This window comes from Microvirga sp. 2MCAF35 (assembly GCF_052115545.1).
GTDB lineage: Bacteria > Pseudomonadota > Alphaproteobacteria > Rhizobiales > Beijerinckiaceae > Microvirga.
In genome coordinates, this window is the sequence record NZ_JBFRGW010000032.1 from 1 (window position 1) to 50,725 (window position 50,725).

Sequence of the window (50,725 nt, forward strand, 5' to 3'; positions counted from 1 at the left end):
AACCAGGCCAAGATGCGCCGCGCCGAGGTGCTCGACCAGCTCACCAAGCGCTTCGAGCTCAACGTCTCGGCCCTGACGCAGGGACTGTCCTCGGCCGCCACCGAGATGGAGGCCACCGCCCAGTCCATGACGGCCATCGCCGGACAGACCAATAACCAGTCCGTCGCCGTGGCGTCGGTTGCGCAGCAGACCTCGGCCAATGTGCAGACGGTAGCGGCCGCCACCGAGGAACTGTCGATCTCGATCCGCGAGATCGCCGCCCAGGTGGCTCAGTCCTCGCAGATCGCCGAGCGTGCGGTTCAAGGGGCTCAGCGCACCAACGGCACCGTCCAGGAACTGGCCTCCATGGCGGACAAGATCGGCGACGTGGTGCAGCTGATCAATACCATCGCGGGCCAGACCAACCTGCTGGCGCTCAATGCCACCATCGAGGCGGCTCGCGCCGGCGAGGCCGGCAAAGGCTTTGCCGTCGTGGCATCCGAGGTGAAGGATCTGGCGAACCAGACCGCTCGGGCGACGGAGGACATCTCGGGCCAGATCGCCTCGGTGCAGCAGGCGACGCAGCAGACGGTAGCAGCCATTCAGGAGATTGCCCGCACGATCACCGAGATGTCTCAAATTTCCGTCTCCATCGCGGCCGCCATGGAGGAGCAGGGTGCGGCCACGGCCGAGATCGCCCGCAACGTCCAGGAAGCGGCGCGCGGTACGGAGACGGTCACGGGTAACATCGTCGATGTGCAGCACGGCGCCGGAGAGACGGGTTCGGCCGCCTCTCAGGTGCTCGGCGCCGCCCAGGAGCTGTCGCGCCATTCTCACGATCTCGGCCAGGAGGTCGCGACCTTCCTCCAGGACGTCAAGGCGGCGTAGGAGACACTCTCCGCTCCTTTCGAGCCTTAACCTCCCAAGCCCGGCATCGTGAGCCGGGCTTTTTTCTTTTCCGCCACGCTGAAACAAGATGGGTGCTAGATCTTTTTACACAAAGACGGGACGTGATCTCGCTCCTTGAGAAGGGCCCGTCGCAGAGAGTGGAACGGCATGCTTGTTCGAGCGGGTTCCCGACCGAAGCCTGTTCCGCAACATCGATGAACCGGGCACCCGCCCCGGCTTGAACGGATGGAGGCTCGCATCGCGATATCGCCTGGGCTGAACACCCCCTCCGCGTCGAGACTTTGAGCGTTGGAGGCAACCTTCAGCTCGACAATCTGTCTTCCTTGACCGGCTTAAGCCGGATGAACGTCAATGACGTGTGACCTCGAGTCACCGCGGGCCCGCTCCACCGATGGAACGGGCCCGTTTGACTGTCTGGCCCGAAAACACGAAAGGCGCCCCGAAGGCGCCTGGTGAAGTTTCGCGATGGAAGGAATTGGAGCGGGCGAAGGGATTCGAACCCTCGACCCCAACCTTGGCAAGGTTGTGCTCTACCCCTGAGCTACACCCGCACGCTCCGTTACCTCGCCAGATTTGGTGGAGCCAGGCGGGATCGAACCGCCGACCTCTTGCATGCCATGCAAGCGCTCTCCCAGCTGAGCTATGGCCCCTAACCTGACAGGGCAGCACTTTTTCTCGTGCTTCCCCGGTATTCCCGAACACATAATTGCAACATGCCCCAAGGGCAACCCACTTCTAAATCCTTGCCGGTCAAGGAAGAAGATGGTGCCGCAAGAGGGATTCGAACCCCCGACCCCCTCATTACGAATGAGGTGCTCTACCAGCTGAGCTATTGCGGCATCGCAACTCTGCGATCCGAGAGGCCGCCCTCTTACCCCCTCCCCCGCCGCTTGGCAAGGGAGGGAAGGGCCGGAATGATCTACCAGACCGAAAAAACGCTGCGACGTGCGGACGCCTGCTCCTTGGGCTTAGGCACATCGGGGGGCGTGGCCGGGAAAACCACGGGCTCGGGTTGAGGAACAGGAACTTCCTCCTTCACCTCTTCCCTGACCGGTCCGGCCACGACGGCATCGGACTTGGTCCCAGCCGGCAGGGGCTCGGGAGCGGGCTCGCTCACAGGGGCCGTGGCAAGCTCTTCCGCAGGCCCGATGGGCAGTACCCTGACCTCGTCGTCGAGATCCGCCGTCACGTCGTCGTGGAGGGTGAGTTCGGGCGCGATCAGCACATCCGGAGGCGCCTGCCAGACGAAGGCGTCGAGACGGCCCGTAACGGGTGAGATCGGCGCCCAGTGATCCGACACGACCCCGTCGGCGATCCAGGCTGGGTCGCGCGGCGCACGGGTCGCGCGGGCGAGCCATTCGCGTCCCTTGCCGGTGGAGCCGTGCTCCGCCTGTTCGAGATCCGACATCAGCAGGCACACCCGCATGCTCGGCCGGTCCTGCAGCAGGGGCTCCAGAGCATCGCGAGCCCGGTCGAATTCGCGGGCTTCGAGGGCGGAACGCGCCACGGCGAGCCGGCCTTCCGGCGCCCCGCCCGAGAGACGGGAGAGGGTCTCGGCGCGCTTGAGGCGGTCGAGGCCCGAATCGCCCGGACGCAGGTTCAGGTAGACATCCGCCAGATCCGGATGCGGCAGGCTGCGCCAGGCCGTCTCCACCGCCTTGGCAGCCTTGCGCAGATCCCCCTTGCGCGAGAGCAGTCGGCCGGCCAGCGCCGCGGCGGGCACGAGATCGGGCGCGAGCCTCACCGCGTCCTGGGCGCTTCTCGACGCGCCGTCGGGATCGCGATCCAACCGCTCCAGGGCGTCCGCCGTAAGGAGCACGGCCCGGTGGCGTCTGGAGGTCTTCTTGTCGAGAAGGCCAAGCGAAGTTCGCCGCTCCACGGTCTCTAAGGCCCCGCGCCAATCGCCATCGGCGCAGCGCGCTTCGAGGACCGCATCGCTCGCCCAGGCGGCGGCCGGTGCCAGACGCACGGCCTCGGAGGCATATTGATGGGCCGAGGCCGCATCGCCCCGGCGGCGGGCTTCGACGAAGAGGCCGCGCAGGCCCAGAACGCGGGTTTCGTCCTCGTCCATCATCTGCAGGAAGGCGGCTTCGGCCACCTCCCGGTTGCCGGAGACCTGGGCCGCCTGCGCCTTGAGCAGGAGCGTCAGAGGCTCCTTGCCCAGAAGGCGCTCCGCCTCGTTGGCATAGCGGCGGGCCGCGATGGTGTCGCCGGCGCCGACCGCCACCATGCCCCTGGAGACGGCCTGGTAGCCGCGCGAGCGGCGGCGCGCCCGCGAGGCGAAGGTCAGGCGGGAGGGAAGCTGAATGAGGCCGGTCACCAAGGACCATAGAAGGGCCAGGGCCAAGGCGAGGCCGGCCAGCGCGATGGCCGCCACCGCCACCGACATCTGGACCTCGTAACCGCCGAAGGTGATCAGGACCGTTCCCGGCCGGTCGGCCAGCCAGACCGCGCCGAAGGCCGCGACGCAGAGAAGACCGATGAAAACAAGAGCGCGCCACATGCGGGGCAGATCCTTTTATTGCGTCGTACGGTTGAGGGTGGCGAGGGCGTCCGTGCTGATCGCCTGCGCGGCGCTATGCGCCTCGGCGACCGCCTTGACCTGCCGGCCCCAGTCCTCGGAGAGCCGCCTGGACGGCTCCGGCAGGGCATCCCAGGCGGCGGCGGCTTCCACCACGTCGCCGCGCTCCAGGGCCTGACGGATGCGGACGACGAGAGCCGAAACGCCCGTGCCGCCCTGTTCGTTCACCGGCTTGACCGTCACCACCCGGTCCGCCATGCGCAGGAGCCGGTCGGACCAGCTGTTCGTCGGGCCGCGGCTCTCGCGCAGGATCGCCGTCTCCACCGGATCGAAGCTGCGGGCGAGCGCCGCCGCCGTCGGGGCGCCCTTTTCGGCGAAGGGCTCCAGGGGAGCGATGCGGCTCGCATCGGCTCCGGCCTTCTTCACGCCGTCGAGCACGTCCGCATAGGGCGTGCCGCTGTTCAGGGCATCGTTCAGGCGCCCCGCGAGAACGACCTTGGTCCCGGTCTGGCTCGCCGCCTCGGCGTTCCGCGTGTTCTCCGCCGCCTGCTGCGAGAGGGTCGCAAGGCGTTGCTCCTGCTCGGAAAACCGCCGGTCGGCATCCGTGAATCGGCGCTCCGTTTCGGAGAAGCGCCGCTCCGCCTCGCCGAACCGGCGATCCTGGTCGGCGAGACGCCGGTCGAGATCCGCGATGCGGCCGTCGAGCTGCTGGGCCGCATTGGCGGCATTCGTCGCGCTCTGGGCGTTGGTCTGGACCTGCTCCTCCAGGGCCGACAGACGGCCGGACACGCCATTGGACAGGTCGTTCAGCCGGTTGGACAGGTCAGTGAGCGCCGCCTCGTTCTGGGGCGGCTGCGACGCCTCGGGCATGGGACGGTTCAGGGCTTCCTGGGCCTGGCTCGCCGCCTGCCGGGCTGTGTCCTGGATCGCCTGGAGCCGCTGGTCGAGGTCGCCTCGAGCCGATTCGAGGGCCTGGAGGCGTTCGGTCAGAGTCTGGACGTTCCCCTGCGGCTGACCGGAGGGCGCCGGCTGCTGCCGCAAGGCGTTCACGCGCTGCTCCAGCTGCGCGATGCGCGGATCCTCCTGAGCCGGGGAGCCCTGCCAAGTCTGCAATCCATAGAGCAGTCCCGCGCCGATGAGGCCGCCGAGCAGGCCGGAGCCGATCAGGGCGCCGGCGGAGCCGCGCTGCTCGGGAACCGGACGCGGAGGCACGGCCTCGTCGCGCGCCTGCGCCGTGGAAGTCTCCTGGGAGGAGCTGCCTGACAGAATGGTATCCTGCCTTCCAGGTTCGTCGACTGAGGCTCCAGGCGGGAGCGTATCGGTGCCCAGCCCCGAATCGAGCGTGGCTTCCGGCGAGGCTACCACGTCCTCGGCCGGTGGTTCGCTGCCGGCCGGGATGGTCTCGTCGGGCTTCGTCTCCGGGGCCTCGCCTGCGGAGATCGTCTCCGGCGCCGGAGCCCCGGCAGCGAGAGTGTCCGGACCTAACGTCTCCTGGGCCTCGGCGCCCGGGCTTGTGACCGGGGCGGCACCTTCGTCGATCACGGTCGCTTTCAGGTCGATGGTCGCCGGCTCACGCGAGGGTTTCTTGCGGGACGATTTCGGGCGTCGGGGATCAGATGAATCGGTCACGGGTCACTCTTGCACGGGGCGCTTCGGGCGCGAGATCTTCAAAAGGTCAGTGTGAAATGCAATTGAGGCAAGCTTGGGCGCAGCGTTTCGTTCCCTCCCTGCGGTACGATCCAAAACGAACGGCCCATCGGACCACGATTGTCCCCGGATGGCAAAGCTTCCTCGGGGCCGGCCCCTGCCGGAATCGGGAGCGCCCCGGCACCGGCTTCATCGGAGCGAATCGAGGAGCCCGAGAAGCGCATCCTCCGAAGGATCATCCGCCACTCGGACCCCGACGCCGACCGCCGTCAGGGGCACAGCCACATCGGCCGACAGGCAGAGATGCGGAAAGGCCTGGAGGCTGGAAGCCAGTCCCGCCTCCCTGACCAGCCGGACGACGAGATCCGCGCTCCGCCGTGAATAATGGAGCGCGGCGCCGATTTGGCCAGTGCGCAGGGCCTCGGCGGCGGCCTCGGGCAAGGCCTCGACGGCTTGCGCCTCATAGGCCTCCCATTGCAGCACGGTGAACCCGGCCGCACGCAGGGATGCCGCCGGCTCCTCCTTGTGATGCCGGGCCGTCACGTGAAGAAGGGCAAAGCCCGGCGGAAGGTTCGCGCGAATCAGCCGCGAGAGGGACACCGCGTCGCCGTCCGCCACCGTGATCTGGGCAAATCCTTCGGCGCGCACCACCTCGGCCGTGCGCTCGCCGACGGCGAAGACGGGCTTTTGCCGATCCAGGACCGTGAGGGCCTCCGCCGCATGGGCGCTGGTCACGATGAGGGCGTCGTAAGGTGTCTCCGGCGCGGGATCGCCTGTCGGGACGATGCGGGTGACGGGCGCCAGGCAGGAATCATGACCCAGCGCCGCCAGCTTCTCGGCGGTGCGTTCCGCATCCGGGGCCGAGCGGGTGACGAGGATCCGCGTCATGGCTTCAGGAAGTCGGCAGGCATGCGGGAGCGCAGCTCCGATCCGGCTTCGCGGCCGAGCGCCGCCGCGTCGTCCGGTGCGCCGCGACGGATGGCCTCCAGGCACTCGGAACCGTCCGGACGCATCACCAGGCCGCGGATTTCGAGATCGTGGCCGATCAGCCGCGCATGGCCCGCGATGGGCGTGCGGCAGGAGCCGTCCAGGATGGTGAGAAAGGCCCGCTCGGCCGCGAGCGCGTGGCCGGTCGGCGCATCGAGGATGGGCGCGAGCGCCTCGCGCACCCGCTCGTCCTCGGCGCGGATCGTGACCGCGATGGCGCCCTGCCCCACGGCCGGGAGGAAATCGTCCGTTTCGAGAATGGTCGTCACATGGTCGGTGAGCCCGAGACGGCGCAACCCCGCCATGGCGAGCAGCGTCGCATCGACCTCGCCGCGTTCGAGCTTGGCGAGCCGCGTCTGCACGTTGCCGCGCAGGAGCGTCACCTGGAGATCCGGCCGCAGGCGGCGAACCTGAGCCTGGCGCCTCAAGGATGCGGAGCCGACGACGGCGCCTTGCGGCAGGTCGCTCAGGCTCTTGTAGCGGTGGCTGATGAAGGCGTCGCGCACGTCCTCGCGGGGCAGGAAGCCCGCGATGACGATCCCCTCCGGCAGGGCCGTCGGCAGGTCCTTGGCGGAATGGACCGCGAGATCGATGGAGCCGTCGAGGAGGGCGATGTCGAGCTCCTTGGTGAAGAGCCCCTTGCCGCCAGCCTCCGACAGGGGCCGGTCCTGAATGGCGTCGCCCGTGGTCTTGATGATCGACAGGGGCAGGTGCTCCACAGTCCAGCCATCCCCGGTCGAACCATGGGCGGCGACCAGCCTGTCTTGCGTCTCGTGGGCCTGAGCGAGGGCGAGCGGGCTTCCTCGCGTACCGATGACCAGGGTGGGTGATGAGGCCATTCTGCCTGAGGTCTCCTGTTCAGTATGTCCGACGAAGCTCACCTTGAGTCTCATCCGGAGGGGCTGACTCATCAAGGACCGACACCCTCGCACGTCATCACCGGCCTTGTGCCGGTGATCCCGATCCGAAAAGCTCAGCGCGCTTCTAGTCGGGATGGCCGGGACAAGCCCGGCCATGACGGCGAGGGACGCTCATGAAAAGCCCGCCTCTCAGGATGAGGCTTGTGTTCCGTCAGATAATCCAAAAACAACATCCGCGTCCGATCGCGTTTGATCTTGTGCGGCGCGGCGGACTATAGGGGGAGGAGCGCCGGGCCGGAAGCCCGGACAACACCTTAATCGAGCGGCCCACGATCATGCGCATTCTAGGCATCGAGACCACCTGCGACGAGACCGCGGCCGCCGTGGTCGGCGTCGGCTTCGACGGACGCGGCGAGATCCTCTCCAACGAGGTGCTGAGCCAGATTGCCGAGCACGCCCGCTATGGCGGCGTCGTGCCGGAGATCGCCGCGCGCGCCCATGTGGAGGTGATCGACCGGCTCGTGGCCCGTGCGCTGAAAAGCGCCAACTGCTCGATCAAGGACATCGACGGCATCGCCGTGGCGGCGGGCCCCGGCCTGATCGGCGGCGTGCTGGTGGGGCTGACCACTGCCAAGGCCATCGCGCTCGTGACCCGCAAGCCCCTGATGGCGGTGAACCACCTCGAAGCCCATGCGCTCACCGCGCGGCTCACCGATGGCATCGGCTTCCCCTACCTGCTGCTGCTCGCCTCCGGCGGTCATACCCAGCTCGTGGCGGTGCGCGGCGTCGGCGATTACGTGCGGCTCGGCACCACCATCGACGACGCCATCGGCGAGGCCTTCGACAAGGTCGCCAAGATGCTGGGCCTGCCCTATCCCGGCGGGCCGCATGTGGAGCAGGAAGCCATGAAGGGAAATCCGGAACGCTTCGCCCTCCCGCGCCCCATGCAGGGCCGCGCGGAACCGAATTTCTCCCTGTCCGGTCTCAAGACCGCCGTGCGGATCGAGGCGGAGAAGATCGCGCCGCTCACGGCGAGCGACATCGCCGATCTCTGCGCCAGCTTCCAGGCCGCCATCGTGGACGTGGTGGTGGACCGCACCCGGGTCGGGCTTCGCGCCTTCCGCGACATCGCCGGCCGGCCGGCCGCCCTGGTGGTGGCGGGCGGCGTCGCGGCCAACCAGGGCCTGCGCCAGGGGCTGCAGCGCCTCGCCGTCGAAGCCGGCCTCAAGCTCGTGGCCCCGCCCCTGCATCTCTGCGGCGACAACGGCGCCATGATCGCCTGGGCGGGCCTCGAGCGCATGCGCCTCGGCCTCATCGACGACATCACGGCCCCGGCCCGCGCCCGCTGGCCGCTCGACACGAGCCGCGACGAGGCCGGGGCGAAGGCGTGACGTGGGTGCCCTGAAAAGCATGCTCATAAACCTCTTACCTCATCCTGAGGAGCAGCTGTCAGGCTGCGTCTCGAAGGAGGATCCAGCGCTCTCTGGAACCTCCTTCGAGACGGATTGCTGCGCAATCCTCCTCAGGATGAGTTCGGTGAGTATGGGCATCGGTCGAAAGTCCCTGACATGACCTCACCCGCCCAAACCATCGGCATCGCCGGAGCGGGCGCATGGGGAACGGCGCTGGCCAACGCGACCGCCATCGCGGGCAACGACGTGGTGCTCTGGATGCGCTCGCCCGAGCACGCGGCGGCGCTTACGGCGACGCGCGCCAACGAGCGTTTCCTGCCCGGCGTGAAGCTCCATGACCGGATCCGGCCGACCGCCGCCTTGGCCGATCTGGCGGGCGCGCGCGCCGTGCTGCTCGTCACGCCCGCGCAGACGACCCGTGACATGACGGCGGCCCTTGTGTCCGTTCTGCCCGCGGCAGCGCCGCTGGTGCTCTGCGCCAAGGGGATCGAGCGGGAGAGCCGGGCCTTTCTTTGCGACGTGGTGGAAGCCGTGCGCCCCGGCTCGCCCGTCGGAGTGCTCTCGGGGCCGAGCTTCGCCGACGACGTGGCCCGGGGCCTGCCCACCGCCGTGACGCTCGCCTGCCGGGATGCCGCGCTCGCCGAGGAGCTTGCAACAGCTCTCTCTGGGCCGACCCTTCGCGTTTATCACCGCCAGGACGTGCGCGGCGTCGAGATCGGCGGCGCGGCCAAGAACGTGCTGGCCATCGCCTGCGGGGCCGTGGCCGGGAAAGGCCTCGGCGAGAGCGCCAAGGCGGCTCTCATCGCCCGCGGCTTCGCGGAGCTTCTGCGCTTTGCCCGCGCCTATGGCGGTGAGGCGGAGACCCTGATGGGGCTCTCGGGTTTAGGCGATCTGGTGCTCACCTGCTCGTCGGCCCATTCCCGCAACTTCGCCTTCGGCCAGCGCCTCGGCCAAGGCATGAGCGTCGCGGAAGCCGCCGGGGGCAAGCTGGTGGAAGGCGCTGCAACCGCAAGCGCCCTCGTGGCGCTGGCGCGGGCGAAGACCATCGACATGCCGATCGCGGAAGCGGTCGAGCAGGTTCTGTCCGGCGCATGGAGTCTCGATCAGGCGGTCGATGCGCTGATGAACCGTCCCGTCAAATCCGAGAACTGAAGCGAAACACGAGAAGATTTCGCGACGCGCATGAAGGGGTAAGCAAGTCATGGCCCACTGGCTCTACAAATCCGAACCCTCCGTCTGGTCCTGGGACCAGCAGGTCGCGGAAGGTGCGAAAGGCACGCATTGGAACGGCGTGCGCAACCATGTGGCCAAGCAGAACCTGATGGCCATGAAAAAAGGCGAGCAGGGTTTCTTCTACCATTCCAACGAAGGCAAGGCGGTCGTCGGCATCGTCGAGGTGATCCGGGAATATTACCCCGACCACACGGACGAGACGGGCAAGTTCGGCATGGTGGACATCAAGGCCGTGAAACCGTTCAAGCGCCCGGTGACGCTCGACGAGATCAAAGCCGAGCCGAAGCTCAAGGACATGATCCTCGTCAACAATTCGCGTCTCTCGGTGCAGCCGGTGACGGACGAGGAATGGGCCATCGTGTGCCGGATGGGCGGGCTGTAACGCTCGCCGGCGCATCGGCACGAGGCACCCCCGAAATAGCGAAGCGTGGCGCCGAGGCCATGAAGTGACCGCACTCTTCTGTCTGGATCGTCACGGTTGCTTCGGTCGGCTCCGTCCGACGAACGGGGAGCGGAATGAGACAGCGCTCGCTTTTGGCCAGATTGTCGGGACGCATCCGGGCGATGACCGGTATCCCTAAGAAGCAGCCCGCCCCCGCGGCCGACGCGCCGCCGGATATCCGACGCGTGCTCCGCAGGACCGAGATCGGGATCATCTTCGATGTCGGGGCGAATATCGGGCAATCGGCCCGCAGATGCGCCAAGTCCTTCCCGGACGCCCGGATCTACGCCTTCGAGCCTGATCGGGACAACTTCGCACGGCTCTCCCGGCTGGCGCGCAGGATCCGCAAGCTTACCTGCTACCGCGTCGCGCTGAGCGCGGAGCCGGGCACCTTGCAGATCGTTCGCGACGCGAGCGATCCGACGCGGCATCGGGTCGGGACGGAATCGGCAGGCGAGATCGAGCGCATTCCGGCCATCACGGTCGATTCCTTCTGCGCCGAGCACGGGATCGGCAGGATCGACTACCTGAAGATCGATACGGAAGGGCACGACCTCGAAGTGCTCAAGGGAACCCGCGAGATGCTCGCCTCCCACCGGGTCGCGATCGTCGAGGTCGAATGCGGCATGAACCCGGACAACACCTATCATGTCCCGTTCGAGGCGCTGAAATCCTGCCTGGAAGGCCATGGCTATCGCCTGTTTCGCCTCTACGACCAGGTGCGCGAATGGCCCACCGGGCAGCCCCACCTCCGGCGCGCCAACGCGGTCTACCTGTCGCCCCGGACGATCGCGGAGAATTCCGATTAGAGCAGCGGATCGATCGGGACGGCTCCTCCCCCAAAGGAGCAGCGACCAAAGTGCGATCCCGGTCCCGCTTGCCCGTCCCCTCTCTCTTTCCGTAAACCTAGCTCTAAATTCATCATGGGAGCATCTGGGAGAAGCGCCATGGACGAGAAGATCTACGACGTGCCGGCGGAATGGCGGCATCGGGCCTATCTGGACGATGCGGGCTACCGCGCGAAATACGAGGCCTCGGTCCGGGACCCGGAGGCCTTCTGGGCGGAGGAAGCCCGGCGCATCGACTGGTTCAAGCAGCCGACCCGGATCAAGAACACCAATTTCGGCCCCGACACCGTGGCGATCCGCTGGTTCGAGGACGGGATTACCAACGTGGCCTATAACTGCATCGACCGGCATCTTCACACCCGGGGCGATCAGGTCGCCATCATCTGGGAGGGCGACGACCCGTCCGAATCGAAAAAGATCACCTACCGCGAGCTGCACGACGAAGTCTGCCGCATGGCCAACATCATGCGCAACCGCGGCGTCGCCAAGGGCGACCGGGTGACGATCTACATGCCGATGATCCCGGAAGCGGCCTATGCCATGCTGGCCTGCGCCCGGTTGGGGGCCATCCACTCGGTGGTGTTCGGCGGCTTCTCGCCGGACTCGCTCGCCAGCCGCATCCAGGACGCCAAATCCGCCTTCATCGTCACGGCCGACGAGGGCCTGCGCGGCGGCCGCAAGGTGCCGCTGAAGGTGAACGTGGACGCGGCCCTCGAGACGGTCGGGCCGGGCGTGGTCGACCACGTGCTCGTCGTGCGCCGCACGGGTTCGGCCGTCAACATGGTGCCGGGCCGGGACGTGTATTACCACGAGGCCGCCGAGCTCGTCTCCGACGAGTGTCCTTACGAGGAGATGAACGCGGAGGATCCGCTCTTCATCCTCTACACCTCGGGGAGCACCGGCACCCCGAAGGGCGTGCTGCACACCACGGGCGGCTATCTGGTCTATACGGCCATGACGCACCAATACGTGTTCGACTACCACGACGGCGACGTCTACTGGTGCACCGCCGATGTGGGCTGGGTCACGGGCCATTCCTACATCGTGTATGGGCCGCTGGCGAACGGCGCCACGACCCTGATGTTCGAGGGCGTGCCCACCTATCCGACGATCTCCCGTTTCTGGGACGTGATCGACAAGCACCAGGTCAACATCTTCTACACCGCCCCGACGGCCATCCGCTCGCTCATGCAGGCGGGCGAGGAGCCGGTGAAGAAGACCTCGCGCAAGTCCCTGCGCCTGCTGGGCTCGGTCGGCGAACCGATCAACCCCGAAGCCTGGGAATGGTACCACCGCGTGGTCGGCGACAGCCGCTGCCCGATCGTCGACACCTGGTGGCAGACCGAGACCGGCGGCATCCTGATCACGCCGCTGCCGGGCGCCACGAAGCTGAAGCCGGGTTCGGCCACGCGGCCGTTCTTCGGCGTCAAGCCACAGATCGTGGATGCTGACGGCAACGTGCAGGAGGGCGCCACCGAGGGCAACCTGGTGATCGCCGATTCCTGGCCGGGCCAGATGCGCACGGTCTATGGCGACCACGAGCGCTTCGTGCAGACCTATTTCTCGACCTATCCCGGAAAATACTTCACGGGCGACGGCTGCCGGCGCGACGCCGACGGCTATTACTGGATCACCGGCCGGGTGGACGACGTGATCAACGTGTCCGGCCACCGCATGGGCACGGCGGAGGTGGAATCCGCGCTTGTGGCGCATCCCAAGGTGTCGGAGGCCGCCGTGGTGGGCTACCCGCACGACATCAAGGGCCAGGGCATCTACGCCTATGTGACCCTGATGGCCGGCGAGGAGCCCTCCGAGGAGCTGCGCAAGGAGCTGGTGACCTGGGTGCGCAAGGAGATCGGCCCGATCGCCTCGCCGGACCTGATCCAGTTCGCCCCCGGCCTGCCCAAGACCCGCTCGGGCAAGATCATGCGCCGCATCCTACGCAAGATCGCCGAGGACGAGTTCGGCTCGCTGGGCGACACCTCGACCCTCGCCGACCCCGGCGTCGTCGACGACCTGATCACCAACCGCCAGAACAAGCGCACGCAGGCGGCGTGAGCAGAACAAGGCCCAAAATTCGATAAGATGGCCGGGAAGCGCCCCGGCCATCTTTCTTTGCGCGCAGCCAGCACGAGGCATGGCCGCGACGTGATGGGCCGCACGCCTTGGCCGCAGAAACGTCGTTGAGCACTTTGTGCGCAGGGATTAGGGTTGAACTTGTCCTTTCAGGAGCGCAGTCCATGTCCTTGAAGCGTCTGTTCACCGATCATCCGGACTCTGTGGGTGAGAGCTATCTGGAGCACATGAGCGTCGCCTTGAGCTTCGCCGGCCCCCTGCTCGTTGCCGGACTGGCAGCCTTGATCCATGCATTCCTGCCTTTCCTGTTCCTCACGACCGCCAGTCGCAAGGTGAAGCAGCTGCATGCGCGGATGGTGAACCGCCATCCGCATCCGGGTGACACTTCTGACCGGATGCCCGCCTGGGACCCAGTGATATGAGCATGCTCCGGCAGAACCAGCTGGAACCGTAGCCTTATCTCTCGCGTCTCACCCTCATGCATCACTCGCAGGAGGGTTCGGGACATGAGTGCGCGCGCCGCATTCGCCATCGTGGCCATCGTCGGCATCGCTTTCACCGCCACAGCCGCATCAGCCCGCGAGGTCGTGCCGTTCGAGGGGCGCGTGTCGCCGGGGACCATCGTGATCAAGACAGGTGAGCGTCGGCTCTATTACGTGCGCGGCGACGGAACCGCCTTGCGCTACCGGGTTGCGGTCGGAAAGCCCGGCAAGCAATGGTTCGGCGAGGCGCGGATCGACGGCAAATACGTCCGTCCCGCCTGGGCCCCGCCCGCGGAGGTCAAGCGCGACAACCCGCGCTTGCCCGACGTGATCCCCGGCGGCGCCCCGAACAACCCCATGGGCGCCCGAGCGCTGACCCTCAATCTCGACGAATACGCCATCCACGGCACCAATCGCCCGAGCTCCATCGGAACGTATGCCTCCTACGGCTGCATCCGCATGCTTAACGAGGACATCGTCGATCTCTACGAGCAGGTGAGCGTGGGGACCCGGGTGGTGGTGGAGCGGTAGAGCATCGGACCCAAAAGTGGACTTGCATTTTTAGGCCCAATCCGATGCTCCAGGGTCGGCTGCGGGCTGCGGGCCGCAAAGGCCTGGTTTGTCGAGAAAGCCGGTTCGATCTTCGCTCGCTCCGTGGTACGAAACACCTCGACGCCACGGCCATCAGCAACGAGAGAGCGGCATGAACCGACTGTTCGCCAACCTGCCCACCACCGTTTTCGAAGTCATGTCGAGCCTTGCCCGGGAGACCGGGGCGATCAATCTCGGCCAGGGCTTCCCGGACGATCCCGGCCCCGAGGACGTGCGGCGGGCGGCGGCCGATGCGGTGCTGAACGGCTACAACCAGTACCCATCGATGATGGGCATCCCGGAACTGCGCTCGGCCATCGCGGCCCATTACAAGCACTGGCAGAACGTCGATCTCGACGCGAACACCGAAGTCATGGTGACGTCGGGTGCGACGGAAGCGCTCGCCGGCGCGATCCTCGGCATCGTGGAGCCGGGCGACGAGGTGGTGCTGTTCGAGCCCATGTACGACGCCTATCTGCCGCTCGTGCGGCTCGCCGGCGGCGTGCCGAAATTCGTCACCCTGCAGCCGCCGCATTTCCGCCTGACCGAAGAGGCGCTGGCGCAGGCCTTCTCGCCCAAGACCAAGGCCGTGGTGTTCAACAATCCGCTCAACCCGACCGCGACCGTGTTCTCGAACGACGATTTGAACCTTCTCGCCGGTTTCTGCCGCCGTTTCGACGCCATCGCGATCTCCGACGAGGTTTGGGAGCACGTGGTCTTCGACGGCCGCAGGCACCAGCCGGTCCTGGGCCTGGAGGGCATGCGCGACCGCTCGGTGAAGATCGGCTCGGCGGGCAAGATCTTCAGCCTCACGGGCTGGAAGGTCGGCTTCGTATGCGCCGCGCCGCACATCATGAAGGTGCTGGCGAAATCGCACCAGTTCCTCGCCTTCACGACGGCGCCGAACCTGCAGGCTGCGGTCGCCTATGGGCTTGGCAAGGACGATGCGTATTTCGAGGGCATGCGGCAGAACTTCGCCCGCAGCCGCGACCGCTTCACCGATGGATTGCGGACCCTCGGCTTCGACGTGATCCCGAGCCAGGGCACCTATTTCGTCAATATCGACATCTCAGGCTTAGGCGAAACCGACGATGTCGCTTTCTGCCGCCGCCTCGTCATGGAGCATGGCGTTGCGGCAATCCCAGTCTCGGCCTTCTATGCGGAAGGCGCGGTGAAGACCGTCGTGCGATTCTGCTTCGCCAAGAAGGATTCGACCCTCGATGCCGGGTTGGAGCGGCTCGCGAAGGCGATCAAAAAGGCCGCCTAAAATCCAAGTGGCCTGCCGACAACTTGGACATTGTTTCTTTCCCGAGAATTTCCTAGCCTGCCACCGTTCTCACTGATCTTGAGGAGTGCCGCCCTAAATGTTCCGTCTTCTCGCTTCGGTTGCTCTGACCCTCGGTCTTGTCACCGCCGCCGCCGCCCAGGAGCGCGCGGTCAACGTCTATAACTGGTCCGATTACGTGGATCCGAAGGCGCTGGACGAGTTTACGAAACAGACCGGCATCAAGGTGGTCTACGACACCTACGACAACAACGAGATCGTCGAGACCAAGCTTCTGGCCGGCAAGTCCGGCTACGACATCGTCGTGCCCTCGGGCCCGTTCCTGCAGCGCCTCATCGGCGCCAAGGTGTTCCAGAAGCTCGACAAGGCGAAGCTGCCGAACCTCTCCAACCAATGGCCGGAGGTGACGCAGCGTCTCGGCGTGTTCGACCCGGGCAACCAATATGCCGTCAACTACATGTGGGGCACCACCGGCATCGGCATCAACGTGAAGAAGGTGAAGGAGATTCTTGGGCCCGACATGCCGCTCAACACCTGGGACTTGGTGATGAAGCCGGAGATCTCCTCCAAACTGAAGGCCTGCGGCATCTATATGCTCGACAGCCCCGAGGATCTCTTCCCCGGCGTGCTGGCCTATCTCGGCCTCAACCCGGATTCCAAGCGCGTCGAGGACCTGAACAAGGCGGGCGACGCCCTGTTCCGCATCCGCGGCAACATCCAGAAGTTCCACTCCTCCGAATACATCAACGCGCTCGCCAACGGCGACATCTGCGTGGCGGTCGGCTATTCGGGCGACATGATCCAGGCCAAGAACCGGGCCGAAGAAGCCAAGAACGGCGTCGAGGTCGGCTACGTCATCCCGCGCGAGGGCGCGCTGATGTGGTTCGACAGCTTCGCGATTCCGGCGGATTCCAAGAACGTGGCCGAGGCGCACGAGTTCATCAACTTCATGATGAAGCCCGAAATCGCCGCCATGAACGCGAACTTCGTGTCCTATGCGTCCGGCAACCTCGCGGCCAAGCAGCATATCGACAAGGCGATCCTCGACAATCCCGGCATCTATCCGGACGAGGCCACCATGAAGCGCCTCTTCACCAACACGGCCTATGACGAGCGCTCGCAGCGCACCGTCACCCGCCTCTGGACCAAGGTGAAGACCGGCCGTTAATCCGCCGCTCAGGTTCATTTGCGCATCTTCGCGATGCCCCGAAAGCTCCGCCTCCCGGGCGGGGCTTTTCTTTTTGAAGAAGGACGTTTCCTCATGCGCCTTGCCGCCGTCGCCGTTCTTGCGGCCTTGAGCCTCGCCGCCCCGGCGCTCGCCCAGACCTCCACGCCGCGCCAACCGACGATCAGCGTCATGGGCACGGGCGAGGCGGAGCTGAAGCCGGACTTCGCCCGCATCCATGTGACCGTGGCGACGCAGGCCGACACCGTGGCGCAGGCGACCGCCGCCAACAACACCGCCACCGAGCGGGTTCTCGCCCGCATCCAGGGGCTCGGCATCAAGCGGGAGGACATCCGGACCGCGAACTTCCAGGTCTTCCAGACGCCGCTCCAGGTCGGCCCGGACGGCAAGGAAATCAAGACGCCGAAATTCTCGGCCAACCATCAGCTGAGGATCACCACCCGCGATCTCGACGGCGTCGGGCGTCTTGCCGGCGAGATCCTGGCCAGCGGCGACATGACCTTCCAGTCGGTCACCTTCGGCCTCGACAGGCAGGAAGAGGGTGGCGACAAGGCCCGCGAAGCCGCCGTGCGCGATGCCCGCCGCCAAGCGGACGTCTATGCCGCCGCGGCCGGCGTTGCCCTGGGCCGCCTGCTGGAGATCCGGGACGGTTCCGCCCAGCCGTTCGAGCCGCAGCCCGACATGCGGATGTCCATGGCGATGGCCAAGGGTGCGGAATCGGTTCCGATCGTGCCGCCGGCGACGATCCGCTACACGGCCAACGTTCAGCTCGTCTGGGAGATGGCCACGAAGCCCTGAGAGGACGGCTCGTAAAGCTCTGACCTCATCCTGAGGAGCAGCGCAGCTGCGTCTCGAAGGATCGTCCAATGCTCTCTGGAACCGCCCTCGCCCTTCGAGACGGTCGCTTAAGCGACCTCCTCAGGATGAGGGCTCCGGTCAGTGCCGTTTCATGAGCCGGACTATGAGGATCCGGCCATCCATGGTGGGCTTCAAGCCGCCCTGACGCTCTGAAGGAACTGGCCGATCTCGGCGCCGAGGCGCTGGGCCTGGCTTTCCAGGAGGACCGAGAGATCCGCCACGCCCCTGGCGGCTTCGAGCGACTGGGAAGCGACGCCCTGCGTCGTCTCGATGGCCGAGGTGCCGGCCTGGGCTTCCGTGGACACCTGGGCCACGGACCGGGCGATCTCGGACACGGCCGCCGTCTGCTGGCTCACCGTTCCGGCCACCGTCGACACGACGCCGGCCAGATCCTCGACGGAGGCCTGCACGGTGCCGAGCGCCACCAGGGTTTCGCGCGAGGCCGCCTGCACGGCCTCGATCTGCCGGGCGATCTCCTCCGTGGCCCGGGCCGTCTGACCGGCGAGATCCTTCACTTCCGACGCCACCACGGCGAACCCCTTGCCGGCTTCTCCGGCACGCGCCGCCTCGATGGTGGCGTTGAGCGCGAGCAGGTTGGTCTGGGCCGCGATGGAGCGGATGAGGTTCGCCACTTCGCCGATCTGCGAGGTGGCCGCAGAGAGGGTCGACATGCTGTTGGACGCACCGCGCGCTTCCGCCACCGCACGCTCGGACGCCTGCGCGGAGGCGTTGGTCTGGGCCGCCACCTCGGCCAGCGACGCATCGAGCTCGTCCGCGGCGCTCGCCACCGCCGACATGTTATGCGCCGTGCGGGTGGATGCGGCGCCCGCGATCTCAGCCTGCTGGGTCACGTGATTGGCCGATCCCTCCAGCTGCCCGGACGCCTTGGCGAGATCGCCCGTGACCTGCCGGACCTCCGCGAGGATCTGCTCGACCGAGGTGTCGAAGGCCATGATCGCGTCGGAGATCCTGTGAGCCCGGTCGGCATCGATGGCCGCCAGGCCCTCGCGCTCCTGCGTCAGCCGCTCGCGCTCGCGGGCATTGTCGCGGAAGACCAGGACCGTGCGGGCCATGGCGCCGATTTCGTCGGTCGCATCGGTCGAGGGAATCTCGCTCGCCGCATCGCCGTCCGCCAGCCGCCGCATGGCCTGCTGGAGACGGGTCAGGGGCAGGGAGATCGAGCGGCCCACGAGGACGTTGAGAACCAGGCCGAACAGCAGCGTGGCGCCCATGGCCCAGAGAATCAGGGTGAAGGTACGGTTCTGCGAGGCGGTGAGCTGCTCATCCGTCTTGTGCGCCTCGGTCCGGACCTTGGTCAGGAGCTGGTCGAGAACCGGGACGAGCAGATCGAACTGGCCCATCAGCTTCTCGCCCTGGCCGGAGACCTGCTGCTCCAGCTCGCTCCAGGCGTGGAAGGCCTCCTGGAACGTCACGCTTGCGGATTCGATCGCCGCCTTGTCCTTCGGATCGCCGGAGAACTGGGCCAACGCGCGGGTGAACCGCCCCTGCTCGACCTCGAAGGCGCCCAGGATGCTTTCTTCCAGCAGGATGCGGGCGCGGGCCTCCTGGTTGAACATGCCGAGCATGGCGGCCCAGAGGCGCCACGTGATCGTCTCGCCGCTGCCCGTCAGAGGGCGCACCAGCTTTTCCAGATTCGCTTCGGCCCGGAGAAGGCGCCCCTGGGCTCCCTCGTCCGGCTTCGTGCCGACCGCCACATAGAGCTTGTCGAGGGCGGCGCCCTGGGCGATCAGGGTCGCCGAATGCTGCTTCAGAGCCTCGATCTCGGGCTCGATCATGCCTGCACCGGGAGCGGCGCTCATCTCGTCGAGCTGACCGGCGAGAGCCTTGTGCTGATCCATGAAGGCCTGACCATGATGGCCGAGGCGGCTTGCCGTCCATTCTCCGGCCGTGACCTTCAAGGCATCGGCCCTGCCCCGGAACTGGTTGGCCTTCTCGGCCAGGGCGGAATAGGTCTGTTGCGCCGACAGCGCCTGTTCGACCTCATGGCGGCCTGCTTGAAACACCGCACCGATGACCGCGAAGCCGAGCACCATGACGCCACTCAACGTGGCGACACGCACCCGTACCGACGGCCGCCTCAAACGAGCAAGAGACGACATTCCCCCGAATCCCTCTTTAGCGCATCGTGCGGAAAAGTGGCCCCGGTTTTCCGCTTGAACGATGCGCTGCTCAAGGGATGGAGCATCGGATCGACCCCAAAAGTGCAGATCCACTTTTGGGTCCGATGCTCGGGGACTTTGCGGCAGGATTGCGGCGGACGCGTTAAAGAGAGATTTACGTTAGGTCAGAAATCCGCTCGCGAGCCGTTTCAGGCCGCCTTCGGCAGTTCCGTCATGATGGCATAAAGCGCCGTGGCGTCCCGCGTAGCCCTGACCCGTTCGATCAATCCGGGCTCGCGCAGGACCCGGGCCACCCGCGCCAGGGCCTTCAGGTGGTCGGCTCCGGCCCCTTCGGGAGCGAGGAGCAGGAAGAGCACGTCGACCGGCTGGGCGTCGAGGGCTTCGAAATCGACAGGCTTTTCAAGCCTCGCCACGAGGCCGAAGATACGGGTCAGGCCCGGCAGCTTGCCGTGCGGGATGGCAATGCCCTCGCCGATCCCGGTCGAGCCCAGGCGTTCGCGCTGCAGGAGGGCCTCATAGATGGCGTCGTCGGCGAGGCCCGTGAGAAGGGCCGCCTGGGAGGCCAGCTCTTGAAGAGCCTGCTTTTTGCCGCTGACGCGCAAGGCGGGCAGAACGGCCCGAGGGTCTAGAAAATCCAGCAAAGGCATCGATCACGCTGCATTATGATGTGAAGCCTGGAAGGCCTCGCACCGTTCCACGCAAGAACCGGGCCAAGAAGAGGTAGCTCTCCTCAAGGCTGTGGGAGCGGCGGATCGACCCAGCCGATCGCTCCGTCGCCGCGGCGGTATACGACGTTCGTGCGGCCGGTGCTAGCGTGGATGAACACAAGGGCGGCCGCTCCGGTGAGATCGAGCTGCATCACGGCGTCGCTGACGGAGAGCCTGTGAAGGGGCTTGGTGGTCTCGGCGATCACCATCGGGTGATAGGTTTCCTCCTCGACCCACTCGTCGCCGGGGGCTTCCAGCACGGAATAGGCCATCTCGAGACCGTTTCCCGTTCGGGCGGTCGCAGGACCGGAGCGGCCCTTCAGCCGCTGCTTGTAGCGGCGCAGGCGATTCTCGATCCGGCCCGCCGTCTGATCGAAGCTGGCATAGGCGTCCTGAGCGGCCCCGGAGGCCTCCAGGGTCATGCCCGAGGTCAGGTGGAGCACGCAGTCGGTCCGATAGCCTGTGCCATCGCGGGTGACGGTTACATGGCCGGAATAGCCGCCGTCGAAATATTTCGACAGCGCACTGGCCACCCGGTCCTGGACCTGAGATCTAAGGGACTCGCCGATATCGAGATTCTTCCCCGACACCCTCAACGTCATCGCGTTCTCCTCCTCTTGCGCCGTCGCTTCGCTGCGATCCTTCTGGGTGGCGCTTGGAGCCGATGATGATCCGAATGGGGACCAATGCAAGCCTTGATATGGCGGGAACCCGACAGTTCAGCCTTTGATCCTGTGCTTTCGGCGCCGATCCGCCGAAGAGGGGATGCGAAGGGCCTCCCGGTATTTCGCAACCGTGCGCCGGGCGACCTGGATCCCCTCCGCTTTCAATTTCTGGGCAATTGCCTCATCGGAGAGCACGTCGCCGGAGCGCTCCGCCGCGATCAGCTGCCTGATTCGATGCCGGACCGCCTTGGCCGAATGCTCGCCTTCCCCGGTGGCGGCGCTGAAGAAGAACTTCATCGGATGGGTGCCGCGCTCGGTGCCGATCGCCTTGTTGGCCGCCACACGCGAGATGGTGGATTCGTGCATGCCGATCCCCTCCGCCACGCTCCTGAGCGTCATGGGGCGCAGGGCCGACACGCCCTCGCGGAAGAAGTCCTCCTGCTGGCGGACGATCTCGGCCGCGACCTTCAGGATCGTCCTGGCGCGCTGGTCCAGGCTGCGGGTCAGCCAGCTCGCGGTCTGCAGGCAGTCGGACAGGAAGCTTTTATCCTCGTCCTTGCGCACCACCTTGGCGACTTGCGCGTAATAGGAGCGGTTGAGCAGGATGCGGGGCAATGTGTCCGGGTTCAGTTCGACGTGGAGACCGCCGTCCGGGGCAGTGCGCACCAGGACGTCGGGCACGAGCACGTCGATGGCGGCCGGCGTGAAGGCCAGACCCGGCTTGGGCTCCAGGTGGCGGATTTCGGCCAGCATGTCGGTGAGATCCTCCTGATCGACGCCGCAGACCTTTCTCAACGCCGCGAAATCCTGGCGGGCGACAAGGTGGAGATGGGACAGGAGGGTCTGCATGGCCGGATCGAGCCGGTCGCGCTCGCGCAGCTGAAGGGCAAGGCATTCGGCGAGATCGCGGGCGCCGATTCCGGCCGGCTCGAAGCCTTGGATCAGCCTCAAGGCGCCCCCGGCCTCCTCGGGCGTGACCCGGAGCCGGGCGGCGAGTTCTGCCAGATCTTCGGTCAGGTATCCGGCTTCGTCGAGATTGTGGATCAGGTGCTCGCCGATCAGGCGCAGCTTCGGATCGGCGGTGGCGAGATCGAGCTGCGCCTCCAGATGCTCGCTCAGGCTCGCAGCCCGTGCGAGCCTCTCGCCCATCTCAGAGTTGAGCTCGCTGTGACCCGCGCCCGCCGCCTGCCCGGTCGACGCGGATCCGGCCTCTGCCCGGGACGGGGGCGGACCGGGGACGATCCGGGGCCCGGCGGAATCCGCCTTCTGCTTGGCGCGCAGGAAATCGGCAAGGCTCGGGACCGGCGCATCGGCCGGTGTTTCCCCTTCCTGCAGCAGGGGATTCCGCTCGAGCTCGGCTTCCACATAGGCCGCGAGCTCCGCATGGGAGAGCTGCAGCAGCTTGATGGATTGAACGAGCTGGGGGGTCATGGTCAGGGACTGGCCCTGGCGCATCTCCAGCCGTTGCATCGTGCTCATGAACGCACCCGGGAAACGTCAGGCATGCTTCTTGCATGCCCCGACAGTTTTACCGCGTGCGCTTCCCTGAGGTCAAAAGGCGAATCGTCCTAAAGACGGAAATCCTCGCCCAGATAGAGGCGGCGCACCTCTTCGTTCGCCACGATGGCGTCGGGGGTGCCCTCGGTCAGAACGCGGCCGGAATGGATGATATAGGCCCGGTCGATGAGGCCGAGGGTCTCGCGCACGTTGTGGTCCGTGATCAGCACGCCGATGCCGCGGCGGGTCAGGTGGCGCACGAGGTTCTGGATGTCGCCTACCGCGATGGGATCGATGCCGGCGAAGGGCTCGTCGAGAAGCATGAAGGTCGGCTCGCCCGCCAGAGCGCGTGCGATCTCGCAGCGCCGCCGCTCGCCGCCCGAAAGCGCGATGGAGGGCGATTTGCGCAGGCGCGTGATGTTGAACTCGTCGAGGAGCGCATCGAGCTTGCGCTCGCGCTCCTTGCGGCTCGGCTCGACGATCTCGAGCACCGCCCGGATGTTGTCCTCCACGTTGAGGCCGCGGAAGATCGAGGCCTCCTGCGGGAGATAACCGATGCCGAGACGGGCGCGGCGATACATGGGCAGGCCGGTCACTTCGTGACCGTCCAGGCTGATGACGCCGCGATCGGCGGCGACGAGCCCGGTGATCATGTAGAAGATGGTCGTCTTACCGGCGCCGTTGGGGCCGAGCAGGCCGACCGCCTCGCCTGCGCGCACGTTCAGGCCGGCATCCTGCACCACGGTGCGGCCGCGATAGCTCTTCTGCAGACCTTTGACGGCCAGGATTCCCGGGCCGCCGAACACGGCCTCGCTCTCCGTGCGGCGAAAGACATGCGGGGTCGCCCCAACGGAACGGGGTTCCAGGAGGCTCACATCGGAAGGACCGGATTGAGAACGGTTGAAAAGCGGTTTCACGGGCTCATCGTCGATCATGAAAAAGGAAAAAAGCGGGAGAGGCCCCTGCCCTAGTTCGTAGCCGGCCGCTGCTGGGGCTTCGGCTTCGCCCCACCTGCGGCAGGCGCTCCGCCGGCGCCCGTCGGAGCAGGCCCGCCTTGGCCGGGCACGAAGAGCGCCCTCACGCGGCCGCCGGGCGTCGTCTCGATATTCGCCACGCCGGTGTTGATGTCGTAGAGCACCCGCTCGCCCTTGGTGACGTTCGGTCCGTCGCTCAGGGTCGCGTTGCCGGTCAGCATGATCTTGTTGGAGCCCCGATCGAAGGTGGCGTTCTCGCCCGTCGCGACCTGGGTGCGCGACACGATGGTGACCGGCCCCTTGCAGTCGATCTTCTTGATGGCGCTGTCGTCGGTCGCCTGCGTAGCCGCCGCTTGGCCACCGTTCTGGTCGCGCTGCTCGTAAAACACGGTCATGATCGTGCACTTCATGGTGCTCTCGCCCTGGACCGCCACCACGTCGCCGGTAAAGACCGCGCGGCCTTCCTTGTCGAAGACGTCGAGCTTGTTGGCGTCGATCTTGATCGGCTCCTTGCTGGAACCGAAATTGCCGAAGCCGACGGCCCGCTCCTTGCTGGCCTGGGCAAAGGCCGCGTCGATGGGAGCCGGGGAGAGAAGCGCGAGGGCTAGGGCGGCGCGGGTGAAACTCATCATGGACGGATACTTGTCTGTTGGGGTGCAGGCGCCGTGGAGCCCGTGCCGGCAGCGTCGGGAGTGGATGGGGTGGAGCCCGAGGGCTGGATGACGGTGCGGACGCGGCCCGAAAAGCTCATGACCTTGCCGTTATCCGCGACGTCGAGCCCCTCCGCGTCGATGGTGCCGTTGCCGAAGGACACGCTGACGGGGTCGGTGGACACCACCGAACCGGCCTTGAACTTCACGAAAGCCGTCTGGAGCTTGACCTCATAGCCGGCATCCGTGGTGACCACGATGTTCTGGCGCAGCCTCATCTGCTCTCTCTTGGTATCGAGGACCCCGGAATCGGCCCGGAGTCGCGCCACGCCGCCCCGCTCGTCGGTGACGATGCGTGCCCTGAGATCCTTGAGCTGTACAAGATCGGGCTTGCGCACGTCCTGCGTGGCGGCGCTGGCCGTGACCTCGTAGGGGCGGTTGTCGTTCTTGAAGCCGGTCAGCTTCGGGCTCTCCATGGTGACGTTCGTGCCGGTCACGCCGATGGAGCCGAAACTCAGGTTCTCGATCTGCTTGAAGGGATTGTAATACGCCACGAGGCCGACGCCGGCCATGCCGAGCAGGGAGCCCAAGGGAATCGCCACCTTGGCGAAGCTGACCCACCGGGAATGACGACGGGCCTTGTTGAAGGCGCGCGACCGTACGGCCGACCTCGAGGCCGGGCCATCACGCATCGTGGTGCCCTGAATTCCCGTCACGTTCGTCAACCCCTTCCGCCACTCTGTCGGCATGGCGCCATGCCGTGGAGACATGGCGATGTTATGACGGATATGGGTTTTATGCGGGAAAGTTTAAGCCTGCGTCAAGAATGGGCGAAAATATCCGTCTCCGGCCACCCGAGAAGGTCGAGCTGGGCGCGGGTCGGCAGGAAGCCGAAGCATTGATGGGCGATGCCCAGCCTGTTCTCCCGCTCCAGCAGGCGGTCGAGCTTGTCCTTCAGGGCATGGAGGTGCAGCACGTCGGACGCCGCGTAATCGAGCTGGGCCGTGCTCAGGGTATCGGCGCCCCAATCGGAGGATTGCTGCTGCTTCGACAGATCCACCCCGAGCTGCTCGCGCACCAGTTCCTTGAGCCCGTGACGGTCCGTATAGGTGCGCACGAGCCGCGAGGCGACCTTCGTGCAGTAGATCGGACGCGGCATGATGCCGAAGGTGTGGAAGATTACCGCAAGGTCGAAGCGGGCATAATGGAAGATCTTGAGCACGCTCTCGTCGGAGAGCACGCGGATCAGGTTCTCCGGCAGGGGCCCGTCCTTGAGGATCTGCACCACATCCGCCGTACCGTCTCCGGTCGAGATCTGCACCACGCACAGGCGGTCGCGATGCGGGTTGAGACCGAGGGTTTCGGTGTCGATGGCGATCGCCGGGCCGGGCTTGTAACCGGCGGGCAGGTCGCCGCGATGGAAGCGTACTGTCATGGCGTATCCAAAAGGTCGGAAACTGCCTCTAACCCGTCTCGACGCGGGCTTCAACGGCAGAGAAAAGCCCCGCGGCCGGCGGGGCCTTCCCGGTGATCACTGGACGCAAGCCTCAATGGCAGGTCCGGACCCGACGCACGACCACCCGGCCGTAGGGGCCGACGACGCGGCGAGGTGCGACGACGCATCTGGAAGGAGCGTAATAGCCCGGCGCGTAGTAGGGATTGGCTGCAGCGCCCGCGACGGCCCCCAGGGCGAGACCGCCGATGACCCCGGCCGCAACGGCTCCGCCGTAATTGGGGCGCCGGTAATAGCCGTAGGGGTAGCCATAGCCGTAATACCGCCCAGGTCCGTAGCCGTAATAGCCACGATGACCGTAATAGCGCCCGCCGCCATAATAGCGCGGGGCGTAGTAGCGTTGCCGCAAACCATGGGGAGCATAGCCGTCGCCATGGTAGCGTCCCCACCGGGGCTGGGCTTCGGCCGGGGCAGGCTGGACGGCGACCGAGCCAACAAGGACAAGCCCCACAGCCGCCAAGGTTCTGAACGAAACGCCCATGCCGTCCTCCAAAAATCCGAACTTTCGGGACAACGGAGGGCCAAGCCTGGATGTTCCGCTTTTGTCTTCGATGCCGGTGCCGACCGAAGCCGGAATGCCCTATTCGCGAACCGGGAGCGGAACCGGATGCATTCCGCCACTATTGTGACCGGCATTCCTCAACTCAGCGAGGACGCCCAAGAGCGTTTCCCGGCTGACCGGCTTCTCGAGCCAGGGAACATCCTGCAGTTCCGGCGGGCAATCGGCTTTCCGCGGGAGGCCGGAATAGACCGTGAAAGGGACGCCCCGGCTCTTCAGTGCACGGGCGATCTCCAGGGAGGTGCCATCCTTGATCATGATGTCGAGGATGGCGACGTCCGGCGCGTCGCTCTCAAGCCATTGCAAAGCTTGGTCATTGCTCATGAAGACCCCGGCCACCGCGAAGCCGGCATCCTCCAGGAACGCCTCCAGAGACATGCCGAGCAAAGCTTGGTCTTCCACGATCATGCAGCGGGTTTGTGCCATCATATCCATCATGCTTGGTGGCTTGATCGGCCACGATCGGGGCTGGAGCATCGGACTTGGGAACGGAAAGGGATCCATTCCAGGGGCCGATCCGGCGCGCCAGCCGAGAGCAAGCGTCTAGAACGGGTAAACGGCCGCCAAAAACGTTTCCGCCGTTCCAAGATGACTAGAGCATCTTTCCACGCAAAACCGGTTCCCACTTTTGCGTTCGATGCTCTAGCGGATTCCTCCACCCGTTGCATTGACGAATGTAAATCGTCTGCCGGGAAAACGGGTCGATGCTCTCACGATTTGTTCATCGGCACCTCTGCCGCAATGATGAAAGATCACGTCAGGCTTCGCATAAGTTAATGCAGCGGATGGCCAATTGGGGTCTGGTGACGGGTCCGAGCCGGAGGAGTTGTGCAGATTGTCAGTCGAAAGCTCCCTGAAACAGCAGATGCTCGATGCCGTCCCGCATCTGCGGGCCTTCGCCATTTCTCTGTCCGGCAGTGTCGACAGGGCAGATGATCTGGTTCAGAGCACGCTGCTCAAGGGTCTGAGCAATCTCGACAAGTTTCAGCCCGGTACCAGCATGCAGGCATGGCTCTTCACCATCCTGCGCAACGATTTTCTCACCCAGGCCCGCCGGAGGAAGCGCGAGGTCGAGGATCCGGAAGGCTCCTGGGCCGAGAAAGTCGCGGTGATGCCCGATCAGGGCGCACGGCTCGATTTCACCGACATGCTCAAGGCCCTGAGCAAGCTTCCGGTCGACCAACGCGAGGCCCTGCTGCTCGTCGGCGCGGAGGGCTTGTCCTATGAGGACGCGGCGCGGATCTGCGGCACCAATATCGGAACCATCAAGAGCCGGATCAACCGCGCCCGCAATCGCCTGTCGGAAATCCTGAAGCTCGATGCGGACGGCGATCTCGGCCCGGACAATCTGGTCAAAGCCGCCTTGTTCATGCATGCCTCGCCTTGAACGGCGGTGCAAGCGGATATCGATGAACAGGCGCCTGGACGCCTTCCTTTCTGTCATGGCCGGCCTTGTGCCGGCCATTTCGATCGGAAAAACGCTGCGCTTCTCATGATCGAGATCACCGGCACAGGGCCGGTGATGACGGTGGAGAGACTGGCGGGACTTTGCCGCCAGCCTCCCGGCATGATCAATGCTTGGTCTCTTCGGCGGCGCGGTTGATCGCGATGCGTTTCACCTGGGGACGGCTCTCGGGTGATTTCGGCAGGGTCACCGTGAGAACGCCGTTCCTGAAACTTGCCTCGATCTTGTCCTCGTCGACGTCCCAGGCCATCGGGATGCGGCGTTCGAAACGGCCGTAATAACGCTCGCTGAAAGCGCGCTCCTTGTCCTCGATCTCGGATTTGCGCTCGCCGCGGATGGTCAGGACGCCGTCCTGCATCAACACCTCGACATCCTTGTCCTCGACGCCCGGCAGTTCCGCCGAGACGCGCAACTCCTTGTCGGTTTCGACGACCTCCATCTGCGGCCAGCCGGTGGGCCGGTTCGTGCCGCCGAGCGGCGCCATGTCGAAGCCGCGCAGAACGTCGTCGAAGAGCCGGTTCATTTCGCGATGGAGCGTCATGAAAGGATCGCTCTCCTCGCGGTAGCGGCCCGAAGCCATCTGCTGGTTGCGAGCCCAGGGAATAAGATCACGCATGTTCATGGTATCTTCCTCCTTCACTCAAAGCCGATGGATGCGGCGCCGGCATGGGCCGGCGCCCTTCGTTGTCCCGGCAAGCCTTATGCCGCCTTGCCGTGCTCGATCTGCTGCGGATGCCGGCCCAGCTGCGTCGTTCCGCTGCCGGCCGTGATCTCGATCCGGCGCGGCTTGAGCGCTTCGGGCACCTCGCGCTTGAGGTCGACCGTCAGGAGGCCGTTCTCCAGGCTCGCGCCCGTGACCTTCACGTGATCGGCGAGGTTGAACGTCTGCTTGAAGGCGCGGGTGGCGATGCCGCGGTGGAGATATTGCCTGCCCTCTTCGGAGCCCTTCTTCTGGCCGGACACGAGAAGCTGGCTCTCCTTCTGCGTGAGTTCGATCTCATCGGGAGAGAAGCCCGCGATGGCCATCGTGATGACATACTGGTCTTCGCCCACCTTCTCGATGTTGTAGGGCGGCCAATTGGTCATGGGCTCGATCTGAGCGGACTGGTCGAGCATGTCGAACAGCCGGTCGAAGCCGACCGTCGAGCGATACAGGGGGGAAAAGTCGAAAGCTGATCTCATCACCATATCCTCCATTGAGCAACATGGACCTGAGAGCGCCGGACACCCGCCGGCGCCCGCCATGCCAAGCCTCTAAAAAGGCCTCGGCAATATTGATGGTGGGAAGCGGATTTCAGGATTTCAAGAGGTGCCAGGCACCCCGGCGACGTGCTTTTCGAACATTCTGGTTCTCGCATGGGCCGCGCATGGTTCGGCGCGGACCCGGAGGGCTGCGTTCGTGAAAACCGGATCCACTTTTCCGCCCGATGCGCTAGCATTGGGACGCTTCGACCAAGGAAAGACAGACCATGCTCCGCATTCTCTCCCTTGCCGTCCTGACAGCCTTCGCCGTTCCGTCCCACGCGACGGACACCCATCGAGACAAGACGATCCTCGCCCAGCAGCAACAACCGCCGCAGCAGGCTCCGAAGCGGGATTGCGAGAGAAAACGCGATGAAGGCGTGAGCTCCTAGCGCATCGTCTGGACCCTAAGAGAGTGCGTGGCCGGGCGCCCCGGGGCCTGGGCCGACTGGACGGCCTTGCCAAACGGCCTCAGAATGAAGCCGAGACGATGCGCTGAGGATGGAATGAATCCGCAGAAGCAAAGGGTCGAGCGTCGGCTGGCCGCCATCCTGGCGGCCGATGTCGCGGGCTACGCACGTCTCGTGGAGGCCGACGAGGTCGGAACCCTTCGGATCCTGACGGCTCATCGCGCGATCATGGACGGGCTTATCGCCGAGAATGGCGGACGCATCGCCAATACGGCCGGCGACAGCATCCTGGCCGAGTTCCCGAGTGCGGTCGATGCCGTCCAATGCGCCGTCGAGATCCAGGAGCGGCTCGGCCTGGAGCCCGGGAGTCAAACCCTGCGGTTCCGCATCGGCGTGCATGTGGGCGATGTCATGGTGCGGGACGGCGATCTCCTCGGCGAGGGAGTCAATGTGGCGGCGCGACTGCAGCAGCTGGCGCATCCGGGTTCGGTCTGCGCGTCGGAAACGGCCTACCATTACGTGCGCAAGCTCTTGCCCCTGGCCTTCAGCGATCTCGGGCCGCAGCGGGTGAAGAACATGGAGGAGCCGGTCCGGGCTTATTCCCTGAAGACAGACCCCGTGGCGTCGACGGGGTCGGACCATGCCAAACCCCTGCCTCTTCCCGACAAGCCCTCGATCGCCGTGCTCCCCTTCACCAATCTGAGCGAGGACCCGCAGCAGGAATACTTCGCCGATGGTCTGGTTGAGGACATCATCACGGGCCTGAGCCGGGTCAGGTCCTTTTTCGTGATCGCCCGAAATTCCTCCTTCACCTACAAGGGTCGCGCCGTCGACGTCAGGCAGGTCTCCCGCGAACTCGGCGTGCATTACGTTCTGGAGGGCAGCATCAGGAAGGCGGGAACGCGGGTCCGCATCGCCGGTCAGCTGATCGACGGCGTGACCGGGCACCATGTCTGGGCCGATCGCTTCGACGGGGACATGAGCGATATCTTCGAGTTGCAGGACCGCGTGACGGAGAGCGTGGTCGGGGCGGTCGAGCCCAGCATTCGGCTCGAGGAGATCCGGCAGGCCCACAGCAAGCCGACCACCTCCGTCACGGCCTATGACCTGTATCTGCGCGCCCTGCCCTGCTTCTACAAGATGACCCGGGAGGGCTTTGCCGATGTCCGCAGACTCACGAACGAGGCCCTGAGCATCGATCCCGGTTTCACGCTGGCAAAAGCGCTCGGCGCCTATATCCGCAGCATCTCGGTGAGCCAATGCTGGCACGAACCGGACGATATCCGCGTCGCCATCCGCATGGCGCGCGAGGTGATGGCGGAGGCCCGCGACGATCCGACGAGCCTGCGCTTCGCGGCCCAGGTCCTCGCCTACAGCGCGAAGGATTATGACGCGGCCCTCAACGCGATCGAGCGCTCTCTCTATCTCAACCCGAACTCGGCCCAGAGCTACACGAGCAGCGGATGGGTCAACACCCATGCCAGCCGGCCTCTCGTGGCCATCGACCATTTCCACAAGGCCATGCGCCTGAGCCCGCTGGACCCGGAGAAGGGCATCGCCCTTTCGGGGATCGGGATGTGCTACCTCATGCTCGAGCAGTTCGAAGACGCCTTGAACTGGGGAGAAACCGCCCTGCGGGAGATGCCGGGCTACGGCTCGTCCTACAGGGTCGTCATCGGGGCCTTCGTCGGGCTCGGACGGCTCGATGATGCGAAAGCGGCGGCGGAGCGCCTGATGGAAGCCTTCCCGACCTATACGCTGACCCTGCAGCGCCAGATCAATCCCTGGCGCGACCAGACCTTCGCTCAGCGCTATCTCGATGCGCTCCAGGTCGCGGGCATCCCCGAGTGAACGCGACCATCATGAAGCCCTGCTCCGGGCCTCGTTCGCCAGCCGGATGAGCATGGGGCGCACCTCGTGCGGTCCCGTCAGGGCTTTCGGGAAGGACAGGCGCAGGATGTCGTCGCCCAAGGCCATCTGGAGGCCCTCGGGATCGATCCCGATGAGACGCCAGGTGCCCTCGCGGGCACCGCAGAGCCGGGTGGCGTAGAGTGCGACTGCATCGCTATGCTCGGCATTCATGTGCTCGATGGCGCTGGCTTCGAATTCGTAGAAATCGAAGAATTCGGACATGTCGGCGAGCAGGTCTCCGGGCGTCATGCGATAGGCCCGGCCGAAACCGCCATTGAGGCTGCCGGACGACACCTTGAGGCGCCAGAAGCCGAAATCCGGGAAGTCGACGTAGAGCTCGGCCTTGGGATGCTCCAGCAGGTAGCGGCGGCGGATCTTCTTCGTCTCGTCCGCATCCCGGTCGAGGCGCTCCGCGGTCGCCTGCAGGGTCAGGCGCGGATGCGCCAGCGGATCGCCTTTGCCGATGGAGGACAGGAGCAGGGAGCAGCGTGGATCGGCCTCCATCAACCTCGTATGCACCGAAAGCTGCGAGGTGAGGATGACAGGAGAGCCGTCGAGATCCGTTCCGACCTGAACGAGGCTCGCGAACGGCATCCCGCTCTCCTGGTCGTTGCTGGCGAGCGCGCCGGAGCGGGCCGTGCGCATCAGCCTCTTGGCCAAGGCGCGAGCGTCATCGTCGACGGGCAGGATTGGGTCTTTCGCCATCTCGCGTTCTCCGGATCCCGATGCCGGGATTATACACCTCCGAGCAGCGGACCCCATAGCATTGGTCATCTCAACCGACGCATGAGCCTTGATCCGTTCGCTCCGTCAAGCAGCGAACGCCGGACCTTCCCCAGCGGCAGCGGATCGAGCGCCGGTCGCCAGGCTCTTATCGGACCTTAGACCAAGGATTAAGATTGGGAAGATTGACTTCCCAAAACGTTTTGGAGATTAAATTGTGGGCACATGGAGGGCGGAAACCCTGTGTCGAACCTGAAGCTTCTCGCGCAATCGCTCGGCCTGTCGATCACCACGGTCTCGCGGGCTCTCGACGGCTATTCCGACGTGGCCCCGGCCACGCGCGAGCGCGTCCAGGCGGCGGCTCAGGCGATGAACTATCGCCCGAACCCGGCCGCTCGCAGCCTGCGGCGACGCAAGGCCGAAGCGGTGGCCGTGACCCTGCCGACGGAGCCGGGCCGCTTCGGTCCTCCCATTTTTCTCAACATGCTGGCGGCCTGCGGGCAGCGTCTGGCCGAGGAAGGCCTCGACCTGATGCTGCTGCCCATCGCCGGACGCGCCGGCGAGATGGAAACCTACCGGCGGCTCCTGGACGGGCGCCGGGCCGATGCGGTGATCGTCGTGCGCACAAGGCTCGAGGATGAGCGCGTCGCCTTCCTGAAGGAACGCGGCATTCCGTTCGTCACCCATGGCCGCACCGCCCGGTCGGAAGAGCACGCCTTCATCGACGGCGACGGCGAGGCCGGTTTCAGGGAGGCAGCCCAGATGCTCGCGTCCCTGGGCCACCGGCGCATGGCCCATATCGCCGCGCCCCAGGATCTCACCTTCGCTCACTTTCGCCGCAAGGGCTGGCTCGCGGCGCTCGAAGACATCGGCTCCCCGGAGCCGCTCGAATACACGGCGCAGCCGACGGAAGCGGGCGGCTACGAGGCCGCGCAATGGCTGCTCCGGCAGAGCGCGCCTCCCACGGCGTTGCTCTGCGCGACCGACAGCATGGCGATCGGCGCCCTGAGCGCGCTCAAGGAGCACGGCTTCACCGCAGGGCGCGACATTGCGGTGATCGGCCACGACAATCTGCCCTCCGCGGCTTTCACCGATCCGCCGTTGTCGAGCATGGAGATCGCGGCTCCCGATGTTGGACGGCAACTGGCCGAGATGCTGATCGCCCGCTTAAGCGGTCGTGAGCCGTCCGAGCTGCAAACCATTCTGCCGGTTCGGCAGGTTCCGAGGGCCACCCACGGACCGGCGAACTGAGTCTGATGCCCTCGATCTTCCGGCCCCGGATCGAGCGGCACCGAGAAGGGACCAATGGAGGAAGGAAATGACGCATCCCGTATCGCTTCGCGCCATTGCCGCCGCGGCAGCCCTTTTCGGAGGGCTCTCGGTCGCTCAGGCGCAGGAAACGATTTTTTACTCGACCCAGCTTCGTCCCATCGAGGAAGCGACGAAAGTCCGTGACGTCCTGCTGAAAGGCATCCCGGGCAAGGTCACCTATGTGGTCGACGAGCCGCCCGCGTTTGCTGTCCGCATGAAGGCGGAGACGCAGGCGGGCAAGCGCACGGCGAGCGTCGTCGGCGCGCTGCACGGTGAATTGCAGCCGCATGTTCCGGCCGATCTCCAGCCCGTCGACGATGTCGCGGCGAAGCTGACGGATCGCGGCATTCCGGCGAGCCTGATGGATCTCGGTAAGCTCGGCACGGGCCAGCAGCAATACATCCCGTGGATGCAGGCCACCTACGTCATGGTCGCCAACAAGCAGGCGCTGCAATACCTGCCGGCCGGCGCGGACGTGAACACGCTCACCTATGCGCAGCTTCAGCAATGGGGCAAGAACATCGTCGACAAGACGGGCCAGCGCCGTCTCGGCTTCCCGGCCGGCCCGACGGGCCTCCTGCCGCGATTCTTCCAGGGTTATTTCTATCCGTCCTTCACGGGCGGCGTGGTCACGACCTTCAAGTCGCCCGATGCGGAAGCCGGGTGGAACGCCCTGAAGGACCTGTGGGCGGTGACGAACCCCAATTCCACCAACTACAACTTCATGCAGGAGCCCCTGCTCTCGGGCGAGGTGTGGATCGCGTGGGATCATATCGCCCGCGTGAAGGAAGCGCTCACCCTGCAGCCCGATCAGTTCGTCGCCTTCCCGGCCCCGGCCGGTCCGAAGGGACGCGGCTACATGCCGGTGATCGCCGGCCTCGCCATTCCGAAGGATGCGCCGAACCGCGCGGGCGCCGTGGCGGTGATCGAGCATCTGACCAAGCCTGAGACGCAGCTGGCGACGGCCGCCGAAGTCGGCTTCTTCCCGGTCGTGAAGGCGGAGCTGCCGGCGGATCTCGCACCCGGCATCAAGGCGCTCGCCGGCGCCGTGGCCGCGACGCAGAATGCGAAGGATGCGCTCGTGTCGCTCCTGCCCGTGGGTCTCGGCGCCAAGGGCGGCGAGTTCAACAAGGTCTACATGGACTCGTTCCAGCGCATCGTGCTGCGCAACGAGCCGGTTAAGGACGTGCTCGAAGCCCAGGCAAAGGTTCTCGACACGCTCATGAAGGAAACCGGCGCTCCCTGCTGGGCTCCGGACAAGCCGAGCCAGGGCGCTTGCCAGGTTCAGTAACCGACACGTCAAGCCCGGCGGACTCGCGCTCCGCTGGGCTTTATCCCCTCGTGAGTGGAGCGGCTTCATGCCTGCGCGCACATCCTGGATTCCCTATGCGCTGATCGCGCCATCGGTCGTCTTTCTCGGCGCGCTGTTTCTCGTGCCGCTCGTGCAGACGGTCTGGCTGTCGTTCTCCGGAGGTGAAGGTTTCTCGCTCGAAAACTACCAGCGCATGGCCGGCGACCTGAATTTTGCGCTCGCCATCAAGAACACGTTCCTGCTCACCCTTGTGGTGGTGCCGCTCCAGGTCGTTCTGGCGCTCGGCATGGCCACCATGGTGACGAAGCTCGACAAGGGCCGTGACCTGGTCCTGTGGGTGCTCACCATTCCGCTCGGAATTTCGGATCTCGCGGCCGGTCTCGCCTGGCTCGCCCTGCTCCAGAACACCGGCTACCTGAACTCCGCCCTTTATGCGCTGGGCATCATCCAAGGCCCGGTCGGCTGGCTTTCTCAGGAGACGCCCGTCGCCCTGTTCTTCGCCATCGTGCTCGCGGAACTCTGGCGCGCCACGGCCATCGTGCTGGTGATCCTGATCGCGGGCCTGCAGCTGATCCCGAAGGAATTCGCGGAAGCGGCCGAGATCTTCGGCGCGAAACCCTGGACGCGCTTCACCCGGATCACCCTGCCGCTTCTGAAGCCCAGCCTGCAATCCGCCCTGATCCTGCGCACAGTGCTGGCCTTCGAGGTCTTCGCCGTCGTCTATGCGCTCGGCGGCCGCAACTTCCCGGTTCTCGCCGGCGAGGCCTATGTCTGGCAGAACGACAACCAGAATTACGGGGTCGCCGCCGCTTACGCAGTCCTCATCATGGCGATCTCGCTCGCCGCAACGGCCCTATACCTGCGCGTGCTGAAAACACGTCCGGAGCAGCTCCCATGACAATCAGTGCTGCCGAACCGAAAACCGCCTCGACGAGCCGCGGCATGGCTCTTCCCTCGGCGCGACGTCTGCTTCTCTGGACAGGCCTCGCGGTGCTCATCGCCTGGGTGCTGGTGCCGATCTATCTCGTGGCGCTCGGCGCCTTCGGCGGCAGGCTCGGCGTGTTCCGCTGGCCGAAATCGATCTGGCCTTCGGATTTGTCTTTCACGGCGATGAGCCAGTTCCTCGTCATCGAGGGCGTGTTCAATGCTCTCATCAATTCGCTCATCGCCGCTGGGCTGACCGTGGTGTTCTCCATCGCGCTCGGCGCCCCTGCCGGCTATGCGCTGGCGCGCTATACCTTCCGCGGGCAGAACGCCTACCGGTTGCTCGTCCTCCTGACCCGCGCCTTCCCGCTCGCCATCCTGGCGTTGCCGCTTACCGTGTCGTTCATCCGCCTCGGGCTCTACGACACGCCCTTCGGCGTGTCGCTGATCCACACGGTGCTGGCCCTGCCTTTTGCTGCGCTCGTCACGCAGAGCCTGTTCATGGGCATTCCGCGCGAATACGAGGAGGCCGCCTGGGTGTTCGGCTGCACGCGCTTCCAGGCCTTCATGAAGGTTGTCCTGCCGCTCGCGCTGCCGGGCTTGGCCGCCACGGCGATCTTCGCCTTCGTGATCTCCTGGAACGAAGTGTTCGCCGCCTCGATCCTGACCGTGCGCGAGCGGACGCTCACCGCCTATCTTCTGCGGATCCTGGCCGAGAGCCCGCTGCATTACCGCTTCGCCGGCGGCTTCATCCTCATCATCCCCTCCGTGCTCTTCATCTTCGCCGTGAGACGATACCTCTTCGCGGTGTGGGGCATCGCCAGCAAGTAACGGATCACCTCATGGCCGACATCGTCATCGATCGCGTCGTCAAGGAGTTCGGCTCCTTCCGCGCCCTGCAGGAAGTCTCGCTCACCGTGAACGACGGCGAGTTCGTGGCCCTGCTCGGCCCCTCGGGCTGCGGCAAGACCACGCTCTTGCGCATCATTGCTGGCCTCGAGACGCAAAGCGCCGGCCGCGTCGTCATCGGCGGTCAGGACGTGAGCGACCTCAGCCCCCGCAAGCGCGGACTGGCGATGGTGTTCCAGAACTACGCCGTCTTCCCGCACATGACCGTGTTCGAGAACGTCGCCTTCGGGCTGCGGATGCAGAAGGCCCCACAGGCGGAGGTCAAGCGCAAGGTCGAAAGCGCGGCAGCCCTGCTCCACATCGAGAGCTATCTCGACCGCTATCCGGCGAAACTCTCGGGCGGTCAGCGTCAGCGCGTGGCGGTGGCCCGCGCGCTCGCCGTCGAGCCGGCCGTGCTGCTCATGGACGAGCCGCTCTCCAATCTCGACGCGCTCCTGCGGCTCGAGATGCGCACGGAGCTGAAGGCGGTCCTGCGCGAAGCCGGGACCACGACGATCTACGTGACGCACGACCAGACCGAGGCCATGGGCCTCGCCGACCGCATCGCCGTGATGTATGGCGGCAAGATCGAGCAGATCGGCTCGCCGCTCGACATCTACGCCACGCCGGCCACCCGCTTCGTCGGCGGCTTCATCGGTTCGCCGCCCATGAACTTCATCAAGGTCCGGTCGAGCCACGGTACCGCGCGGATCGGCGACGCCGCCCTGCCCTGCCCGCCCACGGCCGAGAGCCTGGAGCTCGGTCTGCGCGGCGAGGATGCGAGCCTCAGTGCCAATGGCTCGGGCATCCCCTTCGACGTGCGCGTCGTGGAGCCGATGGGCTCGCACCTCCTCCTCACCGGCGCCATCGACGGCCAGCTCGCCCGCATCGTGGCGCCGCCGACCGCCAAGGTGAATCCCGGCGAGCGCGTGGGGCTGACCGTGGATCCCGCGCGCGTGACCTGGATCGACAGCACCACCGGACGCGCCCTCGTCCGGGCCTGAATGTTTTCGAATTGAAGGACATTTGAGATGACCATGCTTCCCAGGGAAGAAGCCGCGCGCGCCATTCTCGCACGCAACGATCGCGGCGGTTACACGGTGCCGACCGACCGGCTCTATCCGTTCCAGTGGAACTGGGATTCCGCCTTCGTGGCCATGGGCTTTGCGATCTTCGACGTGGACCGGGCCTATCGCGAGCTGGAGCGCCTGATCGAAGGCCAATGGGACGACGGGATGATCCCGCACATCGTGTTCCACGCGCCGAGCGACACCTATTTTCCCGGTCCGGACGTGTGGGGCACGCGCCACCGGGTTCCGACTTCGGGCATCACGCAGCCCGCGGTCTTCGGCATGGCGCTTCGCCACGTCCATGAGGCGGCCCTCGCAACCGGAACGGCCGGCGCGACGGAGCGCACGAAAGCGCTGTTCAAGGCCGCCCTGCGCTCGCACCGCTGGTGGCTCGCCGCGCGCGATCCGGAGGGGCTCGGCGTCGTAGCGATCCTTCACCCCTGGGAGAGCGGCAGCGACAACTCGCCGGCTTGGGACGAGGGGTTGGCCCGTGTGCCGACCACCACGACCACCACCATCCGCCGCAAGGACACGGGCCACGTGGATGCTTCCATGCGTCCGCGCGACGAGGATTACCAGCGCTTCATTCACCTCGTCGACACCTATCGGGATTGCGGCTGGGACCCCAGGCGGCAATGGGCGGCAGCCCCCTTCAAGGTGGCCGACGTGCAGATGACGGCCATCCTGGCCCGCGCGACAGCCGATCTGATGCATCTGGCCGAGACCTTGGGAACGGACGCGGAGAAGGCCGAACTCTCGCGCATGCACGAGAGGCTGCTCGCGGGTCTTGCCCGCCGCTGGCGGCCCGAACTGTCCCGCTTCGTCAATCTCGACCTGATCTCCGGACAGGACATCGAAACGCCGACGCAGGCGGGATTCATTCCTCTCGTGGCCTTGACGCTCGACGATGGTCAGCGGACGGCCATCGTGGCGGAGATCGAGCGCTGGCTGTCGGGCATGTTCGTCGGCGTTCCCTCGACTCCATCCTTCTCGCCTGCCTTCGAGCCGAAGCGTTATTGGCGCGGCCCGGTCTGGGCGGTGATCAACTGGCTCATCTGCGATGGACTGCGCCTGAACGGGTCGGACGATCTCGCCCGCCGGATCGAGCGGACCATCGTCCAAGCTATCGAGAGCGCCGGATTCTGCGAATATTTCGATCCGACGACGGGCGAGGGCCTGGGCGGCGATACCTTCTCCTGGACGGCCGCAGCCTACATGGTGCTCGGCCGGCGGACCTGACCATCCGCTTTCCAGCGCAACCCTCTGGCCCAAAAGGTCAAAGGGCTGTCCCGTTCCATCAAGCGCTTATGTCCGGCCGTGCTATGGTGGTCCGGAAAGTGCAGGGAAGCGATGAAGCGCGTCCTCATCTTGATCGTCACGTCCGGTTTCGTGACGGGCGCGATGGCCCAGACGGGAGCCACGACCTTGACCATGACCTGTGCCGCGGCCAGGGGAATCGTGGCCTCGCGAGGCGCCGTCGTGCTCCGCACTGGACCAACGACGTATGACCGCTATGTCAGAGATTCGAGTTTCTGCGCGCTCCCTGAAACGGCACAGCCCGCCTGGGTGAAAACGGCCGATGCCGCCCAATGCCCCATTGGAAGCGTTTGCCGTTCCATGGAGATCGACAACGGCCGTTAAAGGCCTCCCGCATCGGGCGGACCTGCAGGGCCAAGTAAGTTAAACGTGAACCCGGTTTTCCGCGAAGAGCGATGCACCAGATATAGAGACTGAGCAGCGGAGCCTCCTGGTAGGGAACGGTCCAGGATCAATCCGCCGTCACAATGGAGCAGGAGGCCGCCCATGAAGCGAGCCGTGATCGTGTTGATGTCATCCGCATTCCTGACCGGCGCGCAGGCCCAGCCGCGTCCGTCGACGCTGGCCGCTCCCTGCGGTGCCAGCCAGCAATTGGTGTTTGCGCGAGGAGCCATCGTCCTGGGAACCGGCGGGCAAACCTACGACCGGTTCGTGCGCGACGAAACCTTCTGCGCGATCGGCGAATACGCCCAGCAGGCCTTCGTCCCGAGCCGCGACACGCCGTGGTGCTTCGTCGGATACCGCTGCAAGCAGGGCCCGCGGGATTTGTGGGACGATTGAGAGCCGGCCCGGGCATCCTTCAGGGAAGGATGCCCGGGCGCGGAATGCGCGTGTTCAGGGAATTTCCGGCACGGGAGTGGCTGGCGCGCCAAGCCGACGGCGTCTGACCGGCCCAACGCCGGAACGCGCGGGTGAAGGCGCTCAGTTCGGAATACCGCAGGACCGCGGCAATCTGGTTCACCGCCATGTCGGTGTTCTCCAGAAGCTCGCACGCGATCTCGAAACGCACCTCATTGGCCAATTGGCGGAAGGCGAGCCCCTCCGTGCGCAGATGCCGGCTCATGGTGCGACGGTGCATCGAGAACAGGCGGGCGATGGCAGCAGCGGAACAGGTATCCCTGAGCAGCTCGGTCCGAAGCACGCGCCGCAGATCGTCGGTGAGGGGACCGGCGCCATGGCCCGGCGGCGTTTCTTCTGTCCTGCGGGTGGATGACATCTCCATGGTCCCCTCCGCCTCTCCGGCAGCCCTACCCCCCGAATAGCGCCATCATGGCGGCTCCCGAATCCCCCTGCTTGACCGCTTGTGACTTCCGCTTGACACTTGAGACCACATGCGGGCGGCCATCCGGGTCAGAACGATGCGCTTTTCGAGGAGCAGAGCATCGGATGGATCCCTAAAGTGCAAGTTCACTTTTTGGGTCCGATGCTCTAGCCGCCCTCTTCCGGCTTGCCCTTGACGAGGGTGAGCATGTGTCGGGCCGCGGCCGGCTCGGCATCTCCGCGGCCCGACACCTGGACGGTCGGGAATGCGAACGCGATGCCGTTCTCGTCGAAGGCCTTCTTGATTATCGCATAGGCCTTGCGCCGGATCACGAACTGCTCGCCCGGGCGGGTCATCATCTTCATGCGCAGCTGGATGGCGAAATCACCGAACTGCTCCACGCCCTGCATCTTCAGCGGCTCGATGATGTTGGGCGCGCATTCCGGATCCGCCGCCAAGTCCTTGCCCACCTGCTTGATGATCTTCTTCGCCTTGTCGAGGTCGGTGTCGTAGGTGACGTTGAGGGTCATCTTGTCGATGACCCAGTCGCGGCTCATGTTCTCCACCGCCCCGAGCTGTCCGTACGGAATCGTGAAGACCGGGCCGCGATGATGCCGGAGCTTCACGGAGCGGAAGCCCAGCTTCTCCACGGTGCCCTTGTAGCTTCCGCTCTGGATGTACTCGCCGACCCGGAAAGCGTCGTCGAGCAGATAGAAGATGCCGCTGATGATGTCTCTCACCAGAGTCTGCGACCCGAACCCGATGGCGACGCCGAAGATGCCCGCGCCGGCAATGAGCGGACCGATCTCCACCCCCAGGGATGAGAGCGCCATGAGCACGGCCACCGTGGCCAGGACGATGAAGGCCGCCATGCGGAACATCGGCAGCAGCGTTCGGACCCGCGCCTGGCGCAAAGCCTCCTCGCTGCCGGGAGCGGCCTCGGCCTGCAGGCGGGCCAGCCTGCGGTCGATCTGTGTCTTCACCAGCTGCCAGAGAAGATCGGCCACCAGCAGAATCACGATGCTGCTGAGCACGCCACGGACGAGCCGCGTGACGACGGTGTCGCGGCTGGTCATCTCACCCCAGTCGATTCCCCAGGCCCATGCGAGGAACAACGCCGCCCCGACGATCAGAAGGGCCTGGATGCCCCGGTCGAGATAGACGGCACGGAGTTCGCCGCCGTGGGCGGTCTCCGCGGCGTCCTGGGACCGCAGCAGATGGCGGGCGGCATCCCTGGTGATCTTGATCGCCTGGAACAGGACGACGGCCACCAACAGCAGCCAGAACAGACCCATGAGGCCCGCGACCCACAGGCCCCAGAGCAGGACGAGATAGAGCGACAGCAGCCACGTCCCGATCAGGTGACGATGTGCAGGGCGCTCCGATGCTTCCGGCGCGACCAGGGGACGGGATGGCCATCGCCAGACGGCTTCGACCGCCAGGGCCAGAAGGCCGATCCCCATGACATACGCCACCACCTTGCGGCTGTCGGGAGAGAAACCGAGGGTTCGCGCCGATTCGATCGTGGCCCAGCCGAAGGCGAACCAGCCGACGAACAGCACGATGCGGCGGTGCCAGAAGCGCGCCGCCCCGTCGGTCATGGGAACGACCCGGAGCATTTCGGGATCGTGCGGGCCCACCGGCCTGGGCGAGAGCAGTATCCGGCATACCAGCAAGGCGATCCGCAGCAGGAGCGCCGCGACGAGATAGGCGAGCACGATGCGCCTGAGCAGGGGCGGCCAGTCGAAGACAAGGAACGCCCCGATGCTCCCCAGGCCGAAGATCGCCACATGGGCCAGTCCGAATCCCAGGCGCCAGCCGACCAACCGCAGCCGGTCGTTGGCCGCCCGCACAGGATGGGAGAGGATCCGCTCGCCTGTCGCTGCCGTGATCCTGCGGAAGATCCATTCGGCCCCGGCGCCAAGGGCCAGGAAACCGATCACGAGGAGGACGACGCCGGCCGCGGATCGGCTCTGAAGCTCCTGCGACAGCAGATCCGCGGCCTGCCGGGTCTCTTGGGGGAGACGAGGCACCGCCGCCGCCAGGGAAGCGAGATGCGTCCGCAGTGCCTCGACACGCGTCGCCATCAGCTCGGAATTCATGTCCTGCGGCTGTTGCGTCGTCTCCGTGGTCGAGGGCGGCACCGGACGTGCCTGCCGGTCGATCCACGCCCGTGTGGCGGGGTCCTCCAGAAGTCGCATCAGCTCCTGAACCTGCGGCGGTGCGGGCGGAGCCGCATCGGTCTGGGCTCGGGCCGGACCAAGGCCCGCATGGACCAGGATCAGGACCATCAGGCCCCACAGAGCGGCGACCAAGGTTCGGTGGGGGCTCTTGCTCAAGGTCTACTCCGAACAGGGCTGATGACGGGCGCCGCTGGACGAGCTTGCCATAGGGAGTCACGACCTGCCAATCGCTCGGCCCGCGAGGTCACTGTAGGCTTCCCGACGCTCCGTGCTTGACCCGCGAGGACAATACATTGACACTTTGGGCTATCGGGGCGAGGCGACCGTCGGCCCGCCAGGCCTTGGGCGTCCGGCCCGACCAGCGCCGGAAAGCCCGGGTGAAGGCACTGGCTTCCGAGTAGCCCAGTGCTGCTGCGATCTGCCCCAGGGGCACCTCGGTGTCCTGCAGCAATTGCCGGGCGATCTCGAATCGGATCTCGTTGGCGATCGCCCGATAGCCTATGCCGCTGTCCTTCAGGCGGCGGCTGAGGGTCCGGCGGTGCATGGCCAGCGTCTCGGCGATGGCTTCGGCCGAGCAGCGGGTGCTCGTCAGCCGCGTCCGCAACAAGCGCCGGATGTCGTCGGAAAACTCGCGGCCCTGGGCGATCTTCATCTGCCGGACACGCTCCTCCAGCACCTCCCGCATCATCGGATCGGCGCCGTCGACTCGACGGTCCAGATCACGCGCCGGAAAAACGAGGGTGGCGCTCTCCTGGTTGAACCGGACGGGCGCCCGGAAATGGCGCCGGTACGGCTCCTGGTCCGCAGGTGCAGTCCGAGGCAGCAGCACCTCGGCCGGGTTCCAATCCGCTCCGCACAGGGCGCGCAGGGCATTGACCGCCACCGCAAGGGATCCGTCCGAGATCTGATCCGCGCTCTCGGCCTCGAGCAGGTAGATCGAGAAGGTGAGCAGGGCCATGCCGTCACTGATCGTGAGCGAGGGCACGGCGCCCCGGTTCTCGATGCTCAGGTTCGACACGAGCGACTGCACGGCATCCCCGACAGTCTCGGAATGCTGTATCAGGCGGCCGACCAGCCCCAAGGACAGGATCGTCGCGTGCCGACCGGCCAGCAACCCGAAATGCGGACAACGGGTGCGGGCGACGCTCAGGGTGAGCAGCCGGCCCAGAGCCGCGTGCGGAATGATGTTCGCGTCATCGTCGAAGAGGCCCGGATCCAGTCCCGCCTCACGGATGACCGGAGCCGGATCGATGCCGAATTCGTGTAGGGTCGGCGCGATTTCCTTGGCGACTCCCAAGTGAATGTAGCCGGGCGGAAGCGTGCGACCCAATCCCGCCGGAACCGCGGACCCGAGCGATATGGGCCGTTCCTGACCGTTGCTCTTACTCCTGAACGTAGGCCCGATGTCGTTGCTCATCGCCATGGCCTTCCCGCAGAGTTCTGATCCCTGCCTCAAGACCGCACAATCGGTCCGTGCGGATACCGATGCCTTGACCAAGATCAATTTAACATAAGTTAGTCGGTAATTGCGACTCAATTGCGAACATGGCCTCTGCCGTTCTTGTCGCTGCTCCCTGCAGCGCATCCGCGCCGAAATTGATCTGTCGTGGTGGGTCCCATAGGAGAGTTTCTCATAGGAGAGCCTCGGCACGAACGATGACCTGTTGTCTCTCGTGCCGAACCGCCACACGGCATTTGCATAGGACCGCCTCATGAAGAAGATCGGCTTTCTCTCGTTCGGGCACTGGTCACCCTCGCCGCAGTCGCAGACGCGCTCGGCCCGCGATACCCTGCTCCAGTCCATCGACCTTGCTGTCGCGGCCGAGGAGCTGGGCGCGGACGGCGCCTATTTCCGCGTCCACCATTTCGCCCGTCAGCTCGCCTCGCCCTTCCCGCTGCTGGCGGCCGTCGGCGCGAAGACCAGCCGCATCGAGATCGGCACCGCCGTCATCGACATGCGCTACGAGAACCCGCTCTACATGGCCGAGGATGCGGGCGCGGCCGACCTGATCAGCGGCGGGCGTCTTCAGCTCGGCATCAGCCGCGGCTCGCCCGAACAGGTGATCGATGGCTGGCGCTATTTCGGCTACACGCCGGAGGAGGGCCAGAGTGACGCCGACATGGCCCGCCAGCATACGGAAGTGCTTCTGAACGTCCTCAAGGGAGAGGGCTTCGCCGAGCCGAACCCGCGCCCGATGTTCCCCAACCCGCCCGGCCTGCTGCGCCTCGAGCCGCATTCCGAAGGCCTGCGCGAGCGCATCTGGTGGGGCTCGGCCTCCAACGCGACGGCCGTCTGGGCTGCGCAGCAGGGCATGAACCTCCAGAGCTCGACCTTGAAGGAGGACGAGACGGGCGAGCCCTTCCACGTCCAGCAGGCCAGGCAGATCCGCCGCTATCGGGAAGCCTGGAAGGGGGCGGGGCATGCCCGCGAGCCCCGCGTCTCGGTTTCGCGTTCGATCTTCGCGCTCGTGAACGACCGTGACCGCGCCTATTTCGGCCTCGGCAAGGACGGCGACCAGATCGGCATCATCGACAACATGCGGGCGATCTTCGGCCGCTCCTACGCGGCCGAGCCCGACAGGCTCGTCGAGGAACTCAAGGCGGACGAGGCGATCGCCGAGGCCGATACGCTGCTTCTGACCGTGCCGAACCAGCTTGGCGTCGAGTACAACGCCCATGTCATCGAGGCCATCCTGAAGCATGTGGCTCCGGCCATGGGCTGGCGGTGAGAATCAGGCCGAAACGCAGGATGATCGGCACGATGCTTTAAGTGTTTGGTGTATCGCATCTTTACACGCAAAACCGGTTCCCACTTTTGCGTTCGATGCCCTAATGCCGCTCGTGCCGGCACTGCCCATGATCGGCCAGCACCTCGATGATGCGGCAGTCGGAAATCTTCCGGTAGTCGCACGTGACCATCGCCTCGAGTTCGTCGCGCAGGGCCGTGAGCCGGACGATCTTGTCGTTGACCTCGTCGAGATGAGCCCTGGTGATCTCATGGGCCTCGCCACAGGCGCGGTTGGGATCATTCGCAAGGCTCAGGAGTTGCCGGATGGCCTCGACTTCGAACCCGAGTTCGCGGGCATGGCGGATGAAGTTGAGCCGGCGAACGTCGCCCGCGCCATAGCGCCGCTGCTGGCCCTCCGTCCGGTTCGGCTCAGCCAGCAGGCCGATCTGCTCGTAATAGCGGATGGTCGGGACCTTCACCTGGGCCTGCCGCGACAGCTCTCCGATGGTCAGGGACATGCAAGAAACCTCTTGAACCTCTAGTCGCTAGAGGATGTAGGCTCCGGGCGAATCGAAGTGAAGAGGTCTTTTGCGATGAGTGAGGCACGCAACCCATTCGGCGGCCATGAGGACAAGTCCGCGAAGGGACAGCGCACCCGCTACCGCGTCTCGGGCATGGATTGCGCCTCCTGCGCGGCCAAGATCGAGACGGCCCTGCGACGCAACACGGGCGTGGAGGACGTCAACGTCTCCGTCCCGGCCGGGACCGTGATCGTCGCCCATGACGACACAATCGTCCCGGCCGCCCTTGCCAAGCAGATCACGACGCTGGGCTACCAAGTCACTGGGCAGGGTTCTGCGGAGGCCAAGGCCACCCCACCGGCGGCCGGTCACGACCACGGACACGTGCACGGCCCCGGATGCGACCACGATCATGGCCATGAAGACCATGACCATCACGATGATCACGAGCACAGTCACGATGACGAAGCTGCCGCCGGCCTGCACGGGCACCTGCATGATCATGGCTCGAGCGACGGTCCCTGGTGGAGGAGCCCACGGGGGCGCCTGACCATCGCCTGCGGCCTGGCGCTCGTGGCCGCCTACCTCATCGGCCGGCTCCTGCCGCAGACCGGGCATTGGGCCTTCGTCCTCGCCATGGCGGTCGGCCTCGTGCCGATTGCCCGGCGCGCCATCGTGGCGGCCCGCTTCGGCACGCCGTTCTCCATCGAGATGCTCATGACCATCGCGGCCGTCGGCGCCGTGATCATCGGGGCCACCGAGGAGGCGGCCATGGTGGTGTTCCTGTTCCTGGTCGGCGAATTGCTCGAAGGCGTCGCTGCGGGCCGTGCCCGGGCCAGCATCCAGAACCTGACCAAGCTGGTGCCCAAGACGGCCCTGATCGAGCGGAACGGCCGGACCGAGGAAGTCCCGGCCGAGACCCTTACGGTCGGCTCCGTCATCCTCGTCCGCCCCGGCGACCGGGTTCCCGCCGATGGCGAGATCGTCTCCGGCGAGAGTGCCATCGACGAGGCGCCGGTGACCGGCGAGAGCGTACCCAAGCGCAAGGGCGAGGGTGAGACCGTCTTCGCCGGCACGATCAACGGTGACGGCGCCCTGCGCGTCCGCGTCACCGCGGCCGCGCAGGACAACACCATCGCGCGCATCGTGCGTCTCGTCGAGGAGGCGCAGGAGAGCAAAGCTCCGACCGAGCGTTTCATCGACCGTTTCTCGCGCTACTACACGCCTGCCGTGCTCGTGGTCGGCGCCCTTGTCGCCATCGTGCCGCCCCTGCTCTTCGGCGCGCCCTGGGGCGCGTGGGTCTACAAGGGCCTGGCGATCCTGCTGATCGGCTGTCCCTGCGCTCTCGTGATCTCGACGCCGGCGGCCATCGCCGCAGGCCTTGCAGCCGGCGCCCGACGCGGCCTGCTCATGAAGGGCGGAGCCGTGCTGGAGACGCTGGGTACCATTACCGTGGCGGCTCTGGACAAGACCGGCACCCTGACCGAGGGCAGGCCCAAGGTGACGGACGTGATTCCCGTCGGGCGCTCGGAACGCGAGGTCCTGTCCCTGGCGGCCGCGCTCGAAACGGGATCGAGCCATCCGCTCGCCACGGCGATCCTGGCGAAGGCCGCGGAGGCCGGCGTTCCGGTGCCGCCGGCCGCCAATGCCGGTGCCGTCGGAGGCAAGGGGGTGACCGGCAGCGTCGGCGGGATTGCGCTCTTCCTCGGCTCGCCCAAGGCCGCCGGCGAGCAGGTGGCGCTCACATCCGAGCAGACGGCGCTGATCACCGGGCTGAACGACGAGGGCAAGTCCGTCTCGGTGCTGCTCACGGGCGATCAGGTCGCCGGGGTGATCGCCATGCGCGACGAGCCGCGCCCCGACGCGAAAGAGGGGCTCGAGGCCCTGAAGCGGGCCGGCGTCGACACGCTCATGGTCACCGGCGACAACCGGCGCACGGCAACGGCCATCGCGACGGGGCTCGGCATCGAGCCCCGGGCCGATCTGCTGCCGCAGGACAAGCAATCCATCGTCAGGGAACTGCAGGCCAACGGCCATGTGGTGGCCAAGATCGGCGACGGCATCAACGACGCCCCGGGACTGGCGGCGGCGGATGTGGGGATCGCCATGGGCGGCGGCGCAGACGTGGCGCTGGAGACGGCCGACGCGGCGGTGCTGCACGGGCGCGTGCTCGACATCGCCCGCATGGTGCGCCTGTCGCGGGACACGATGGCCAACATCCGCCAGAACATCGCCATCGCGCTCGGGCTCAAGGCAGTGTTCCTGGTGACGACCATCCTGGGCATCACCGGCCTGTGGCCGGCCATCCTGGCGGATACGGGCGCGACCGTGCTGGTCACGGCCAACGCCATGCGCCTGCTCGCCGCCGGAGGACGAACCTGATCGAGCCTGAAGGCGCTCACTCGGTTCCGGCTGAAGCCGCCGCTTCGGGGGCTCGGCTGGAGCCGGTGATGAGACGCCCCATGATCACGAGGGCCGTGGCGAAGTAGACCCCGCCCATGGGGATCCACATGATCAGCCCGGCGAGCCTCTGGTCGTCGATCGGCAACAGGCCCCATGCGGCGCTGCGGAGCGCCATCAGCGGGTACCAGACCTGCGGCGAGAGGGCGAGGAGCAGGCCGAGAACGGCCGTGTGCAGGAACGTAAAGAAGAGGAGCGCGGCGGCCAGCCCGGACCCGAGCCCCGGCACCCGGTAGGTCTCCAGGATCACGTGCCAGAACAGCAGGCTCACCGCCAGCAGCACCGCGACCATGAGCACGTGCAGGCCGGCATTCAGCAATGCGCCCTGATAGAGCGCGGGGACATGCCAGAACCAGATATTCGCCCCGTAGAGCACGAAGCTGGCGAGGAGATAGGCATAGGGCTGCGACGCCGGCTTGTCGGTTCGCACAGTCTCGATCGTCATGCGAAGACGGGCCGGTAGCGATGCGAGCAGGACGCGACCTGGACGGCTCAGGGCCAGGAGCAGCGGTGCGCCGGCGACGAGCAGGACGTGCTGGACCATATGGGCCCAGGCCAGGGTCGCGGCCATGCGGCACAGCGGCGAGACCAACGCGACCGCCAAGCATGCGATGCCGGCGGCAAAAAGACCTTGCCGGCCCAGGGAAGGCTTGGCGTCTCCGTGCAGGACGCGCAGCCCACGACCATAGAGGGCCGCGACGAGGACCAGCGGCAGCGCGATCACGGGCGAGAGGCTCCAGGAGCTCCAGACCTGGTCCGGACGTGTCTCGGGAAGAGTCGCAAGGCAGAGGGTCAGCAGTCCTGGCGGAAGATCCGGTTGCGCGGCCGCCGCGGATCCGGCCGAAAGGAAGAAGGCTCCGGCGCCATAAAGGCCGAAGCGCATCGATGCCTTGACCCAGAATTCGGACACATGGCCCTCCCGAACAAGCTCCGCAATGACAACTGCGGCCGGGCGGCTTTGTTCTCCGGGTTGGTTCGTCCCGTGCCGGAATGTGCTTACTGGTTGGCCGTCATGGTCGGCGACACCTGGCCGCCGAGCGAGGCCCAGGCCATGCTCTGGTCGCCCTCGCGCTTGATGTAGGTGTAGCCCGTCCTGTGCCACGGAAGGACGGCATTGCGCTTGTTGTCGAGGATGAAGTCGCCGCGGTTGGTGCGCACCATCATCACGGCGTGGCCTGCGCCCTCCTCGTCGATCACAACGGTCATGCGCAGCGCGCGGTGGGGAAATCCGGCCTCGACGAGACGCTTGCGCTTGACGAGCTGGTAATCCTCGCAGTCGCCGTAGCCGTCCTCGGCGAAGTCCCAGCGGTCTTCGACGCCCCAGTGGTCCGTGTCGGTCTTGGGCTTGATGGCAGCATTGACCTGCTGGTTGATGCGCACGATCGCCTGCCATTCCTTGGCACCGAGATGAATGGTCGCGGGCTCCGACGGATCGACCGCGCATTCCTGCGGATACTGCTCGCAGAACCGGACCCAGCCCATGATCGGCTTAGCCACGCCTACCTGGGCCACGGGCTGCGATGAACCCGGCACGATGCTTCCGGTATGGGTCTGAGCCTGCGCGATCGCGGCGGTCAGTGTCAGGGTGAGGGAAACAGCGGCGAAACGGAACGTGTTCTTGCAAGAAGGCAGAACGTTCAGGAGCCCGAAGAGAGGTTGCCGCATTGCCCCCACCAATGTGCCGTTAAGGAATTGTTCATCTTTATTGGCACGGCGCGGATGGCGAATTCAAGGCAAGAGTTAAACAACGGTTAACAGACCGCAGCCGTTTTCGTTCCAGGCGTCGACCGCCCGCGAAGGGCACCGATGTCGCAGCCAGGTTATGGAGATGTTCTTGCAGGCCCTGGGACAGGTCGGGCAATGGCAGACCGGTCACCCGACGACCGCTGAGGCCAACCGGGGCTCACGGCGGGACCGCCCCGCCGCGACAGGGCGCGCTCCTGGGCGGCGCAGACCCAGCGAGTCGGAGTCGGCTCATCCGCTCCTGAAAGGCCCAGATGAATCGATCACGAAGCCGCAGGAGCCCCGACAATCCGGGCGGAACCGCCGGCGCTCGACTTGAATCGACTGTAATAAACCTGGAGCTGACCCCACTTGCGCAGGATCAGCTCTCTTCCTTGTCATGCCGCGTGTTGACGGCGGACCGGATCCACTTCGCCGGAAAATAATCTAGAGCATCGGACGTGAATTCGAACGCACGTCCGATGCTCCAAGTCTTTGTTTCTCGCATCTCTACACGCAAAACCGGTACCCACTTTTGCGTTCGATGCTTTAGCCGATCTGCTCGAGAATGATGGCTCGGATTTCTTCGCGGGTGAGAGTGGTCTGCTGTGGCTGCCACGCGGAGAGGGACTTGTGCGGCGGCTTCTTCGGCAAGGGCTGGGACAGCGTCTTGACGGGCTTTGTATGAGATTTCGTGTACATAGGGTCCTCGAGCGGCTTCAGCTTCATGCTGTGCCGCTGTTGTTGTTGATGGGATCGAATGCGGAGCAAAACGACGGATCCGCCGCGTGAACTGGACGCAGCGATCAAACTTCAAAGGTGCGGAAAGCGGGCTCGGCGCTCAATCGTGAGCTTCAGAGAGCAGGCCGAACATATCGGTTGGATGGAAGCAATATGGACTACTTTCCGGGCAATTGCAAGATAGAATAGAAAATAACGATGATAAAGCCAGATGAGGGCCACCGAAGAAGCATGGCTCGACCGCACCTGACTTTCTACGAAATCTGCCTGAATCCTGAGATTCCGGGGTATAAACAGAGCTATTCTGGGCAACAACTTTGTCGATGCACCTTGTATTCGCCGCAAGGAGCGCCTAAATAGAGATCATCGACATTTGGCCGGACAATCGGGCCGTTACGCCTTGGCCTTCCAGGCGCACGTTCAGACCCTCTTCCCAAACATCGACGAACCCGAGTGTGAGGGCGTGCGGGTGCATGCCCCTTGCTCACGTGCATAGCTAGCCTAACCAAGGATA

The 50,725-nt window shown here is 65.8% G+C and carries 48 protein-coding genes and 3 tRNA genes; 24 read left to right on the forward strand and 27 right to left on the reverse strand.

The features are described 5' to 3' along the window. On the forward strand, positions 1-867 hold an 867-nt coding region (locus AB4097_RS15750), incomplete at its 5' end, for a methyl-accepting chemotaxis protein (RefSeq protein ID WP_442041187.1). A gap of 497 nt (positions 868-1,364) precedes the next feature. Here the strand turns inward: AB4097_RS15750 and AB4097_RS15755 are convergent. The 7 genes from AB4097_RS15755 to hemC form a co-directional block, all read right to left on the reverse strand. Next, positions 1,365-1,439 (reverse strand) — tRNA-Gly (locus AB4097_RS15755). Positions 1,440-1,462: 23 nt separating this feature from the next. Continuing rightward, positions 1,463-1,538, reverse strand: a tRNA-Ala gene (locus tag AB4097_RS15760). A gap of 113 nt (positions 1,539-1,651) precedes the next feature. Continuing rightward, positions 1,652-1,727, reverse strand: a tRNA-Thr gene (locus AB4097_RS15765). 80 nt (positions 1,728-1,807) lie between these two features. Next, positions 1,808-3,391, reverse strand: a complete 1,584-nt coding sequence (locus AB4097_RS15770) for a heme biosynthesis protein HemY (RefSeq protein WP_442041189.1) — start codon at positions 3,389-3,391, stop codon at positions 1,808-1,810. A gap of 15 nt (positions 3,392-3,406) precedes the next feature. Then, positions 3,407-5,038 carry a hypothetical protein gene (locus AB4097_RS15775; RefSeq protein ID WP_442041191.1) on the reverse strand — a complete coding sequence of 544 codons (1,632 nt, stop codon included), beginning with the start codon at positions 5,036-5,038 and terminating at the stop codon, positions 3,407-3,409. 207 nt (positions 5,039-5,245) lie between these two features. Then, a complete protein-coding gene (locus AB4097_RS15780; protein ID WP_442041193.1) occupies positions 5,246-5,944 on the reverse strand; it encodes a uroporphyrinogen-III synthase in 699 nt (232 codons plus the stop codon). Next, positions 5,941-6,882 (reverse strand): hydroxymethylbilane synthase, encoded by a 942-nt coding sequence (gene hemC, locus AB4097_RS15785; protein WP_442041195.1) that lies wholly within the window; start codon positions 6,880-6,882, stop codon positions 5,941-5,943. Before hemC ends, AB4097_RS15780 begins: the two co-directional genes overlap by 4 nt. A gap of 356 nt (positions 6,883-7,238) precedes the next feature. On the opposite strand from hemC, the gene tsaD reads away from it, so the two are divergent. From tsaD to AB4097_RS15835, 10 genes are all read left to right on the forward strand, one after another. After that, positions 7,239-8,294: a tRNA (adenosine(37)-N6)-threonylcarbamoyltransferase complex transferase subunit TsaD gene (gene tsaD / locus AB4097_RS15790; RefSeq protein ID WP_442041197.1), complete on the forward strand. Its 1,056-nt coding sequence runs from the start codon at positions 7,239-7,241 to the stop codon at positions 8,292-8,294. A 177-nt stretch (positions 8,295-8,471) separates the two neighbouring features. Then, the gene (locus AB4097_RS15795; protein WP_442041199.1) at positions 8,472-9,467 is read left to right on the forward strand and encodes an NAD(P)H-dependent glycerol-3-phosphate dehydrogenase; all 996 of its coding nucleotides are present in this window, start codon (positions 8,472-8,474) and stop codon (positions 9,465-9,467) included. A 49-nt stretch (positions 9,468-9,516) separates the two neighbouring features. Continuing rightward, positions 9,517-9,930 carry an EVE domain-containing protein gene (locus AB4097_RS15800; RefSeq protein WP_442041201.1) on the forward strand — a complete coding sequence of 138 codons (414 nt, stop codon included), beginning with the start codon at positions 9,517-9,519 and terminating at the stop codon, positions 9,928-9,930. A 134-nt stretch (positions 9,931-10,064) separates the two neighbouring features. Beyond that, positions 10,065-10,799, forward strand: a complete 735-nt coding sequence (locus AB4097_RS15805; RefSeq protein WP_442041203.1) for an FkbM family methyltransferase — start codon at positions 10,065-10,067, stop codon at positions 10,797-10,799. Between the two features lie 138 nt (positions 10,800-10,937). Next, complete coding sequence (gene acs / locus AB4097_RS15810; RefSeq protein WP_442041205.1) at positions 10,938-12,896, forward strand: acetate--CoA ligase; 1,959 nt, start codon at positions 10,938-10,940, stop codon at positions 12,894-12,896. A 182-nt stretch (positions 12,897-13,078) separates the two neighbouring features. Then, positions 13,079-13,336: a DUF6356 family protein gene (locus tag AB4097_RS15815; protein WP_442041207.1), complete on the forward strand. Its 258-nt coding sequence runs from the start codon at positions 13,079-13,081 to the stop codon at positions 13,334-13,336. 84 nt (positions 13,337-13,420) lie between these two features. Further along, complete coding sequence (locus tag AB4097_RS15820; RefSeq protein ID WP_442041209.1) at positions 13,421-13,927, forward strand: L,D-transpeptidase; 507 nt, start codon at positions 13,421-13,423, stop codon at positions 13,925-13,927. Between the two features lie 172 nt (positions 13,928-14,099). Beyond that, complete coding sequence (locus AB4097_RS15825) at positions 14,100-15,254, forward strand: aminotransferase (protein WP_442041211.1); 1,155 nt, start codon at positions 14,100-14,102, stop codon at positions 15,252-15,254. 97 nt (positions 15,255-15,351) lie between these two features. Then, a complete protein-coding gene (locus AB4097_RS15830) occupies positions 15,352-16,440 on the forward strand; it encodes a polyamine ABC transporter substrate-binding protein (protein WP_442041213.1) in 1,089 nt (362 codons plus the stop codon). Positions 16,441-16,533: 93 nt separating this feature from the next. After that, on the forward strand, positions 16,534-17,256 hold the full coding sequence (locus AB4097_RS15835; RefSeq protein WP_442041215.1) for an SIMPL domain-containing protein: 723 nt from the start codon (positions 16,534-16,536) through the stop codon (positions 17,254-17,256). Positions 17,257-17,447: 191 nt separating this feature from the next. Here the strand turns inward: AB4097_RS15835 and AB4097_RS15840 are convergent, their stop codons facing one another. The 10 genes from AB4097_RS15840 to AB4097_RS15885 all read right to left on the reverse strand — a co-directional run bounded on the left by AB4097_RS15840 (position 17,448) and on the right by AB4097_RS15885 (position 26,448). After that, the gene (locus AB4097_RS15840) at positions 17,448-19,436 is read right to left on the reverse strand and encodes a methyl-accepting chemotaxis protein (RefSeq protein WP_442041217.1); all 1,989 of its coding nucleotides are present in this window, start codon (positions 19,434-19,436) and stop codon (positions 17,448-17,450) included. A gap of 209 nt (positions 19,437-19,645) precedes the next feature. Beyond that, entirely contained in the window at positions 19,646-20,104 is a 459-nt protein-coding gene (ptsN, locus tag AB4097_RS15845) for a PTS IIA-like nitrogen regulatory protein PtsN (RefSeq protein ID WP_442041219.1), read from the reverse strand. Between the two features lie 83 nt (positions 20,105-20,187). Beyond that, positions 20,188-20,766, reverse strand: a complete 579-nt coding sequence (gene hpf / locus AB4097_RS15850; protein WP_442041221.1) for a ribosome hibernation-promoting factor, HPF/YfiA family — start codon at positions 20,764-20,766, stop codon at positions 20,188-20,190. Positions 20,767-20,883: 117 nt separating this feature from the next. Then, positions 20,884-22,308: an RNA polymerase factor sigma-54 gene (rpoN, locus tag AB4097_RS15855; RefSeq protein ID WP_442041223.1), complete on the reverse strand. Its 1,425-nt coding sequence runs from the start codon at positions 22,306-22,308 to the stop codon at positions 20,884-20,886. Between the two features lie 89 nt (positions 22,309-22,397). Next, complete coding sequence (lptB, locus tag AB4097_RS15860) at positions 22,398-23,261, reverse strand: LPS export ABC transporter ATP-binding protein (RefSeq protein WP_442041225.1); 864 nt, start codon at positions 23,259-23,261, stop codon at positions 22,398-22,400. Positions 23,262-23,293: 32 nt separating this feature from the next. Continuing rightward, a complete protein-coding gene (locus AB4097_RS15865) occupies positions 23,294-23,932 on the reverse strand; it encodes an LptA/OstA family protein (RefSeq protein WP_442041227.1) in 639 nt (212 codons plus the stop codon). Then, on the reverse strand, positions 23,929-24,666 hold the full coding sequence (lptC, locus tag AB4097_RS15870) for an LPS export ABC transporter periplasmic protein LptC (RefSeq protein WP_442041229.1): 738 nt from the start codon (positions 24,664-24,666) through the stop codon (positions 23,929-23,931). Before lptC ends, AB4097_RS15865 begins: the two co-directional genes overlap by 4 nt. 104 nt (positions 24,667-24,770) lie before the next feature. Next, positions 24,771-25,385: a ribonuclease D gene (locus AB4097_RS15875; RefSeq protein ID WP_442041231.1), complete on the reverse strand. Its 615-nt coding sequence runs from the start codon at positions 25,383-25,385 to the stop codon at positions 24,771-24,773. A gap of 112 nt (positions 25,386-25,497) precedes the next feature. Continuing rightward, positions 25,498-25,944 (reverse strand): hypothetical protein, encoded by a 447-nt coding sequence (locus AB4097_RS15880; RefSeq protein ID WP_442041233.1) that lies wholly within the window; start codon positions 25,942-25,944, stop codon positions 25,498-25,500. A 99-nt stretch (positions 25,945-26,043) separates the two neighbouring features. Further along, positions 26,044-26,448, reverse strand: coding sequence for a response regulator (locus AB4097_RS15885; protein WP_442041235.1), 405 nt, complete (start codon positions 26,446-26,448; stop codon positions 26,044-26,046). 409 nt (positions 26,449-26,857) lie between these two features. Between AB4097_RS15885 and AB4097_RS15890 the strand changes: the two genes are divergently transcribed. Further along, entirely contained in the window at positions 26,858-27,409 is a 552-nt protein-coding gene (locus AB4097_RS15890) for a sigma-70 family RNA polymerase sigma factor (protein ID WP_442041237.1), read from the forward strand. 184 nt (positions 27,410-27,593) lie between these two features. On the opposite strand, the gene AB4097_RS15895 is transcribed toward AB4097_RS15890, so the two are convergent. Together AB4097_RS15895 and AB4097_RS15900 are read right to left on the reverse strand one after the other, a co-directional pair. Further along, entirely contained in the window at positions 27,594-28,109 is a 516-nt protein-coding gene (locus AB4097_RS15895) for an Hsp20/alpha crystallin family protein (RefSeq protein ID WP_442041239.1), read from the reverse strand. 77 nt (positions 28,110-28,186) lie between these two features. Continuing rightward, a complete protein-coding gene (locus AB4097_RS15900; RefSeq protein ID WP_442041241.1) occupies positions 28,187-28,669 on the reverse strand; it encodes an Hsp20 family protein in 483 nt (160 codons plus the stop codon). Positions 28,670-28,956: 287 nt separating this feature from the next. On the opposite strand from AB4097_RS15900, the gene AB4097_RS15905 reads away from it, so the two are divergent. Then, positions 28,957-29,121 (forward strand): hypothetical protein, encoded by a 165-nt coding sequence (locus tag AB4097_RS15905; protein WP_442041243.1) that lies wholly within the window; start codon positions 28,957-28,959, stop codon positions 29,119-29,121. Positions 29,122-29,235: 114 nt separating this feature from the next. Further along, positions 29,236-30,990: an adenylate/guanylate cyclase domain-containing protein gene (locus tag AB4097_RS15910; protein ID WP_442041245.1), complete on the forward strand. Its 1,755-nt coding sequence runs from the start codon at positions 29,236-29,238 to the stop codon at positions 30,988-30,990. 9 nt (positions 30,991-30,999) lie between these two features. On the opposite strand, the gene AB4097_RS15915 is transcribed toward AB4097_RS15910, so the two are convergent. After that, on the reverse strand, positions 31,000-31,755 hold the full coding sequence (locus AB4097_RS15915) for a HugZ family pyridoxamine 5'-phosphate oxidase (RefSeq protein ID WP_442041247.1): 756 nt from the start codon (positions 31,753-31,755) through the stop codon (positions 31,000-31,002). Positions 31,756-32,016: 261 nt separating this feature from the next. Here AB4097_RS15915 and AB4097_RS15920 point away from each other — a divergent pair, with 261 nt between their 5' ends. The 8 genes from AB4097_RS15920 (at position 32,017) to AB4097_RS15955 (ending at position 39,375) form a co-directional block, all read left to right on the forward strand. Next, complete coding sequence (locus tag AB4097_RS15920; protein ID WP_442041249.1) at positions 32,017-33,024, forward strand: LacI family DNA-binding transcriptional regulator; 1,008 nt, start codon at positions 32,017-32,019, stop codon at positions 33,022-33,024. Positions 33,025-33,091: 67 nt separating this feature from the next. Next, entirely contained in the window at positions 33,092-34,375 is a 1,284-nt protein-coding gene (locus tag AB4097_RS15925; protein WP_442041251.1) for an extracellular solute-binding protein, read from the forward strand. Positions 34,376-34,442: 67 nt separating this feature from the next. Continuing rightward, positions 34,443-35,294 carry a carbohydrate ABC transporter permease gene (locus AB4097_RS15930; RefSeq protein ID WP_442041253.1) on the forward strand — a complete coding sequence of 284 codons (852 nt, stop codon included), beginning with the start codon at positions 34,443-34,445 and terminating at the stop codon, positions 35,292-35,294. Then, the gene (locus AB4097_RS15935) at positions 35,291-36,151 is read left to right on the forward strand and encodes a carbohydrate ABC transporter permease (protein ID WP_442041255.1); all 861 of its coding nucleotides are present in this window, start codon (positions 35,291-35,293) and stop codon (positions 36,149-36,151) included. Before AB4097_RS15930 ends, AB4097_RS15935 begins: the two co-directional genes overlap by 4 nt. Before the next feature lie 11 nt (positions 36,152-36,162). Continuing rightward, positions 36,163-37,212 carry an ABC transporter ATP-binding protein gene (locus AB4097_RS15940; protein ID WP_442041257.1) on the forward strand — a complete coding sequence of 350 codons (1,050 nt, stop codon included), beginning with the start codon at positions 36,163-36,165 and terminating at the stop codon, positions 37,210-37,212. 27 nt (positions 37,213-37,239) lie between these two features. Further along, the gene (locus tag AB4097_RS15945; protein ID WP_442041259.1) at positions 37,240-38,517 is read left to right on the forward strand and encodes an MGH1-like glycoside hydrolase domain-containing protein; all 1,278 of its coding nucleotides are present in this window, start codon (positions 37,240-37,242) and stop codon (positions 38,515-38,517) included. 111 nt (positions 38,518-38,628) lie between these two features. After that, positions 38,629-38,919 carry a hypothetical protein gene (locus AB4097_RS15950; RefSeq protein WP_442041261.1) on the forward strand — a complete coding sequence of 97 codons (291 nt, stop codon included), beginning with the start codon at positions 38,629-38,631 and terminating at the stop codon, positions 38,917-38,919. 162 nt (positions 38,920-39,081) lie between these two features. Continuing rightward, positions 39,082-39,375, forward strand: coding sequence for a hypothetical protein (locus tag AB4097_RS15955; protein WP_114943537.1), 294 nt, complete (start codon positions 39,082-39,084; stop codon positions 39,373-39,375). A gap of 19 nt (positions 39,376-39,394) precedes the next feature. Here AB4097_RS15955 and AB4097_RS15960 read toward each other — a convergent pair whose 3' ends face one another. The 3 genes from AB4097_RS15960 to AB4097_RS15970 form a co-directional block, all read right to left on the reverse strand. Continuing rightward, complete coding sequence (locus AB4097_RS15960) at positions 39,395-39,817, reverse strand: helix-turn-helix domain-containing protein (RefSeq protein WP_442041264.1); 423 nt, start codon at positions 39,815-39,817, stop codon at positions 39,395-39,397. 206 nt (positions 39,818-40,023) lie between these two features. Continuing rightward, positions 40,024-42,195, reverse strand: a complete 2,172-nt coding sequence (locus AB4097_RS15965) for a mechanosensitive ion channel family protein (RefSeq protein ID WP_442041266.1) — start codon at positions 42,193-42,195, stop codon at positions 40,024-40,026. Positions 42,196-42,283: 88 nt separating this feature from the next. Next, positions 42,284-43,456: an AraC family transcriptional regulator gene (locus tag AB4097_RS15970; protein ID WP_442041268.1), complete on the reverse strand. Its 1,173-nt coding sequence runs from the start codon at positions 43,454-43,456 to the stop codon at positions 42,284-42,286. 295 nt (positions 43,457-43,751) lie between these two features. On the opposite strand from AB4097_RS15970, the gene AB4097_RS15975 reads away from it, so the two are divergent. Next, the gene (locus AB4097_RS15975) at positions 43,752-44,768 is read left to right on the forward strand and encodes an LLM class flavin-dependent oxidoreductase (RefSeq protein WP_442041270.1); all 1,017 of its coding nucleotides are present in this window, start codon (positions 43,752-43,754) and stop codon (positions 44,766-44,768) included. 100 nt (positions 44,769-44,868) lie between these two features. Here AB4097_RS15975 and AB4097_RS15980 read toward each other — a convergent pair whose 3' ends face one another. Continuing rightward, a complete protein-coding gene (locus tag AB4097_RS15980) occupies positions 44,869-45,285 on the reverse strand; it encodes a MerR family transcriptional regulator (protein WP_442041272.1) in 417 nt (138 codons plus the stop codon). Between the two features lie 75 nt (positions 45,286-45,360). Between AB4097_RS15980 and AB4097_RS15985 the strand changes: the two genes are divergently transcribed. After that, positions 45,361-47,670, forward strand: coding sequence for a heavy metal translocating P-type ATPase (locus AB4097_RS15985; RefSeq protein ID WP_442041274.1), 2,310 nt, complete (start codon positions 45,361-45,363; stop codon positions 47,668-47,670). A gap of 16 nt (positions 47,671-47,686) precedes the next feature. Here the strand turns inward: AB4097_RS15985 and AB4097_RS15990 are convergent, their stop codons facing one another. The 3 genes from AB4097_RS15990 to AB4097_RS16000 form a co-directional block, all read right to left on the reverse strand. Further along, entirely contained in the window at positions 47,687-48,658 is a 972-nt protein-coding gene (locus AB4097_RS15990) for a cytochrome c oxidase assembly protein (RefSeq protein ID WP_442041276.1), read from the reverse strand. A gap of 86 nt (positions 48,659-48,744) precedes the next feature. Next, on the reverse strand, positions 48,745-49,413 hold the full coding sequence (locus AB4097_RS15995) for a transglutaminase-like cysteine peptidase (RefSeq protein ID WP_442041278.1): 669 nt from the start codon (positions 49,411-49,413) through the stop codon (positions 48,745-48,747). A 606-nt stretch (positions 49,414-50,019) separates the two neighbouring features. Next, the gene (locus AB4097_RS16000) at positions 50,020-50,199 is read right to left on the reverse strand and encodes a hypothetical protein (protein WP_442041280.1); all 180 of its coding nucleotides are present in this window, start codon (positions 50,197-50,199) and stop codon (positions 50,020-50,022) included. Positions 50,200-50,725: the final 526 nt, after the last annotated feature.

Excerpts from the sequence above, each read along its gene's own strand:
- AB4097_RS15770 (WP_442041189.1), bottom strand. The coding sequence starts at position 3,391 with ATGTGGCGCGCTCTTGTTTTCATCGGTCTTCTCTGCGTCGCGGCCTTC.
- AB4097_RS15780 (WP_442041193.1), bottom strand. The coding sequence starts at position 5,944 with ATGACGCGGATCCTCGTCACCCGCTCGGCCCCGGATGCGGAACGCACC.
- hemC (WP_442041195.1), bottom strand. The coding sequence starts at position 6,882 with ATGGCCTCATCACCCACCCTGGTCATCGGTACGCGAGGAAGCCCGCTC.
- tsaD (WP_442041197.1), top strand. The coding sequence starts at position 7,239 with ATGCGCATTCTAGGCATCGAGACCACCTGCGACGAGACCGCGGCCGCC.
- AB4097_RS15795 (WP_442041199.1), top strand. The coding sequence starts at position 8,472 with ATGACCTCACCCGCCCAAACCATCGGCATCGCCGGAGCGGGCGCATGG.
- AB4097_RS15800 (WP_442041201.1), top strand. The coding sequence starts at position 9,517 with ATGGCCCACTGGCTCTACAAATCCGAACCCTCCGTCTGGTCCTGGGAC.
- AB4097_RS15805 (WP_442041203.1), top strand. The coding sequence starts at position 10,065 with ATGAGACAGCGCTCGCTTTTGGCCAGATTGTCGGGACGCATCCGGGCG.
- acs (WP_442041205.1), top strand. The coding sequence starts at position 10,938 with ATGGACGAGAAGATCTACGACGTGCCGGCGGAATGGCGGCATCGGGCC.
- AB4097_RS15815 (WP_442041207.1), top strand. The coding sequence starts at position 13,079 with ATGTCCTTGAAGCGTCTGTTCACCGATCATCCGGACTCTGTGGGTGAG.
- AB4097_RS15820 (WP_442041209.1), top strand. The coding sequence starts at position 13,421 with ATGAGTGCGCGCGCCGCATTCGCCATCGTGGCCATCGTCGGCATCGCT.
- AB4097_RS15825 (WP_442041211.1), top strand. The coding sequence starts at position 14,100 with ATGAACCGACTGTTCGCCAACCTGCCCACCACCGTTTTCGAAGTCATG.
- AB4097_RS15830 (WP_442041213.1), top strand. The coding sequence starts at position 15,352 with ATGTTCCGTCTTCTCGCTTCGGTTGCTCTGACCCTCGGTCTTGTCACC.
- AB4097_RS15835 (WP_442041215.1), top strand. The coding sequence starts at position 16,534 with ATGCGCCTTGCCGCCGTCGCCGTTCTTGCGGCCTTGAGCCTCGCCGCC.
- AB4097_RS15840 (WP_442041217.1), bottom strand. The coding sequence starts at position 19,436 with ATGTCGTCTCTTGCTCGTTTGAGGCGGCCGTCGGTACGGGTGCGTGTC.
- ptsN (WP_442041219.1), bottom strand. The coding sequence starts at position 20,104 with ATGCCTTTGCTGGATTTTCTAGACCCTCGGGCCGTTCTGCCCGCCTTG.
- hpf (WP_442041221.1), bottom strand. The coding sequence starts at position 20,766 with ATGACGTTGAGGGTGTCGGGGAAGAATCTCGATATCGGCGAGTCCCTT.
- rpoN (WP_442041223.1), bottom strand. The coding sequence starts at position 22,308 with ATGAGCACGATGCAACGGCTGGAGATGCGCCAGGGCCAGTCCCTGACC.
- lptB (WP_442041225.1), bottom strand. The coding sequence starts at position 23,261 with ATGATCGACGATGAGCCCGTGAAACCGCTTTTCAACCGTTCTCAATCC.
- AB4097_RS15865 (WP_442041227.1), bottom strand. The coding sequence starts at position 23,932 with ATGATGAGTTTCACCCGCGCCGCCCTAGCCCTCGCGCTTCTCTCCCCG.
- AB4097_RS15875 (WP_442041231.1), bottom strand. The coding sequence starts at position 25,385 with ATGACAGTACGCTTCCATCGCGGCGACCTGCCCGCCGGTTACAAGCCC.
- AB4097_RS15880 (WP_442041233.1), bottom strand. The coding sequence starts at position 25,944 with ATGGGCGTTTCGTTCAGAACCTTGGCGGCTGTGGGGCTTGTCCTTGTT.
- AB4097_RS15885 (WP_442041235.1), bottom strand. The coding sequence starts at position 26,448 with ATGGCACAAACCCGCTGCATGATCGTGGAAGACCAAGCTTTGCTCGGC.
- AB4097_RS15895 (WP_442041239.1), bottom strand. The coding sequence starts at position 28,109 with ATGAACATGCGTGATCTTATTCCCTGGGCTCGCAACCAGCAGATGGCT.
- AB4097_RS15900 (WP_442041241.1), bottom strand. The coding sequence starts at position 28,669 with ATGAGATCAGCTTTCGACTTTTCCCCCCTGTATCGCTCGACGGTCGGC.
- AB4097_RS15905 (WP_442041243.1), top strand. The coding sequence starts at position 28,957 with ATGCTCCGCATTCTCTCCCTTGCCGTCCTGACAGCCTTCGCCGTTCCG.
- AB4097_RS15910 (WP_442041245.1), top strand. The coding sequence starts at position 29,236 with ATGAATCCGCAGAAGCAAAGGGTCGAGCGTCGGCTGGCCGCCATCCTG.
- AB4097_RS15915 (WP_442041247.1), bottom strand. The coding sequence starts at position 31,755 with ATGGCGAAAGACCCAATCCTGCCCGTCGACGATGACGCTCGCGCCTTG.
- AB4097_RS15925 (WP_442041251.1), top strand. The coding sequence starts at position 33,092 with ATGACGCATCCCGTATCGCTTCGCGCCATTGCCGCCGCGGCAGCCCTT.
- AB4097_RS15930 (WP_442041253.1), top strand. The coding sequence starts at position 34,443 with ATGCCTGCGCGCACATCCTGGATTCCCTATGCGCTGATCGCGCCATCG.
- AB4097_RS15935 (WP_442041255.1), top strand. The coding sequence starts at position 35,291 with ATGACAATCAGTGCTGCCGAACCGAAAACCGCCTCGACGAGCCGCGGC.
- AB4097_RS15940 (WP_442041257.1), top strand. The coding sequence starts at position 36,163 with ATGGCCGACATCGTCATCGATCGCGTCGTCAAGGAGTTCGGCTCCTTC.
- AB4097_RS15945 (WP_442041259.1), top strand. The coding sequence starts at position 37,240 with ATGACCATGCTTCCCAGGGAAGAAGCCGCGCGCGCCATTCTCGCACGC.
- AB4097_RS15950 (WP_442041261.1), top strand. The coding sequence starts at position 38,629 with ATGAAGCGCGTCCTCATCTTGATCGTCACGTCCGGTTTCGTGACGGGC.
- AB4097_RS15955 (WP_114943537.1), top strand. The coding sequence starts at position 39,082 with ATGAAGCGAGCCGTGATCGTGTTGATGTCATCCGCATTCCTGACCGGC.
- AB4097_RS15960 (WP_442041264.1), bottom strand. The coding sequence starts at position 39,817 with ATGGAGATGTCATCCACCCGCAGGACAGAAGAAACGCCGCCGGGCCAT.
- AB4097_RS15970 (WP_442041268.1), bottom strand. The coding sequence starts at position 43,456 with ATGAGCAACGACATCGGGCCTACGTTCAGGAGTAAGAGCAACGGTCAG.
- AB4097_RS15975 (WP_442041270.1), top strand. The coding sequence starts at position 43,752 with ATGAAGAAGATCGGCTTTCTCTCGTTCGGGCACTGGTCACCCTCGCCG.
- AB4097_RS15980 (WP_442041272.1), bottom strand. The coding sequence starts at position 45,285 with ATGTCCCTGACCATCGGAGAGCTGTCGCGGCAGGCCCAGGTGAAGGTC.
- AB4097_RS15985 (WP_442041274.1), top strand. The coding sequence starts at position 45,361 with ATGAGTGAGGCACGCAACCCATTCGGCGGCCATGAGGACAAGTCCGCG.
- AB4097_RS15995 (WP_442041278.1), bottom strand. The coding sequence starts at position 49,413 with ATGCGGCAACCTCTCTTCGGGCTCCTGAACGTTCTGCCTTCTTGCAAG.
- AB4097_RS16000 (WP_442041280.1), bottom strand. The coding sequence starts at position 50,199 with ATGAAGCTGAAGCCGCTCGAGGACCCTATGTACACGAAATCTCATACA.